This window comes from Gramella sp. MT6 (assembly GCF_019357415.1).
Lineage (GTDB): Bacteria > Bacteroidota > Bacteroidia > Flavobacteriales > Flavobacteriaceae > Christiangramia.
This window is the reverse complement of the sequence record NZ_CP048410.1, coordinates 346,028-403,698: the sequence shown is the minus strand read 5'-3', so window position 1 is coordinate 403,698 and position 57,671 is coordinate 346,028. Positions and strand designations below refer to the sequence as shown.

General features: G+C 38.4%; 45 protein-coding genes and 2 tRNA genes. 33 read left to right on the top strand and 14 right to left on the bottom strand.

Annotated elements, in window-relative coordinates; genetic code table 11:
- Positions 1–21 precede the first annotated feature (21 nt).
- The 16 genes from G3I01_RS01800 to G3I01_RS01725 all read left to right on the top strand — a co-directional run bounded on the left by G3I01_RS01800 (position 22) and on the right by G3I01_RS01725 (position 24,395).
- Positions 22–582, top strand: coding sequence for a Pycsar system effector family protein (locus tag G3I01_RS01800; RefSeq protein WP_219550562.1), 561 nt, complete (start codon positions 22–24; stop codon positions 580–582).
- Between the two features lie 85 nt (positions 583–667).
- Entirely contained in the window at positions 668–1,852 is a 1,185-nt protein-coding gene (locus G3I01_RS01795) for a heparan-alpha-glucosaminide N-acetyltransferase domain-containing protein (RefSeq protein ID WP_219550561.1), read from the top strand.
- 229 nt (positions 1,853–2,081) lie between these two features.
- On the top strand, positions 2,082–3,419 hold the full coding sequence (locus G3I01_RS01790) for a DUF418 domain-containing protein (RefSeq protein WP_219550560.1): 1,338 nt from the start codon (positions 2,082–2,084) through the stop codon (positions 3,417–3,419).
- A 182-nt stretch (positions 3,420–3,601) separates the two neighbouring features.
- Positions 3,602–4,324 carry a hypothetical protein gene (locus G3I01_RS01785; RefSeq protein WP_219550559.1) on the top strand — a complete coding sequence of 241 codons (723 nt, stop codon included), beginning with the start codon at positions 3,602–3,604 and terminating at the stop codon, positions 4,322–4,324.
- A 370-nt stretch (positions 4,325–4,694) separates the two neighbouring features.
- On the top strand, positions 4,695–9,425 hold the full coding sequence (locus tag G3I01_RS01780) for an ATP-binding protein (protein WP_219550558.1): 4,731 nt from the start codon (positions 4,695–4,697) through the stop codon (positions 9,423–9,425).
- The gene (locus G3I01_RS17075; protein ID WP_257710678.1) at positions 9,422–11,911 is read left to right on the top strand and encodes an ATP-binding protein; all 2,490 of its coding nucleotides are present in this window, start codon (positions 9,422–9,424) and stop codon (positions 11,909–11,911) included. Before G3I01_RS01780 ends, G3I01_RS17075 begins: the two co-directional genes overlap by 4 nt.
- Positions 11,912–11,923: 12 nt before the next feature.
- A complete protein-coding gene (locus G3I01_RS01770) occupies positions 11,924–13,246 on the top strand; it encodes an ATP-binding protein (protein ID WP_219550556.1) in 1,323 nt (440 codons plus the stop codon).
- A gap of 5 nt (positions 13,247–13,251) precedes the next feature.
- Positions 13,252–13,629 carry a response regulator gene (locus G3I01_RS01765; protein ID WP_219550555.1) on the top strand — a complete coding sequence of 126 codons (378 nt, stop codon included), beginning with the start codon at positions 13,252–13,254 and terminating at the stop codon, positions 13,627–13,629.
- A gap of 5 nt (positions 13,630–13,634) precedes the next feature.
- Positions 13,635–17,372: a two-component regulator propeller domain-containing protein gene (locus G3I01_RS17070; RefSeq protein ID WP_257710677.1), complete on the top strand. Its 3,738-nt coding sequence runs from the start codon at positions 13,635–13,637 to the stop codon at positions 17,370–17,372.
- 21 nt (positions 17,373–17,393) lie between these two features.
- Positions 17,394–17,774: a response regulator gene (locus tag G3I01_RS01755; protein ID WP_219550554.1), complete on the top strand. Its 381-nt coding sequence runs from the start codon at positions 17,394–17,396 to the stop codon at positions 17,772–17,774.
- Positions 17,775–17,796: 22 nt separating this feature from the next.
- Positions 17,797–18,837 carry an adenylate/guanylate cyclase domain-containing protein gene (locus G3I01_RS01750; RefSeq protein WP_219550553.1) on the top strand — a complete coding sequence of 347 codons (1,041 nt, stop codon included), beginning with the start codon at positions 17,797–17,799 and terminating at the stop codon, positions 18,835–18,837.
- 96 nt (positions 18,838–18,933) lie between these two features.
- On the top strand, positions 18,934–20,766 hold the full coding sequence (locus G3I01_RS01745) for an ABC transporter ATP-binding protein (protein ID WP_219550551.1): 1,833 nt from the start codon (positions 18,934–18,936) through the stop codon (positions 20,764–20,766).
- A gap of 33 nt (positions 20,767–20,799) precedes the next feature.
- Complete coding sequence (locus G3I01_RS01740; RefSeq protein ID WP_219550550.1) at positions 20,800–21,225, top strand: hypothetical protein; 426 nt, start codon at positions 20,800–20,802, stop codon at positions 21,223–21,225.
- Between the two features lie 46 nt (positions 21,226–21,271).
- On the top strand, positions 21,272–23,887 hold the full coding sequence (gene mutS / locus G3I01_RS01735; RefSeq protein ID WP_219550549.1) for a DNA mismatch repair protein MutS: 2,616 nt from the start codon (positions 21,272–21,274) through the stop codon (positions 23,885–23,887).
- A 269-nt stretch (positions 23,888–24,156) separates the two neighbouring features.
- Positions 24,157–24,229, top strand: a tRNA-Gly gene (locus G3I01_RS01730).
- Between the two features lie 81 nt (positions 24,230–24,310).
- Positions 24,311–24,395, top strand: a tRNA-Leu gene (locus G3I01_RS01725).
- 315 nt (positions 24,396–24,710) lie between these two features.
- On the opposite strand, the gene G3I01_RS01720 is transcribed toward G3I01_RS01725, so the two are convergent.
- Together G3I01_RS01720 and G3I01_RS01715 are read right to left on the bottom strand one after the other, a co-directional pair.
- Positions 24,711–25,460, bottom strand: a complete 750-nt coding sequence (locus G3I01_RS01720) for a hypothetical protein (protein ID WP_219550548.1) — start codon at positions 25,458–25,460, stop codon at positions 24,711–24,713.
- On the bottom strand, positions 25,457–27,319 hold the full coding sequence (locus tag G3I01_RS01715; RefSeq protein WP_219550546.1) for a DUF262 domain-containing protein: 1,863 nt from the start codon (positions 27,317–27,319) through the stop codon (positions 25,457–25,459). Before G3I01_RS01715 ends, G3I01_RS01720 begins: the two co-directional genes overlap by 4 nt.
- 264 nt (positions 27,320–27,583) lie before the next feature.
- Between G3I01_RS01715 and G3I01_RS01710 the strand changes: the two genes are divergently transcribed.
- The 3 genes from G3I01_RS01710 to G3I01_RS01700 are packed head-to-tail and all read left to right on the top strand — an operon-like array spanning position 27,584 to position 30,783.
- Positions 27,584–28,066: a very short patch repair endonuclease gene (locus G3I01_RS01710; RefSeq protein WP_257710676.1), complete on the top strand. Its 483-nt coding sequence runs from the start codon at positions 27,584–27,586 to the stop codon at positions 28,064–28,066.
- The gene (gene dcm, locus G3I01_RS01705) at positions 28,047–29,351 is read left to right on the top strand and encodes a DNA (cytosine-5-)-methyltransferase (RefSeq protein WP_219550545.1); all 1,305 of its coding nucleotides are present in this window, start codon (positions 28,047–28,049) and stop codon (positions 29,349–29,351) included. Before G3I01_RS01710 ends, dcm begins: the two co-directional genes overlap by 20 nt.
- A complete protein-coding gene (locus tag G3I01_RS01700) occupies positions 29,329–30,783 on the top strand; it encodes a MutH/Sau3AI family endonuclease (protein ID WP_219550544.1) in 1,455 nt (484 codons plus the stop codon). Before dcm ends, G3I01_RS01700 begins: the two co-directional genes overlap by 23 nt.
- Before the next feature lie 287 nt (positions 30,784–31,070).
- On the opposite strand, the gene G3I01_RS01695 is transcribed toward G3I01_RS01700, so the two are convergent.
- Positions 31,071–32,186: a DUF2914 domain-containing protein gene (locus tag G3I01_RS01695; RefSeq protein WP_219550543.1), complete on the bottom strand. Its 1,116-nt coding sequence runs from the start codon at positions 32,184–32,186 to the stop codon at positions 31,071–31,073.
- 176 nt (positions 32,187–32,362) lie between these two features.
- Positions 32,363–32,848, bottom strand: a complete 486-nt coding sequence (locus G3I01_RS01690; protein ID WP_219550542.1) for a YqiA/YcfP family alpha/beta fold hydrolase — start codon at positions 32,846–32,848, stop codon at positions 32,363–32,365.
- Between the two features lie 116 nt (positions 32,849–32,964).
- On the opposite strand from G3I01_RS01690, the gene G3I01_RS01685 reads away from it, so the two are divergent.
- The 3 genes from G3I01_RS01685 (at position 32,965) to G3I01_RS01675 (ending at position 35,895) form a co-directional block, all read left to right on the top strand.
- Positions 32,965–34,119: a saccharopine dehydrogenase NADP-binding domain-containing protein gene (locus G3I01_RS01685; protein WP_219550540.1), complete on the top strand. Its 1,155-nt coding sequence runs from the start codon at positions 32,965–32,967 to the stop codon at positions 34,117–34,119.
- Between the two features lie 266 nt (positions 34,120–34,385).
- Complete coding sequence (locus tag G3I01_RS01680; RefSeq protein WP_219550539.1) at positions 34,386–35,555, top strand: alpha/beta hydrolase-fold protein; 1,170 nt, start codon at positions 34,386–34,388, stop codon at positions 35,553–35,555.
- A gap of 55 nt (positions 35,556–35,610) precedes the next feature.
- Positions 35,611–35,895, top strand: a complete 285-nt coding sequence (locus G3I01_RS01675) for a hypothetical protein (RefSeq protein WP_219550538.1) — start codon at positions 35,611–35,613, stop codon at positions 35,893–35,895.
- Positions 35,896–36,040: 145 nt separating this feature from the next.
- Here the strand turns inward: G3I01_RS01675 and G3I01_RS01670 are convergent, their stop codons facing one another.
- A complete protein-coding gene (locus G3I01_RS01670) occupies positions 36,041–36,889 on the bottom strand; it encodes a universal stress protein (protein ID WP_219550537.1) in 849 nt (282 codons plus the stop codon).
- Between the two features lie 210 nt (positions 36,890–37,099).
- Between G3I01_RS01670 and G3I01_RS01665 the strand changes: the two genes are divergently transcribed.
- The 7 genes from G3I01_RS01665 (at position 37,100) to G3I01_RS01635 (ending at position 44,628) form a co-directional block, all read left to right on the top strand.
- The gene (locus tag G3I01_RS01665; RefSeq protein ID WP_219550536.1) at positions 37,100–39,538 is read left to right on the top strand and encodes a zinc-dependent metalloprotease; all 2,439 of its coding nucleotides are present in this window, start codon (positions 37,100–37,102) and stop codon (positions 39,536–39,538) included.
- Positions 39,539–39,742: 204 nt separating this feature from the next.
- Positions 39,743–40,198 (top strand): hypothetical protein, encoded by a 456-nt coding sequence (locus tag G3I01_RS01660; protein ID WP_219550534.1) that lies wholly within the window; start codon positions 39,743–39,745, stop codon positions 40,196–40,198.
- A 138-nt stretch (positions 40,199–40,336) separates the two neighbouring features.
- The gene (locus tag G3I01_RS01655; RefSeq protein WP_219550533.1) at positions 40,337–40,678 is read left to right on the top strand and encodes a hypothetical protein; all 342 of its coding nucleotides are present in this window, start codon (positions 40,337–40,339) and stop codon (positions 40,676–40,678) included.
- 287 nt (positions 40,679–40,965) lie between these two features.
- Positions 40,966–41,163 (top strand): hypothetical protein, encoded by a 198-nt coding sequence (locus G3I01_RS01650; RefSeq protein ID WP_219550532.1) that lies wholly within the window; start codon positions 40,966–40,968, stop codon positions 41,161–41,163.
- Positions 41,164–41,271: 108 nt separating this feature from the next.
- Positions 41,272–41,688 carry a transcriptional repressor gene (locus G3I01_RS01645; protein ID WP_219550531.1) on the top strand — a complete coding sequence of 139 codons (417 nt, stop codon included), beginning with the start codon at positions 41,272–41,274 and terminating at the stop codon, positions 41,686–41,688.
- 101 nt (positions 41,689–41,789) lie between these two features.
- Positions 41,790–43,778, top strand: a complete 1,989-nt coding sequence (locus G3I01_RS01640) for a heavy metal translocating P-type ATPase (RefSeq protein WP_219550529.1) — start codon at positions 41,790–41,792, stop codon at positions 43,776–43,778.
- Positions 43,779–43,860: 82 nt separating this feature from the next.
- The gene (locus G3I01_RS01635) at positions 43,861–44,628 is read left to right on the top strand and encodes a LexA family transcriptional regulator (RefSeq protein ID WP_108170311.1); all 768 of its coding nucleotides are present in this window, start codon (positions 43,861–43,863) and stop codon (positions 44,626–44,628) included.
- Positions 44,629–44,744: 116 nt separating this feature from the next.
- On the opposite strand, the gene G3I01_RS01630 is transcribed toward G3I01_RS01635, so the two are convergent.
- From G3I01_RS01630 to G3I01_RS01620, 3 genes are all read right to left on the bottom strand, one after another.
- Complete coding sequence (locus G3I01_RS01630; RefSeq protein ID WP_219550528.1) at positions 44,745–45,044, bottom strand: hypothetical protein; 300 nt, start codon at positions 45,042–45,044, stop codon at positions 44,745–44,747.
- Between the two features lie 59 nt (positions 45,045–45,103).
- Positions 45,104–45,340: a hypothetical protein gene (locus tag G3I01_RS01625; RefSeq protein WP_219550527.1), complete on the bottom strand. Its 237-nt coding sequence runs from the start codon at positions 45,338–45,340 to the stop codon at positions 45,104–45,106.
- Positions 45,341–45,449: 109 nt separating this feature from the next.
- Positions 45,450–46,673 carry a glycosyltransferase N-terminal domain-containing protein gene (locus G3I01_RS01620; protein ID WP_219550525.1) on the bottom strand — a complete coding sequence of 408 codons (1,224 nt, stop codon included), beginning with the start codon at positions 46,671–46,673 and terminating at the stop codon, positions 45,450–45,452.
- 98 nt (positions 46,674–46,771) lie between these two features.
- Between G3I01_RS01620 and G3I01_RS01615 the strand changes: the two genes are divergently transcribed.
- From G3I01_RS01615 to G3I01_RS01605, 3 genes are all read left to right on the top strand, one after another.
- Complete coding sequence (locus G3I01_RS01615; RefSeq protein WP_219550524.1) at positions 46,772–47,902, top strand: DegT/DnrJ/EryC1/StrS family aminotransferase; 1,131 nt, start codon at positions 46,772–46,774, stop codon at positions 47,900–47,902.
- A 31-nt stretch (positions 47,903–47,933) separates the two neighbouring features.
- On the top strand, positions 47,934–49,217 hold the full coding sequence (locus G3I01_RS01610; protein ID WP_219550523.1) for an amidohydrolase family protein: 1,284 nt from the start codon (positions 47,934–47,936) through the stop codon (positions 49,215–49,217).
- A 114-nt stretch (positions 49,218–49,331) separates the two neighbouring features.
- The gene (locus G3I01_RS01605) at positions 49,332–50,528 is read left to right on the top strand and encodes a hypothetical protein (RefSeq protein ID WP_219550522.1); all 1,197 of its coding nucleotides are present in this window, start codon (positions 49,332–49,334) and stop codon (positions 50,526–50,528) included.
- Positions 50,529–50,583: 55 nt separating this feature from the next.
- On the opposite strand, the gene G3I01_RS01600 is transcribed toward G3I01_RS01605, so the two are convergent.
- The 6 genes from G3I01_RS01600 to G3I01_RS01575 all read right to left on the bottom strand — a co-directional run bounded on the left by G3I01_RS01600 (position 50,584) and on the right by G3I01_RS01575 (position 56,520).
- A complete protein-coding gene (locus G3I01_RS01600; RefSeq protein WP_219550520.1) occupies positions 50,584–52,935 on the bottom strand; it encodes a hypothetical protein in 2,352 nt (783 codons plus the stop codon).
- Between the two features lie 212 nt (positions 52,936–53,147).
- Entirely contained in the window at positions 53,148–54,032 is an 885-nt protein-coding gene (fabD, locus tag G3I01_RS01595) for an ACP S-malonyltransferase (protein WP_219550519.1), read from the bottom strand.
- A gap of 95 nt (positions 54,033–54,127) precedes the next feature.
- The gene (locus tag G3I01_RS01590) at positions 54,128–54,628 is read right to left on the bottom strand and encodes a pyridoxamine 5'-phosphate oxidase family protein (protein ID WP_219550518.1); all 501 of its coding nucleotides are present in this window, start codon (positions 54,626–54,628) and stop codon (positions 54,128–54,130) included.
- Positions 54,629–54,725: 97 nt separating this feature from the next.
- Entirely contained in the window at positions 54,726–55,586 is an 861-nt protein-coding gene (locus tag G3I01_RS01585) for a fructosamine kinase family protein (protein WP_219550517.1), read from the bottom strand.
- Entirely contained in the window at positions 55,573–56,055 is a 483-nt protein-coding gene (locus G3I01_RS01580) for a dihydrofolate reductase (RefSeq protein WP_219550515.1), read from the bottom strand. The genes G3I01_RS01585 and G3I01_RS01580 overlap by 14 nt, the downstream gene beginning before the upstream one ends.
- Before the next feature lie 6 nt (positions 56,056–56,061).
- The gene (locus G3I01_RS01575) at positions 56,062–56,520 is read right to left on the bottom strand and encodes a 2TM domain-containing protein (protein WP_219550514.1); all 459 of its coding nucleotides are present in this window, start codon (positions 56,518–56,520) and stop codon (positions 56,062–56,064) included.
- Positions 56,521–56,583: 63 nt separating this feature from the next.
- Between G3I01_RS01575 and G3I01_RS01570 the strand changes: the two genes are divergently transcribed.
- Positions 56,584–57,660 carry an aminotransferase class V-fold PLP-dependent enzyme gene (locus G3I01_RS01570; protein WP_219550513.1) on the top strand — a complete coding sequence of 359 codons (1,077 nt, stop codon included), beginning with the start codon at positions 56,584–56,586 and terminating at the stop codon, positions 57,658–57,660.
- Positions 57,661–57,671: the final 11 nt, after the last annotated feature.

Genomic DNA, 57,671 nt, shown 5'->3' with positions numbered 1-57,671 from the left:
GCTCAAATTCCGGAAGTATTTATGGAAGAATCTGAAAACAAAACCTTTCCGCACTTAAAGAATAAACATACAGATGATCTTATTGACCATTATTGGGGTAGTATAAGTTATGTTTCCAGTTTAATTAAGGCTTCAGAGATAAAGGCTGGTTTGATTCTTTCTTTCTACGGTATCCTGCTGAATTTTGTTTATCAGAATATTAGTATTGTTCTCGACCATTTTGAAGATGATACTATCATTTTTATACTACTGGCAGTTTGGTTCTCCTGTGCCGTAGTTTCTATTTATTACAGCATTAGGTGTTTCATGCCGCGTATCGAATCAAAATATGACAAGAATATATTTTTCTTCGGGGATGTGATCTCCAAGTTTGGGGATATCAAGCAATTCTCCCGTACCTTTTTTAGTATCAGCCTGGATGAGGAAAAGTTATTCGATCAGTTAGGGCAACAAATATTCATTAATGCCAAGATCGCCAACCTCAAATTCAGGAACGTGCAGCGCGCCCTGAAGTTTCTGGCGATCCAATTCGTTTTACTGTTGATGATCGTGATCTATTATATCATAGCCACGTTTTTATGATGATCAGGGTTTAACATCAAATGTGAAGTTTCCAGCCCCGTTTTCAACCGTTTAGTCTTAATAATTCAAATTTTAATCGAGGTTTATGGAACAGAAGACTTTTAAGCGCGTAGAATCTATAGATCTCCTCAGAGGTTTGGTTATGGTGATCATGGCATTAGACCATGTAAGAGATTATTTTCATATTAATGCTATAACAACTAACGATCCTACCAATCTCGATACCACTACTCCAGAATTGTTCTTTACCCGCTTCATCACTCATTTTTGCGCACCTACTTTTGTGTTTTTGGCAGGTACTTCCGCGTTTTTATATGGTCAGAAAAAGTCCAGGAAACAGCTTTTCAATTTTCTTTTCAGCCGTGGACTGTGGCTTATTTTTGTTGAAATTGTTATTATGAACCTTGTATGGTGGTTCGATCCTACCTATGGTTTCATCAATTTACAGGTGATCTGGGCCATAGGTATAAGCATGGTAATACTATCTCTGCTTATCTACCTTCCCTGGAAATTAATACTGAGCATCGCTCTACTAATGATTTTCGGGCATAATATGCTGGACGGGTTTACCCTGCAGGGACAGGATCCTGCAGCTGTGATCTGGTATATTCTGCATCAGGGAGGTGCGATAAGAACCTCAGATCATCTTATTCTTTTTATGTACCCTATCATTCCGTGGGTTGGGGTTATGGCTTTGGGTTATATCTTCGGAAGTCTATATGCCTGGGATTATGACAGCGTAAAAAGAAAAAAATGGTTGTTGCTCCTGGGCCTTGTAAGTATAGCATTGTTCCTGCTACTCCGAATGCCAAATTTATATGGAGATCCTTCACCCTGGCAGGAACAGAATTCATCCATATTTACGATTCTATCTGTTTTGAATGTGACTAAATATCCGCCCTCGCTGTCCTATTTGTTGATCACCCTGGGCCCGGCCATGTTATTCCTTTTCTTAACCGAAAATATAAGGAACAACATCACCTCTTTTTTCCTGGTTTTTGGCAGGGTGCCCTTCTTTTATTATGTACTCCACGTTTTCGTGATCCATTTAGCCGCGCTTCTTGTGCTGCTGGTTTCTGGAGACGACTGGACCAAAATGATCTTCACTGAAAATATTTTCACCAACACAGAACTTCAGGGTTACGGCTATCCTTTGATCGTCGTGTACCTTATCTGGGTGATTATTGTTTTCCTTCTTTATTTCCCTAGTAAAAAGTACATGGAATTTAAACTTCGAAATAAGGATAAATGGTGGTTAAGTTATTTATAGGATAAACTGAAATTCATTTATTGTCAGAATAATAGATTTTAAGTTATTAATAATGAGTAAATTAGGCTTTTTATTTTTCGTCCCTATTTACAATGATCTTCGATTTTAATTATCTGTGGTCTTATGGCCTTAATGGCTAATAATATTATATAACAGGTAATATTCTATTGTGGTCTGGCATAGCTGACTCTTTATAATATTCTTTTTTTTAACTAAAAAGCTATTAAATATGGAAGCTAAGCCAACTTCACTCACTCCCATCAATGCCAGTCAACGAATAAGTTCTCTCGATATCATGCGGGGAATTGTTTTATTCGGAATTTTACTGATGAATATTAATGGTTTTGGCCTGGCCGGAGCCTATGCTAATCCCACAGTTACCGGCGGGGCTACCGGATGGAACCTCTATACCTGGATTGGTACTACCATGTTTTTTGAGGGGACCATGCGAGCCTTGTTTTCGCTCCTTTTCGGAGTGGGCATGTTCATTTTGTTAAGCCGTTTAGAGCAAAAGGGTGCCGGGATTAAAGCCGCTGATATTTATTTCAGAAGACTTTTATGGTTACTGGTTTTTGGTCTTATACACGGTTACTTACTTTTATGGACCGGGGAGATCCTTTATGATTACGCGTTAATGGGATTCCTGGTATATTCTTTCCGCAATTTAAAAGCTAAAACACTATTTATAAGCGCACTCCTCCTTTTTTCGGTAGGTACGGTCTGGAATTATTTTGAATACCGGCAGGATATTAAAATGCTTGATCAGGTAGAATTGGCTAAGGAATACAAAGCCTCAGGGATGGCACTTACTTCTGATATGGAAGAAGCGACCGCCAGTTGGGCCGAAATTGAAAAAAGTCGTTCCCCGGAAAAAGTTGCTGAAACCACCCAGAATATGCGGAAGGATTATTTTTCTGTGGTAGCATTCCTGGCGCCAAAGAATATGAAAACAGATACCAGCTGGTTCTATAGATATGACGTGTGGGATATACTTTCAATGATGCTCCTGGGCATCGCCCTTTTTAAATGGAACATTTTAAACGCTAAAAAAAGTTACAAGTTTTACGGGCTTGTGGTACTGGTGTGTTATGCAATAGGATTAAGCGTGAATTATTACGAGGTAAAAATGATCATGGCGGGGAATTTTTCTTTTCTGTCTATGGCGAAAGCAGGTATTACCTATGATTTGGGGAGACTTTTCATGGCTATGGGTCATGTAGGTTTAATTATGATCTTTTGTAAACTGCCCGTATTAAAGTGGCTGCAGGATTCATTATCGGCGGTGGGAAAAATGGCACTTACCAATTACGTGATGCACTCGGTGATCTGTATGTTCATTTTTACTGGGGTAGGTTTCGGACTTTTTGGTTCATTTCAGAGATACGAACTACTGTTTATCGTATTTGGCATCTGGGTATTTCAGCTTATAGTTAGCCCAATATGGCTGAGGTATTTCTATTTTGGTCCGCTGGAATGGGTATGGAGAAATCTTAGCTATAAAAAGAATCATTTATTAAGAAGACAGCGGGCAGAACCTTCGGTAATTCCTGAAAGTCCTGTTGGATGATCACAATAGTTCTCGGTAAAGGTTCATGAAGCCTTAAAAGTAGTTCAGCTTATTAATTTTAATGTTCTGATATGTAGATGTTTAAATATTGAGGTATTTCGTTACTTTTTTACTATAAAATGGATTTAATTTATTGTAATTCAGTAAATTACATAACTATTAACTACTAAATTCAACCAATTATGAAAAAAGTGATTTTATTCCTCTTGCTATTTCCCCTTTTAGGGATCGCTCAGGAGGAAAGCAGGATTCTACACATGTTCGAATTGAAGCTTAAAATGAATGAAAGGCAAAAATTCGAAGAGGGCATGAAAAAATGGAAAGATTGTTATCTTGAAAATGGCGGTACAGATACGTGGAATGTCTGGAATCGAGTACAGGGAGAAAGCGGTGTTGTTGCCGTGACCTATTTTATGGATAAATGGGCTGAAATGGACGAAGGTCCTGAAGAAGCCGATAACGCCTGCCAGGAAATTTTCCGTTCCAGTGTATTTCCTTACGTAGAAAGCATGACTCATAATATGGCTTCTACCATGCCCGATTACAGTAAATCTCCAACTTCTGGGAATAAAGTGGTTTGGGTAACCTTTTTCAGAACCAATAATTCAACAGTTTTCAATGAGGTGATCAAAGATGTTTCTTCCACTTACAAAGAAGCTAAAGGAGAACCATTGGGTTACTGGTATGACTTTGCCGGTGGAGGCCAGGATGATCCAGATTATATGGTAAGCCTGCCTTATAAGAATTTTGCCGGCCTTGATGCCGAGTGGGATGGACCATGGGATGTTTATGAGCAAAAACATGGAAAAGAGAAAATGACCGAAATGAGAGACAAATTCAGAGAGGCTTTAGACGCTTCCTGGGCGTATATGTACAAGTTGAATGAAGACCTTAGTAATCAATAGCAATAGTTTAGTTTAATTATTTGAAAAGAAGATGGCACCTTTCAGGTGTCATTTTTTTTGCCTGAAATCTACCGAAGAAGATTGCCATTTCCTGGGGTGGATCAATAATTTTTAGTTAAGGCTTGCATTCCTGAACTCCCTGCTTTCTTTTATTGAATCGAAAACATTTAAGATTTGTTGCAACTGATGTAGTTTTTCAGGCTTTTCATCCTATTTTTCGATTTAATTTACTGAAATAGAGTATATTAACTAAGTGATTTCCGCTGAATATCAGGTGGTTTTAATTATAATTCTATTTCCTATTTATCGCGGTAAAGATTTATTATCTGAAACTAATGTTCATCCCTTCAATTCCAGAAACTTATTTAATATGAGAATAACTCAAAAACATAAAAATGAGATTCTGAATATTTATCAAAAGTGGCTTGATAGTTATTTGAATGGTGATATAGATACCTACGATTCCTATTTTGATGATGATTACCATTTCATTGGTTCTACAAACAATGAAGAGTTTCTAAACCGAAAAGACACCACCGAATTCTTTAGAAAAACCAGCGATCAATTTTCGGGCAAAACCGATCTGCGAAATAATATCAAAACCGTAGAGTTGTTCGGGAATATCGCATTTATTACCCACCTGTTCGACGCATGGTTCTTGAATAAAGAAGATTGGAATTTTTACGGAAGGTTTAGGTTTTCTAATGCTCTGCACGAAACAAAAGAAGGTTGGCGATTCATTTATCAGCATTTTTCAATTCCAGACGCCAAGGCAAATGTAGGCGAGACTATAGGTTTCGACCAGATCACTGCTGAAAATTTACAATTGCGGGAAGCTATTAATAGAAGGACTAAAGAGTTGGAAGAAAAGTCCCGGGAACTTCAGGTAGAAATGGCATTGGAAAAAGTCAGGGCGAAGTCTCTGGAAATGCAGCACACCTCAGAGCTTCAGGATGTAATTAAAAGGGTTCGCCGGGAACTGCTTAAACTGGAGCTTCCAATTACGGGAGGAGCCTTTATTATTATCAATTCAGATATACAGGATGAACTTTGGTGCTGGGGGGCAGGAGGTACGGCAGATTATGTAGAAAAAGTTCATGTTCCTTTTATAGATAAACCTATTTATAAAGGCTTGATCAAAGGCATAAAAAAAGGCCCGGGTTTTTTTACCGAAGCATTTAGCAATAAAGAGAAAGTTGAGTTTTTTGAACACCTTTTCAAACATCCTCCATATTTAAATGCAGATGATTCGCATAAAAATGAAGTTTTCTCACGTGAAGGAGGTTATACCCGGTCATGTGCCATATTCCGGAACACCTCGATATTTATAATCAATCACCATGGCCGGGTGTTTACAGAATTTGAGAACAGTGTTTTAAGGAGATTCGGAAGCGTATTTGAACAGGCATATACCCGTTTTCTGGATCTTAAAAAAGCAGAGGCCCAGGCCCGGGAGGCACAGTTCGAAGCAGCTCTGGAGCGGGTTAGAAGCCGTACTATGGCCATGCAGCATTCTAATGAATTACCAGAAGCAGCGAATGTTCTTTTTAATGAAGTTCGAAAATTAGGAATTCCCGCATGGAGTGCAGGATATAATATTCTGTCGGAAGATAAGAGATCCAGTACCTGTATCATGAGTAGCGAAGGGGAATTGCAAGAGCCATTCGTATTGCCTTTAACAGAACATGAAAGTTTGATTCCCTGGCATGAAGCGATAGTTAAAAATCTTGATTTTTTTGTTTACGGGCAGGACGGTAAGGACCTGGTAGCCCATTATGATTATATGACATCTCTGCCGGAACTTAAAAGCACCTTTGAGCAATTCCAGGAGGCAGGATTAGATCTGCCTACCAAACAGTTCAATCATCTGGTGAGGTTCAATAAGGGATTTTTACTATTTATTACCTATGAGGAAGTTCCCGAAGCTCATGATATTTTTAAACGTTTCGGAAAAGTATTTGAGCAAACCTATACCCGATTTCTGGACCTCCAAAAAGCCGAAGCGCAGGCCAGGGAAGCTCAGATCGAGGCGGCTCTGGAAAGAGTGAGGTCCAGGAGTCTGGCCATGCACCATTCCTCAGAGTTGTCATCTGTGGTAGATAAACTTCTCCAGGAGTTTACAGATCTGGAATTCACACTTACCTTCTGTATTATCAATCTTATCGATGAACAGGATAAGAGCAATACCGTTTGGGCTGCAAATCCCGAAACAGGACGGGATGCCGAATCTTACTATATGAAATTTGAAGATTATCCATTTCATCACGCTATGTGGGATGCCTGGAAGGCTCAGAAAAAGCGATTTATATATACCCTTGAAGGTGAAGAGAAAAAAATATATGATGAATATCTCTATTCAGAAACTGAATTCAGGCGATTCCCTGTGCATGTTCAGGAAGCTAATAAGGCTCTTGAAAGATATGTAGCTGGCTTTACCTTTTTTGAATATAGCGGACTCCAGACAGTAAGTGAAGAACCTATTTCTGAAAATGACCTGGAAATACTGGAGCGTTTTGGTAGGGTTTTCGAGCAGGCTTACACCCGGTTTCTGGACCTTCAGAAAGCTGAAGTCCAGGCCAGAGAAGCTCAGATCGAAGCTGCTCTGGAAAGAGTGCGTAGCAGAACGATGGGAATGCAAAAAAGTTCAGAACTGGAGGAGGTTATTAAGGTCGTATTTGATCAGCTGGTCCATCTGAATTTTAATATAGAACACGCCGGGTTTATTATAGACTACAAGGAGAACGATGACATGCATATCTGGCTTACCGATAAAAATAGTATTCCTGCTGAAGTAACTGTTCCCTATATAGATACTCCTCACTGGCATAGTTTTTTAAAGGCTAAAAAGAAAGGGGATAATTTTTTTAGCAACCTGTACACATTTGAAGAGAAAAATAAGTTTTATCAGGAGTTGTTTGAAATTATTCCTGGTGTAACGGAAGAAGTAATAAGCTATTATCAAAACTGTAAAGGGCTGGCCATATCCACAGTTTTAATGGACGATGTGGGGCTTTATATAGAGAACTTTGAAGGTGAGGCCTTTTCTGAAGAAGAAAATAAAACCCTTTTAAGGTTCGGTAAGGTATTTCAGCAAACTTATACCCGTTTTCGTGACCTGGAAAAGGCCGAAGTCCAGGCCAGAGAAGCGCAGGTCGAAGCTGCCTTAGAGAGGATTCGTAGCAGATCTATAGGTATGCAGAAGAGTGAAGATCTGGCAGATCTATCATTGGAACTTGTAAAACAAGTTCAGGAACTTGGTGTGTCCACCTGGTTTTGCGCCTTCAATATTTATGATGAGGATGAGAGAGGGTCTGTAGAATGGGGTAGCAATGGCCAGGGTGTATTCCCTAAATACAGAACACCAAGAGAAGGAATTTTTCTTAAATATTATAATGCTGGCCAGCAAGGGCAATCCTTGCTGATCAACGAAATAGATGAAGACGAGTGTCCTGCACATTACGAATATTTATGCTCCCTGCCGGGAGTCGGTGATCAATTACTGCAAATGAAAGCACAGGGAATTTCTTTCCCAACCTCCCAGATAGATCATGTTGCTTTTTTTAAATATGGATATCTCATTTTTATCACCTACGAACCTGTTCCGGAATCTTACGAGATCTTTAAAAGGTTTGCCAGGGTCTTTGAACAGTCCTATACCAGGTTCCTCGATTTGCAAAAGGCTGAAGAGCGGGCAAGGGAAGCGAGGGTGGAAACAGCCCTGGAAAAAGTGAGAAGCCGTACGCTGGCTATGGAATATAGCAAAGAATTTACCGAAACCTCTATGGTCGTTTTTGAGCAGCTACTGGAACTGGGGATTTCTCCAAATAGATTATTTATAGGCCTTATCGATAGTGACCTGGACACAATAGATGCCTGGGCAACCAATGAAGACGGTACCAGGCTAGCAAATCACTTTAAGTTAGAAGCTTCAAAAAACAGTTCGATTGCCCGGATGTTAGAAGGCTGGAAGCAGGGAAAGACTTCCCAGATAATAAATATGCAAGGCAGGGAATTGCAGAATTATTTCAAGTATCTAAATGAGGAATTGAAGATCCCATTTCAGAGTGGTGTGGAACAAAAAAGGAGGATCCAGTACATGGCCTATTTTTCTGGTGGACTTATTGGTTTGGCTTCCGGAGAGGAACAGGACGAAGATGCCCTTGAATTGCTGGAACGTTTTGCGGCAGTATTTAACCTTACCTACATCCGTTTTAAAGATCTGAAAGTTGCTGAAGCGAATGCCATAAAAGCTAAGCAGGATCTTAAAGAAATAAAGGCGGCCAGGGAAAATGCCGAAAAAGCACTCACAGAACTTCAGCAAACTCAGAAACAACTTATTCAATCTGAGAAGATGGCCAGCCTGGGAGAACTAACTGCAGGAATAGCCCACGAGATCCAGAATCCGCTGAATTTCGTGAATAATTTTTCTGAAGTAAGTAATGAACTTCTAGATGAAATAGCCGAAGAAATAGAAAAGGGCGATCTGGAGGAGGTAAAAGAAATTCTAAAGGATATCAGGAATAACCTTAATAAAATTAACCATCATGGCAAGCGTGCAGATGCTATTGTAAAAGGGATGCTGCAGCATAGCAGGAAAGGTAATTCAGAAATAGAACCAACAGATCTTAATGTTTTATGTGAAGAATATCTGCGTTTGGCCTATCATGGTTTGAGAGCCAAGGATAAATCTTTTAACGCTGATCTGGAAACAGATTTTGATCCAGATCTTGGGAATGTCGCTGTGATGGCGCAGGAGATTGGAAGGGTGATCCTCAACTTGCTTACCAATGCTTTTTATGCCGTATTGCAGAAAAGAAACAGCTCCAATGATCTTTTATATGAACCAAAAGTTAGTATTTCAACTCATAAAGAAGAGAGCCAGGTGTTTATTCGTGTTAAAGATAACGGCTGTGGGATTCCTAAAAAGAACCTGGATAAGATCTTTCAGCCATTTTTCACCACGAAGCCAACCGGGCAGGGAACTGGTTTGGGGCTTAGTCTAAGCTACGATATTGTAAAGGCCCATGGTGGTGTCCTAGAAGTAGAAACTCAAAAAGGCACGGGAACAACCTTCACAATCACAATAAAAACAAACCGATGAAAATCAATCACATATTATGTATCCTTTTCTTAGCGGTATGTCTAAATAGTTTAGGCCAGACCAGCCGCGATATAGAGGATTATAAATTTAAAAAGGATAGCATAAAACAACTTATAGATAAATCTTCAGGAGACGGAACAAGAACTATAAAATTAAAGAATGAATTCGCGCGTTTGTGTTTTTTAATTCCTGAATTTGAAGATGGTTTCCTGGCTCTACAGGAAGCAAAAACACTTTCTGATAAATTGGATTATGCTGAAGGGAAAGCCATGTACTATTTAACCTTATCCTCTTTCTATTATGATCGAGACAATCCCATAAGTATTTATTATAGAAAAAAGGCTCAGCAGATCTCAAATTACTTAGAGGAAGAGCGTGATGAAAATAGCAATTTTACAGATATACTGAGGTCTGATTCAAATTTAGATGTAGAACTGTTTCAGGATCAATTTAATAAGACACTCGCAAGGGATGAATTATCAGATAACAAAGAGATACAGGCGAATCTTTTATATGCTATCGCCGGAACCTATTATCGCCTCGAGAGCCCGGAAACAGCATTAACGAAGCTAACAGAAGCTATAAACTTATTCTCAGAAATAGGTGAGATCTATCCTGCATTTCATTTATCGACCATTAAAATGGGAACCCTGGTCTATTTAGAAAAGGAAGAAGAGGCCAAAAAAATAGAGCTGGAATTGATCAAATTAATGTCTGCAGAACAGGATAAAAATAATCTGGCACTTATCCATAGTGCTATGGCAAATGGTTACAGAATGCAGGGCAGGTGGTCACTGGCTATTGAATATTACCTGAAAACCCTGGAGCTATTAGATCCCGTTGAAGATCGGGAATTGCGGATAATAGATCAGTATAACCTGGCCATAGCTTATGAGAATTATGGTATGGACAGCAGGGCGGCAGATAACTATCGCATAGCAATTGAAGAATTAGAAAAGGAAAAGGATTCCTTACGATTACGTATAGCCTATGGAACCATTGTATTTCCGCTCATTGCGATAGAAAAATATGAGGAGGCTAAAAAATATATGCAGCTTTCTCTCAAGGATACCGTAAGAAGTAAAGACTGGGCCATTGCAAGATATAACGACGCTCAGGGCCAGATATTAAAAAGCCAGGGAAAATACCAGGAAGCTATACCCTATTTTCAGAAAGCTGAACAGGGTTTCAGTAAAATAGAGGGAGTTGAATGGGCTATCGCATTTATGAATTTATACCTGGCGGAATGCCATTTTCAAATCGAAAATTATGACCAGGCTTTACAATATGCCACCGAATCCTTAAATCTGGATAGTAACGCCCAGGCTACTGAAAAGGCTACTCTTCTTTTATCCCAGATTTACGAGGAGCTTGATAATCCCGCAATGGCCTATCAGTATTTAAAAGACTATCAATTGTTAAGGTCAGAGAAAGAAAAATCTGAAGAAATAAACAGGATAGCCGATGCCGAGATACGCTCTATTTTAGATGAAAGCGAAAAGACCATAAATCTGTTAGAAAGAGAAAAATTAAAAAAAGAAAAGGAAAGTATTTTTCAGCGCTGGCTTATTATAAGTGTTTTAATTGTCTTGATTTCAGTGGTTGTCCTGGCCATAATTTTATACCGCAACAATAAGAACAAGCAAAAAGCCAATGCTCAATTAAAAAGACAAAAGAAGAAAATAGAGCAGACTTTAGATCAGCTCAAGGCTACCCAATCCCAACTAATCCAATCTGAAAAGATGGCAAGTCTGGGAGAGCTTACCGCCGGAATTGCCCATGAGATCCAGAATCCATTAAATTTTGTAAATAATTTTTCAGAAGTAAATAATGAGTTGCTCGATGAATTAGCTGAAGAAATTGAAAAAGGAAACTATGATGAGGTGAGAGTCATTTTAAATGATATCAGGAATAACCTTTATAAAATAAATCATCATGGTAAGCGCGCAGATGCGATTGTAAAAGGGATGCTGCAGCATAGCAGAAAAGAAAATTCTGAAAAAGAACCTACAGATCTAAATGTTCTATGTGATGAATATCTGCGCTTAGCTTATCATGGATTGCGCGCAAAGGATAAATCATTCAATGCTGATCTGGAAAAGGATTTTGATCCGGGGTTGGGGAAGATCAATGTCATGGCGCAGGAGATAGGGAGGGTGATCCTCAACTTACTCACAAATGCCTTTTATGCTGTACAGCAGAAAAAATGCCATACCAAGGATCCTGGGTATATGCCAAAAGTCGAAATTCTAACCAGGAAAAAACTTGATCAGGTTTGTATACAGGTAAAGGATAATGGCATTGGAATTTCCCAGAATATCCTGGATAAGGTATTTCAGCCATTTTTTACAACTAAGCCAAGTGGGCAGGGCACCGGACTTGGACTTTATCTTAGTTATGAGATCATTCAGGTACACGGTGGGGAATTAAAAATAGATACCAAAGAGGGAGAAGGAACAATATTTACTATCTTATTACCTGTTTAACACTCTGATTTTATGATGGATACAAAAGAAAATATACTTCATCAAACTCATAAACGAATTTTCGAGATAATCTTTACCGGTAAATTATCTGAGAAGGAAGCCGTAAAATTTATCGATGACAAAATAAGTGGTTTTGGAACAACCTGGGATGAAAAGATCCTTTCGAAGGAAGATTACCTCTGGATCCTTGGAAATACTCTAAGTCAACTTGAAAATTACCGTTTGGAATGGAATTCAGAGCCCTTTTCATACAGGATGCTGGCTAACGATACTGTGGCGGTTCTTTGCGATGATGTAAAATTTTTCTCTCCCACGGCCAATGGGGAGAAGATCGAAATGTATATGAGGTATACGGGTGTCTACGAGTACTCGGGAGGGAAATGGTTGCTTGTTCATTTTCATGGATCTAAACCTGAATTTGTGGATAGTGAAATAGATACTTTTGGAATTGAGCATCTTAAAAAGAAGAATGAAGAATTAAAGGAAGAAGTAAAGAAAAGAACTTCCCAGCTCGAAGAATCTTTAAACCGTTTAAGGGCTACCCAGGAACAGCTTATCCATTCAGAAAAAATGGCCAGCCTCGGGGAATTAACTGCCGGCATCGCTCATGAGATCAAAAATCCGCTCAATTTCGTTAATAATTTTTCAGACCTGAATGTGGAACTGATCGATGAGACCTTTGAAGAACTAAATAAAATAGAAAGCTCAGCTGCCCTGAGCGAGGCCAGGGAAATCCTTGAAGATGTAAAGTCAAATCTGGAGAAGATAAAACAGCATGGAACCAGGGCAGATAGTATTGTGAAGTCTATGCTGCAACATAGTCGTGGGGGCAATGGCAAGGCTGAAAAAGTAGATTTTAATGGACTCATAAAGGAGTATGTTAATCTGGCCTTTCATGGAATGAGAGCCGGTAAAAAGCCAATGAATGTGAGTATAGATTATGAATTGGATGAAGAGATAGGCAAGGTTTCTATTATTCATGAAGACTTTAGCCGGGTTATTTTAAATCTATGCAATAATTCCTTTGATGCTATGCATGACAAGCTCAAGATGTCTAAGCCTGAATTTGAATACGCACCAAAACTTAGCATTCGTACTTATCGTGAGGACGACAATATTATTCTTGAAATCGAAGATAATGGCCCGGGTATATCTGATGAATATAAATCTAAGATCCTTCAACCTTTTTTTACAACTAAAAAGGGAACGGAGGGAACAGGGCTAGGACTTTCTATTACTAATGATATCATCAAAGCACATGGTGGAGAATTACAAATGGAGTCTAATACAGATAAGAATACATATACCAGGTTTATTGTAAAATTAAAGAAATAAGGAATATGAAAATATTGATCGTAGATGATGAAAAAGATGTGGAGGCTCTTTTTCGTCAAAAGTTCAGAAAAGAAATAAGGAATAATGATTTAGAGATCGAATTTGCATTTTCAGGTAAGGAAGCATTGAAGATCCTTGAAAGAAAAGATCCTCCCGAAGTGGTATATGTTTTTTCTGATATAAATATGCCTGGAATGACTGGCCTGGAGCTTCTTGAAAAAATAAAAAAGCAATTCCCTAAGATCCCGGTAAGCATGATCTCTGCTTATGGCGATTCAGAGAATTATAACAAGGCTATAAATTCTGGAGCCAAGGAATTTTTTACCAAACCAATCGATTTTGAATCTCTTAGAAAAGAAATATATGATCTCATCAAAAAGTAAAACAGATGAAAGAAGCTATTTTCAAATATTTTTTCCTGATAGGTGCATGTGCATTCCTTTCCTGTCAGGATGCTCCCGAAACCCCCGAATTTCCTAAAAAGGATCTGGGATATGAGCAACCGGTGGCTAAACCTTTCCGAATGCCAGCACCCGATACCATTACCCGGGAGGAAGTACAATTAAAAGCACTTCCACAATTAAAGTTCGACTGGGATAAATTGCCCTCGAAATCTTTTGAAATAGGAGAGTTAGAACCAGTTGAAAAGGAGATCGTTTCTGAAGCATTTTACCTGGACAGTCTGCCTTCCAGTCCTTTTGATCTTGAAAAATTACCTGAAAATAAAATAAAAGTTAAGGTTGTGGAGCTTGGTGATCCCGAAATACGAAAAGCCGGTTCATTGGTGAAGCAGCCAGGCACTAGTAGGGGAGTTTTGAGTTCTAACTTCAATTTTGGGCTTTCCGGAAATCCTTTCAATATAGTAAAGGATAATGAAGGGATGCTTTGGATTGCCACTAACTATGGTATAGCTCGTTACGACTCAGAAAATATTGAAATGTACGGTGCTAATCAGGGTATCAATGTTCCTGTAACAACTGCCCTTCTGGTAGATTCGAAAGGAAGGATATGGTTGGCCAGCAATGAGAGGTTAATGATATTGGATTTAGACCGTAAACTAATACTGGAATTGGAGAACCTACCTGGCAAAACTCCTGTTTTTGGCCTCGAGGAAGATAATGAAGGAAGAATATGGGCTTCAGACGCGGCTACAGGATATAGTATTATCGATTTTGACGGAAGATCTGCCAGATATTTTAATGATAGTGAGCAAGGCCTGGATCCATTTGTGACACCTATGCAAGATGAAGATGGGTTAATGTGGTTGACTTCTCGAAAAAGACTAAGGGTGATCGATCTTGAAAAAAAGAGAACCTATTTAATTCAGGGAGAATTCCTGAAAGAACCAATCTACCATGTAAGCCAGGGCCCCTCAAACAGGATTTGGATTACTAATGGAACCCAGGTGACCGGAATCGATAAAAAGGATCATCAAATGGTTCACCTAACTATTTCAAAAGATACACTAAACATTGCAGATTTTGTTCTAGAAGATACGCAGGGTAACATCTGGACGGTTTTAGAAAAAGGAATCGTAAAAAGATTCTTGCCAGATCTTAGCAGTTCTGAAGAATTTATTTTAAATGATTCCGAGGCAAAGGAAGTTTATTTTCCAATGCTTGAAGATGAAGAAGGCCAGATCTGGTTGACCAAGGCGATGAACGGAGGTCTTTTCAAGATAAATAATAAGAACGGGCGTCCAGGAAATTTTAGCGTTGAAGATGGCCTGGGGGCAAATCAGGTTTGGGCTACCCTACAGGCAAAAGATGGGAAGACCTGGATTGGTACTTACAATGGGATTGATGTTTATGATCCAGTAAAAAAGCAGATAACACATTTTGGTAGGGAAGCTGGTTTAAGAGCTGCGAGGCATACCGGTTTAACTGAGGATGCACAGGGCAGGATCTGGACCTGTGGAAATGTTGCAGGAGCCACTATTATAGATCCCGAGCAAGAAACTATACAATTTTTAACCAGAACTGAAGGTATTAAAACCGATAGTATCAGGCGTATTACCCAGGGTGAAAATGGCAAAATGTGGTTGGCAGGAACCGGGGGAGAATTGATGGCTGTAGATCTTGATAATTCAAGATCTGAGTTTTTCGATTTCAGGAATGATTCGATCTCTTTCAATGATTTTTTGGAAATAGATTTGGAAGGGGATATTTGGGTAGGCTGGAGGGATTTGGGAGTACAGAAGGTAGATCTGGAAAAAAATCTAAGTTACCTGCTTACTGCAGAAAATGGAATTCTAGCAGGCAACATATTTGCCATGGAATTTGACGAAAATAACTCAGCCTGGTTGGCTGGCGAAAAAGGCCTGCAGTTTTTAAAGGCAGACAGGGATAGCATATATAACTTCTCAACAGACCAGGGTTTGGCAGCTAATGATGTTTATGATGTTGCTCTCCACAAGGGCAAGGTTTATACGGGTTCTTCCAAAGGATTTAATGTTATAGATGAAAGAAAATCGCAGGCAACAGATGAGCTTCTATGGGACGTTAAGACCATAGATGTTAACCAGGGGCTAAATTATCTTGATGTGTCCCAGGGTAGTATTTCTTTTGATAATAATGACAGGTTGTGGGCAGGGGTGGAAAACCAGATCCTTACCGTCATAGACGAAATTGAACAGGACACCACAGCTTCCCACACCTATATTACGGGTTTAAATCTTACCGATGAAAATAAGGAGTTTCATGCCGGTAGTTACTTAAAAGATAAGCGGCAGGGGTTTGATACGATATGGAATTCTAACCGGGATAATTTTATCATTATTGGGAATCAGGATAACCCTGAGGAGCAAAGCGATATTGAATGGAAAGATCTTGCAGGCCCTTATTATCTTCCTGAAGAACTGAACTTACCGCATGATGAGAACTATCTTAGTTTTAGCTATACAAGTTTGAATTATGATAATCCTGGCAGTGTTGTTTACAGGTATTTCCTTGAAGGCATCGATAAAACCTGGAGCCCGATATCAAAGGAAACAACTAGTGAAAACTACCGGGATTTGCCCCCGGGATACTATACTTTCATGGTTCGTTCTAAAGGCTATAATAATATCTGGAGCGAACCTGCTCAATTCAGTTTCAGTATAGTTCCTCCATGGTGGAAAACCTGGTGGGCTTACCTTTTGTATGGATTACTAGCAATTTTGATCTTATACAGCATTATACAATATCGCTCGCAATGGCTTAAAAAGGAAAATCGCATCCTGGAAGAACGGGTTTCTGAAAGGACCGCACAATTACAAAAGAGTATTCATGATCTGGAAAATACCCAGGCTCAGTTAATTCAGTCTGAAAAAATGGCCAGTCTGGGTGAACTAACTGCAGGAATTGCGCATGAGATCCAGAATCCGCTGAATTTCGTGAATAATTTTTCCGAAGTAAATTCTGAATTGATTGATGAGTTGCGCCAGGAAAGACTTAAGGATAAACAGGAGCGTGACCTGGAACTTGAAGATGAATTGTTGTTTGATATTGCTGAAAATGAAAAAAAGATAAGGCATCACGGGCAAAGGGCAGATGCAATTGTGAAGGGTATGCTCCAGCACAGCCGTAACAGCAGTACAGAAAAAGAACTTACCGACATTAATAAACTGGCCGATGAATATTTAAGGTTATCCTATCATGGTTTGAGGGCCAAGGATAAAACTTTTAACGCCGGGATGAAGACAGACTTCGATGAGTCGCTTCCGAAGATCTATGTCGCTCCGCAGGATATTGGCCGTGTATTTTTAAACCTGATCAATAATGCGTTCTATGCGGTTTCAGAAAGGAAGAGAACAACCAGTGATGAAAATTATCAGCCCATGGTAATTGTAAGTACAGAGAAAGCCGGGAAGTTCATTAATATCAATATTATTGATAATGGAAGAGGGATTCCTTCAGAAGTTCAGGAAAAGATCTTTCAACCTTTTTTCACCACGAAACCTAGCGGACAGGGGACTGGTTTGGGGCTTTCCCTTTCATATGATATCATAAAAACTCATGGCGGTATTTTAAAACTAAAAACACAGAGTGGCGTTCCTGTTACCTCTAACGGGTATGGTGAGGAAATCATCGAGGAGGGCACCACCTTTACCATACAGTTGCCAGCAAATCTTAAAAAGAAGCATTGATCAAAATAAATCTGAAGGAATATGAAAATAATGGTAGTAGATGATGAAAAAGATATAGAAGACCTTTTCCGGCAGAAGTTCAGAAAAGAAATAAGGAATAATGACCTCGAAATAGATTTTGCATTTTCAGGTAAAGAGGCCTTGAAGATCCTTGAAAGGAAGGATCCGCCCGATGTGGTTTATGTTTTTTCTGATATTAATATGCCGGGAATGACAGGCCTGGAGCTGCTTGAAAAAATAAAAAAACGATTTCCTAAAATCCCGGTAAGCATGATCTCTGCTTATGGTGATTCTGAGAATTACAATAAGGCTATAAATTCTGGAGCCAAGGAATTTTTTACCAAACCAATCAATTTTGAATCTCTGAGGAATGAGTTAAGAATACCTGGTGGTTTAAACTAAATAAATAATTAAATCTCTAAACATGGTCAAAATACTGGTAGTCGATGACGAAGCAGATCTTGAGATTTTAATCAAGCAGAAGTTCAGGAAGAAGATCCGGGATAACGAATATGATTTCCGGTTTGCCCTGAACGGCCGTGATGCCCTCGAGAAAATTTCGGAAGAACCCGATACAGATATTGTTTTGAGCGATATCAATATGCCAGAAATGGACGGCCTCACTTTACTGACTAAGTTGAATGAGAAGAATCCCCTCATCAAGGCGGTGATCGTTTCAGCCTATGGAGACATGGAAAATATTCGTACGGCCATGAATCGCGGTGCATTCGACTTTATAACCAAACCAATAAACTTTGAAGACCTTTCTATCACCGTTGAAAAAACGATCCAGCATGCGAGGCAATTAAAAGATACTCTGATCGCCATAAAGGAGAATGATATTCTCAAAATGTACGTGGATGAAAATGTTCTTAAATTCATGAACAGTAGGGAATATGAGTCTTCCTTAATGGAAAATGAAACCATAGAAGGCAGCGTGGTTTTTATCGACATGGTTGGTTTTACCAGGATAAGCGAAACTGCGCCTCCCAATACCGTGGTGAAAATGATAAATACCTATTTTGATGTTATGGCGAAGGAGATCATAGCCCAAAAGGGGTTCATAGATAAATTCATAGGCGATGCTATAATGGCTGTTTTTCGTGGAGATTATCATTTAGATCGGGCTGTAGATGCGGCACTGGCCGTAAGAAATAAGATAAGTGAACTGGATCCTCCAGATGAGAATTCAGATTTTAAACCCAAGGTTTCCATAGGGATCAAAAGCGGGGAGATGACTTCCGGAAATATAGGTTCTGAAAGTTTAAAGCGACTGGATTACACGGTGATCGGTGATACGGTGAATACAGCTGCCCGGTTTCAGGATATCGCAAAAGAGAACCAGATCATTATTGGGGAGTCCTGCTATGAGAAAATAAAGGAATATTTCAAGTGCCGGGAATTAGGGAAATTTAATTTGAAGAATAAGGTCGAACCGGTAACTATTTTTGAAGTTTTGGAATAACCGTAAGTTTTGAAATTTAATGGCTTAATTCCCGACTCAGGCGAAGGAGAATTTTAGGTTTAGCCTTAAATTGCACTAATATTTAAATGGAAAAATTTGCCCAGGCCTAAAAAATCATTCGAAACCAATAATATCAATTTCCGGGAAAGCTTTGCTTCCCTAAAATTTGTACCCCGCTTTTTTAAGGAGATCAAACGGGTGAATCCGCTTCTTTTTTACACTAATATCAGTGGAAGAATATTGAATGCGATCCTTCCCGTGGTCATGCTGTGGGTAGGAAAACTGATCATCGATGAGGTGGTGGTGCAGATCGCCGCTGAAACTAAAGATCTCGACAGGCTCTGGATCCTGGTTGCGGCAGAATTTGGGCTTGCCATCATTTCAGATCTGCTTAGCCGGGGAATAAGCCTTAGCGATGCTCTTTTAGGCGATCAATATTCCATAGACACTTCCGTGAAGATCATTAAAAAGACTTCAGAATTGAACCTGGACCAGTTGGAAGATTCAGAATTCTATGATAAACTGGAAAGGGCACGCCAGCAAACTACAGGCCGAGTAGGTTTAATGTCTAATATTTTAACCCAGGGAGAAGATGTGATCGTTATCATATCCCTGCTTGCCGGGGTGGTGGCTTTTGAACCCTGGCTTATCATTCTTCTGGTGGTTTCTATTATCCCGACTATCATCAATGAGATCAAATTCAGCGGAACCAGCTATTCACTGGCTCGTAGCTGGACCCAAGAACGGCGTGAACTGGATTATCTAAGATATGCCGGGGCCAGTGATGTTACCGCAAAAGAGGTGAAATTATTCGGACTATCGAATTACCTGGCAGATCGTTTCAAGGGACTTTCAGATAAATATTATTTACAAAGTAAGAGACTGGCAAAACAGCGTGCGGGCTGGGGTTCTGTTTTTAATGTGATTGGAACTGCCGCTTATTACGGCGCTTATATTTTTATAATCTTCAGGACCGTTGCCGGAATTTTCAGCCTGGGTGACCTTACTTTTCTTTCTGGATCCTTCAACAGGTTAAGGTCTAAACTGCAGGGGTTTTTTACCAGGTTTACGGCAATTACCGAAAGCGCGTTATATCTGCAGGATTACTTCGAATTTCTGGATCTTACCTATGCCGAAAGCTCTACCGATGGGAAACTCGACCTGCCCGAAAAGATCGAGAAAGGATTTGAATTTATCAATGTTGGCTTTAAATATCCCAAATCTGAAAAATGGGTGGTTCGAAATATTAATTTTGAACTGAAGGCTGGAGAAAAACTTGCCTTTGTTGGCGAAAATGGAGCCGGGAAAACCACGTTGATTAAACTTTTGCTTCAGTTCTATGAACCAACCGAAGGCCAGATTCTTCTGGATGGTATTCCTATTAAAAAATATGATCAGGCGGCCTACCAGCAGTATTTTGGAGTGATCTTCCAGGATTTTGTGAAATTTGAATTAACCCTGAGGGAAAATATCGCTATGGGAGAGATCGGTGAAATTTCTAATCAGTCGCGTATAGATGGCGCAGCTGAAAAAAGTCTCGCCCGGGAAGTGGTGAAAGATCTTCCTTTAGGTTATGATCAACCTCTTGGTAAAAGGTTTAAGCATGGTAAAGACCTTTCCGGAGGGCAGTGGCAAAAGATCGCCATCGCCAGAGCTTATATGAAAGATTCTGAAGTATTGATCCTGGATGAACCAACTTCTGCTTTGGACGCCCGTGCTGAAACGGAAGCCTTTCAGAGGTTTATAAAGCTAACCGAAGGAAAGACCGCGGTGATCATCTCGCACAGGTTCAGCACGGTGAGAATTGCAGATAGGATCATGGTTCTAAAGGATGGAGCTGTGCTGGAAATAGGAACCCATCTGGAGTTAATGGCAAACGATAAGCTCTACGCCGAACTTTTTAACCTGCAGGCAGCTGGTTATCAATAAATGGATCTTTATTTTTACACCAAATTTTAAAGTGTGGATCTTCAATTAATAAGGCTTTTGGTTGATTTTGGATTGATGGTTTTGATCTGGATCGTTCAACTAGTCATCTATCCCGGGCTATGCTATTATAAGATTGAAGACCTGGGGAAATGGCATAAGATCTATACCCAGCGTATTGGCGTGATCGTCGGCCCGTTGATGATCGCGCAGCTTGTAGTGACGATAATGCAATTAATGCAGGTACAGAATTTATACACCTGGGGGAGCATTATCATTGTTCTTATAACCTGGATACTTACTTTTTTGATCTTCGTTCCCTTGCACAATTCCATCAAGCCTGACGAATCCTGCGAGGAGATCACCACCAGCCTGGTTAAAAAGAACTGGTGGCGCACCTTCTTCTGGTCGATTTTATTTTTAGGGAGTCTTATCCTTAAAATTTCGGATTATAATTTTTAAGCAAACCGCCTAATCTTTACTTTAGCAATCCTAAAATCCCGGAAAATTGGCAGCAAAGAAATCTCAGAAGGTAACCCCGTTAATGCAGCAGTATAATAGCATCAAGCTAAAGTATCCTGATGCCATGTTACTGTTTAGAGTCGGGGATTTTTATGAAACCTTTGGAGAAGACGCCGTAAAGGCTGCCCGTATCCTGAATATCGTTCTTACAAACCGAAATAATGGAGGAGAGCGAACCGAGCTTGCCGGCTTTCCGCATCATTCATTGAACACCTATCTACCTAAACTTGTTAAAGCAGGGCAGAGGGTTGCTATTTGTGACCAGCTGGAAGATCCTAAAATGACCAAGACCATCGTAAAACGTGGGGTGACTGAATTGGTGACGCCCGGTGTAGCGATGAATGATGATATTCTTAGCAGTAAATCCAATAACTTTCTTTGTGCCGTTCACTTCGGAAAAAAGAACCTGGGAGTTTCATTTTTAGATGTTTCTACCGGGGAATTTTTATGCGCCCAGGGAAACAGGGAGTATATAGATAAATTACTTCAGAACTTCGGGCCTAGTGAGGTCCTGGTTCAGAAGAAATTCAAAAAAGAATTCAACGAGAGTTTCGGGAAAGACATGCATTGTTTTTACCTGGACGACTGGATCTTTAAAACTGATTATGCTGAAGAAACCCTGAATGGACATTTTCAGACCAAGTCCTTAAAAGGATTTGGGATAGATCATCTGGAGGAAGGCATCATAGCTTCCGGAGCCGTGTTGTATTACCTGGCAGAAACCAGGCATCACCGGCTTCAGCATATAAGTTCTATAAACCGCATCGCCGAAGAGCAGTATGTCTGGATGGACAGGTTCACTATCCGTAACCTGGAATTATATCATTCTACCGCGGCTAATGCGGTTACCCTTTTGGATGTTATAGATAAGACGATCTCGCCTATGGGTGGCCGACTATTAAAGCGCTGGTTGGCCCTGCCTCTTAAGGATGCTGAAATGATCGAAAAGAGGCTGCAGGTGGTTGATTTTCTTATCAAAAATCCGGAAACCCTGGGAGATGTCCAGGATCAAATCCGAGAGATAAGCGACCTGGAACGTTTGATCTCCAAAGTGGCAACGCAAAGAATTAGTCCGCGGGAAGTGAATCAGCTTAAGAATTCCCTTAATGCGATCATTCCGGTAAAGGAACTGGCCTTGAAATGCAATAACGAAGCCCTGAAGATCATTGGGGATAATTTACATTCCTGCGACCTGCTTCGGGAAAAGATCACGGAAAGCATAAGCGAGGAGGCACCGGTAAATGTTCAGAAAGGAAATGTGATCGCCAGAGGTTTTACCAAAGAGCTGGATGAGCTTAGAGATATTGCATTTTCCGGAAAGGATTATCTGGATAATATGATCCAGAGGGAAACCGAAGCCACGGGTATTTCTTCTCTAAAGATCGGGAGCAATAATGTTTACGGATATTATATAGAAGTTAGAAATACTCATAAAGATAAGGTTCCCGAAACCTGGATACGCAAGCAAACTTTGGTGAATGCTGAAAGGTATATTACCGAGGAGCTCAAGGAATACGAATCGAAAATTTTAGGTGCCGAAGAAAAGATCCTGCAGTTAGAGCAGCAATTATTCGGGAAGCTGGTTTCCTGGATGGCTGAATATATAGATCCAGTGCAGCAGAATGCGAGATTGATCGCCAGGCTGGACTGTTTATGTTCATTTGCCCAACAGGCGCAGGCAGAGAATTATTCCAAGCCGGAGATCAGAGATTCTTACGGATTGGATATTGAAGAAGGCCGTCACCCGGTAATCGAGAAGCAATTGCCCCCGGGAGAAGTTTATGTGACCAATAACCTGCACGTGGACAGGGAAGAGCAGCAGATCATTATGATCACGGGGCCTAATATGAGTGGTAAGTCGGCTATTTTAAGACAGACTGCGCTCATCGTGCTTATGGCGCAAATGGGAAGTTTTGTACCGGCGAGATCTGCCGAGATCGGCCTGGTAGATAAGATCTTTACCAGGGTAGGGGCCAGCGATAATATTTCTATGGGCGAATCTACTTTTATGGTAGAGATGAATGAAACCGCCAGCATCCTGAATAATATTTCAGACCGTAGCCTGGTTCTGCTGGATGAAATTGGTCGAGGAACCAGTACCTATGATGGGATCTCCATCGCCTGGGCAATTAGTGAATATTTGCACGAACATCCTTCAAAACCTAAGACCCTGTTCGCCACGCATTACCACGAACTAAATGAGATGTGCGAAACCTTTGACCGGATCAAGAATTTCAATGTTTCGGTAAAGGAATTGAAGGATAATGTCTTGTTCCTGCGTAAGCTTGTACCTGGCGGGAGTGAGCATAGTTTTGGTATCCACGTAGCCAAGATGGCCGGAATGCCTCAAATGGTGCTGCATAGGGCCAACAAGATACTAGCCAAACTGGAGGCGTCGCACTCTATGGAAGATTCCGGGGCGGTATTAAAACGATCTGCTGAAGACGAGATGCAGCTTAGTTTCTTTAATTTGGATGATCCATTGCTGGAAGATCTGAAACAGGAATTACTGGGCATAGATATAGACACACTGACTCCGGTAGAAGCTTTGATGAAGCTAAACGAGATCAAACGCATGTTGGCAATTAACAATAAACAATGATTATTGTTTATTGTTAATTGTGGTTTGTTTTCATTCTGAACGTAGTGAAGAATCTCTCGTTAATTCCAACTTTCTCCTTCATATTTCTTTAAGCCTGAACCCATAACAAGATATTACCACTCGAAAGGTATAATACTAAAACCTTAAGGCTGAGAGTATATAGTTTTAGCCGTGTTTTTTTCTTAAAAAATTCTTTGCCATTATAAGATTTGTCTTAAATTTGCCTCCGCAATAAAGGCATCGCCGGTATTGCAATGTTCTTAAAAATCGCGAAAATAGCTCAGTTGGTAGAGCGCCACCTTGCCAAGGTGGAGGTCGCGGGTTCGAATCCCGTTTTTCGCTCAGAATACCAAAAGGAAAAACAATGAAGTCGCGGGTTCTCCCGATGCTTCGGGACCGTTTTTCGCTCATATAAAATACCACGCTCGGGTGGTGGAATTGGTAGACACGTTGGACTTAAAATCCAATGACCATTATGGTCGTACGGGTTCAAGTCCCGTCCCGAGTACTGAAAGCCTCTGCAATCGCAGGGGCTTTTTTGTTTTGAATACTTTTGTGTCCCAACTACTTTTCGGCATTTAGAATTTTACTTTTTTACGCATATAATAGCGACAAATACTATCGCTGAAATCTCGTAATCTTGTATTGAAACTAAATCAAAATGAGAAAAATTGAGATAAGGCTTATTGAGGTTCATTTATAGGAGATCAGATTGAATCATTATTTCTAGCGCAACTACCTTCCTATATCTATTATTTCAAAGCCGGGTCCAAAATCAATTGTTTCATATTGTTGTTTGTCCGGCATTTTTTAAAAAGGACAATTAATTAGGAGTAAAATTTCTAGCAACATTTTTCATTTCTACACCCCAATTGAAAGAGCGAGCTGCAAAATATACTATAGGCATAGCACCTCCAAGTTGCGTTGTTTTAGATTCATCTTTCCTAATTGTCCTACAATGCCACCGATCACCACGATTAGCTTCTTCACATACAATTAGGCTCATCAGAACGTGAGCTAACACAATGACTGGAATATCACCTTTTTTAGTAGAAAGAGGCTGAAAAGAAGAATTATTACTTTCGGGAAAAAATTGCTCAACAACTTTTTTAGAGCTCTCAAAAATTTCATTAAGCTCTTTTACTTTATATTTTTCATAGGTTACTTCTCCACTTAGGCTACTGATATCAGGGACGTTTCCTAGGATAGCAAATGACAATTTTTCAAAAAAAGGAGATAGAGGGAAATTTCTAGTTGAAGACCAATCCATTAAACAATTAATCATATCATGATGGGCAGGAATTGAATGATTTACCCCACTTGGATCTAATAAGGAGAGAAGTAAATCAAATTGATGGTATTCATGGTCTTTACAAAGTCCTGACATTTTTGTTTTATAAACTTTATTGGAACATCCATTAATGAAGCACCTTCTCGAATTTTGATTCCAATCAAGTTTATTAGGATTTTTATGTGGTTTTTCTCCTTTATTTGAAATGGTTAATTCCCAATTAGCAACTACATAAGAAACTTTATTAATCATGCTTTTAATAGTAATAATATAAATTTTCAATATTTCATTTCCTCGATGTACATTTTTTTAATGTAACTACCAATTCTTTCTGTTCGCTTATCAATCTCGGATGGATTTTCTATTGGGTGAGAAGATTTTAAATTATCCTCTGTGATTTTACCGAAGTTATAGGGTCCGGTTTCCGATTCATTATATTCAATAAATTCATTAACAAAATTACTATTAGATGGATGGCCGCTTAATATTTCCATTTTATCCTTATGTGATTTGTTTTGAAGTTTTCCATTGAGATCAGCATTTATAATAAGTATATTGCCCAACCGATTTTCGTGATGTTTACTTAAACTTTTTGGAATTCCCCATGACTCCATGGATTCTTGTGGCATATAATGTTCTATTGAGTGTGAGGAAATATTGTGAAAAGATCCGCCAAAAATAGCTTCTTCTATTTCCCCGTAAAGCGTATGAATAAGAAATTTATTATCATCCTTATGTTTTAATTTGTGAATTCCTTCTATAAATTCATCTTCCATTAATTCAAACTGTTTTACAGCTTTATTAACATATCCATCCTTCCCACAAAAGTGAAGCTGCAAATATTTATTAACTTCTTTATTTGATTTTATTACATCTTGTGGGTGATCGAAATAGGCTTTATTAATATTTTTAGCTAGTTTATACATAGCTGGTGTAAAATCTCTAGTTGGCAGAGAAAATATATTAAAATGTAAAAACGAAAAGACAAAATGTTTTTTAATTATCTCATGAAACTTATTTTTTCCAATAAAAGTTTCATTTTTTTGGTTCAGTTTAGCCTCATAATCTAAAATTGTGAAGATTGGAATTATCCAAGATTTATTTTTTATAAATCGTAAGCATTGAAGATATCTTAAATATTTTGAAGAATATTTTGGATTTGAATTAGCTTTAGGATAATGTAATTTAAAATTCTCGAAAGAATATAAAGAGAAAATATTTTCTACTGTGATAGAAGAGGATTTTAGAGAAGAGAAGAAAGTAAGCCACTTATCAGAATCGCCTTGAAATTTATCTTTCATTGATCTAAATAGCTGATTTTTTCCTACGTATGGGTATTTAGATATCCAGAAATAATGCATAAAATCAACAAAGGAAAAACCTGCAACTTTTAACCTATCTTTTATTTCCGTCCATTCTAGATCAAATTTTTCGACGTCATAATCCATTAAATTAGCATGTTTTATAAGGATATTTTTAGCTAATTCATCGGCTTCAAGTTTTTTCCCAGTTGCATTAACGGATTCGAATATTTCAATCCCGAGTATTATATCAGAAATGGTGAGCTTTACTACTTCTAGAGAAGATAATCTCTTCTTAAAAAGCTCGTATATGTCAATACCTTGTTTGCTATTTATATTTAACAGTTCTTCTACCTGTTCGTAAAAATATTGGTATGCCTTAAAAATTTTTTTTTCTGTATCGGTGGATCCTTGCTGAGGTTTGATATGGATTTCAGTTTGAATATTTTCACAAAAATATTTACTTAAAGTTTTGCTGACCATTAACCTGGGATTAGACCTATGGTCAGTTAATAGGTATGCTTTGATATCTTGGGCATTTGCAATACTACCATTTTCATGAAGTACATCAATAAATGCTTTGCATAATATAGTTAAGGTAGTTATTCTTTGTTGGCCATCAAATATTTGAACATCTTTTGTGGGGTCATCATCTTCTAAGAGAATAAAAGAGCCTAAAAAGGTACTCTTGTCATTTTCGGAAAAAAAAGAATTCCAAAGTGTTTCCCAATTTTTTTGATCCCATATATATGGTCTTTGGTTATAGGGTATTGAATAAGGTCTGGGAGCGCCTAAAATTTCCCAAAGAGATACAGTTTCACTATTTACTTTTTTTGCCATTAATTTATGGATTTTTAAATTTTCGAAAATTAATTAGTAAAATTTTTTAATCTCTAGGTACTTAGTTAACCTAGATACATAAACTATTACTTTTTTAAGAAAGTGAAGGTAATAATATTCTTCAAAACTTAAGATTAGAAGGCGAGGATTCAATATTTGTATATTCCTAACCTATTAATTTCATTGAAAAAACAAACATAACTGTTTGACCTAAAGAAGATATTGTTTAATTGTTTTAATCTCTGAATTTTATTATTGTAAGTAATGCCTGAAAATTCAAAAAAAATGCAAAATAAAAGATATTTAAGAGACGGTAGATCGCCAATCCCTAGTAAGGAATCAACATCGAGGGTTATGAGTGCCAATAAGGGTAAGAACACGAAGCCTGAACTTCTATTACGAAAGGCAATGTGGTCAGAAGGTTTAAGAGGATATCGTCTGCATTGGAAAAAAGCACCTGGTCGTCCAGACATATCATTCCCAAAAAGAAAGTTAGCAATATTCGTAAATGGTTGTTATTGGCATCGTTGTCCATATTGTGACCTTAAATTGCCAAAAAGCAATACGGAATTTTGGAAAATGAAATTTGAAAGGAATGTGCAACGTGACAAGGAAAAGGTAGAATTGTTGAAAAAAAATGGATGGAATGTTATCGTGATTTGGGAATGCAAGATAAAAAAGGATATTTTAGACGTCGTATATATCGTTAAAAAGGAATGGGAGAAATATGGCAATAAAAGTAATTGAATTATTTGCTGGTGTTGGGGGATTTAGAGTTGGTCTAGAAGGATATCCAAAAAGGGATTCTTCTGATTTTGAGGTTGTATGGAGTAATCAATGGGAACCAAGTACAAAAGCTCAACATGCAAATTTGGTGTATCAAAATAGGTGGCCAGAAGCAGATCATTGTGGTGAGAATATTGAAGAAGTTGTTGAGAATAAATTTGATATCATCCCAGATCACGATATGCTGGTTGGGGGATTTCCTTGCCAAGATTATTCTGTGGCGACGACCCTAAAAAATTCTAAAGGATTACGAGGAAGAAAAGGAGTTCTATGGTGGAGTATCGAAGCGATATTAAGGAAGAAAAAAAATAAGCCTAAATATCTAATGTTAGAGAATGTAGATAGATTGCTAAAATCTCCTTCAACACAAAGAGGGCGTGATTTTGCAATTATGCTTTCATCTTTAGATAAACTAGGTTATGCTGTGGAATGGAGGGTAATAAATGCGGCTGAATATGGAATGCCACAAAGAAGGAGACGTGTGTTCTTCTTAGCTTATCATAAGGACTCTGACATTTACCAAAAGTTAGACAGGTTAGAAAATAAAGAAACCTGGATAGATGAAGAAGGGGTTATCGCAAAAGCATTTCCTGTCAAGGAAATCTCTGAACCAATTATTACAGAGAAACTAGGTTCTGACCTAGTAAAGTTATCTGATAATTTTAATAAGGGAAAGAAGGTGAGTCCATTCCAGAATTCAGGTGTAATGATAAATGGTAAGTTTGTTACCTCAAAAACATTTCCAAATTATAGTGGCGAATATCAAACTTTAGGAGAACAACTCGTGAATATTTCAGAAGTTCCAAATGAATTTCTAATTGAAGAGGAAGATATTAATAAAGCGAAAGGTTGGAAATATTTGAAAGGGTCGAAGAATGAGGATAGATATAATAAAGCCAAAGATTTTCATTACAAATATACTGAAGGGAGTATGGTTTTTCCTGATGCTCTAGATAGACCATCTCGAACGATTATTACTGGCGAGGGAGGCAAATCTCCTTCAAGATTCAAACACGTAATAGATCAAAATGGACAATTACGAAGGTTAACTCCAATAGAGTTAGAAAGACTGAATATGTTCCCTGATAATCATACAAAATTAGATGGAATCAGTGATACTAAAAGAGCTTTCTTTATGGGAAATGCTCTAGTTGTAGGCATTGTAGAAAAACTAGGAAAAGAACTGATCAATAATATTAATGAATTAAAAGACCAAAAAGCTCTTGAGAAGGAATCGCCTTTATGATATCACCGATCCCTTTTCAATTGAGAAGTTTGCTAGAAGAATAGAGGGAAAAAGCTTAAAAGAATTATTAGGAGACGAACTTGCTAATTCGTATTCCGGCAAAGGAAAGCTTGGTCAATTAGTTGAGGACTCCTTGTTTGGTTATAAACCTAATAGTAAAGCAGAACCTGATTTTAAAGAGGCCGGAGTTGAATTGAAAACTGCTCCAATTAAAAAGAATTCTAAAGGTCTAGTTTCAAAGGAGAGACTGGTCTTTAATATTATAGATTATAACCAAGAATATAAATTCACTTTTAGAGAGAGTAGTTTCTGGAAGAAAAATCAATTGCTTCTTCTCATGTTCTATCTCCATGATAATGATAAGATTTCTATAGATTATTTATTTAAAATTGTCCGATTATGGCGGTTCCCGTTAACAGATCTGAAAATAATTAAGGATGATTGGAATAAGATAGTTAGGAAGATAAAAGAAGGTAAAGCTCACGAGATATCTGAAGGAGATACCTTATATTTAGGTGCATGTACAAAAGGGTCCACTGCAAAAACTTCTAAAAGAGACCAACCATTCTCAGAAAAACGAGCACCACAAAGAGCATTTTCTTTAAAATCGAAGTACCTTAACTTTATAATCCAACGAAGTTTGAAGGGGGATAGGGAACTACCAAAAATCACAGATGATTATTTAAGCTTCTTAGAGGAAGATTTTAGAAATGAAGCTGCAGAACCAACTCTTAAGTATGGAGGACTTTTTGAAGATCAGGAATCGGCAGTAAAAGATCTTAGCCAATATAAGGAAGGACAAACCTTTGAGGAATTTATTGTAGAAAAATTTTCAAAGTTTTATGGCTTCTCCGAAACGGAGATAATCAATTATTTCAAATTGAATATTAATATAAAAGCTAAAAATAAGAGCTACGTTTTTGCCAGGTCGATATTGGGCGTTAAAAAAGATAAGATTGAAGAATTTGAGAAATCAGATATTCAAATTAAAACCGTAAAATTTGAAAATAATTTTGTGCTAAAGGAGAGTATGTCATTTGCGCAAATAAAATATAATGAAATCATAGAAGAGGAATGGGAGAACTCTTATTTGCAAGAGACTTTATCAAAAAAATTCTTTTTTGTGATTTTTAAGAAGGATGAGAATGGTAAGTCACGTTTATATAAAACTCAATTTTGGAATATGCCTTATGGTGATATCCAAATAGGAAAAAGATTTTGGAAGGATATTAAACATAAGGTTAAAATCGGTAATTATAATGATTTTTGGAAGATCTCCGATAATCAAATATTCCATGTGCGACCAAAAGCAGCAAATTCTTCAGATTTAATGCCTACACCTCAAGGTACTTACGAAAAGAAAAAAGCTTATTGGATAAATTCTAGTTACATTAAAGAACAAATCCTTTCCGAGGAAAATCAGAAATATTAAAGATTTTCAGTATTTGATTCGCTCTTGATTTTGTTTAAATCAACTTTTAGCTTCAAAAAAAATAAAATCCGCAATTTTAATATAAGAATGAAAAGCTACTTCATTCCTATTGTCCCGGTCTGCCTACAGATACACTTGTGCTAAGGAATCTGCATTTCACTCCGCTATAGGCTCCTCTGTGACACGGGATGCGGGGACATTAATATTGGCAAAGAACTGGTGAAATACAGCGGGAAGTATACCGCTGCAGTTGGGAATAAAAATAGTATTGAGAAAACAGTTTAGTTTTAAAACGATTTCTTTACCATTCCTCCTCTATGAGCTTCAGCAGTGTTTTTGATCTCAAAATCCACAATACCAAGTATTAGTTCCTCTTCTGTAACTACTTCAACTTTCCATTGGCCTTCCTTAAGGTTATTTTTATAGGTATATCCACGGAAACCACGATCACGCCCACCGGCAACTTCAAAATCAATGTCATCAGTAACTTCCCATTTCCTGGTTTCAGGATTATACCATTTCCACCTATGAAAAATGGACTTTTTTAGATCTGTAGGTGCAAAAACAGAAGTGAACACATAAACTCTTTCACCTGCCTGATGATGAAAATTGGTGTCATGTTTACGCCAGAATATATACCATGGATTATTCTCGTAAGTAACGATGTATTCGTTATTTATTTTTCGCACATCATGAGCCACCAAGCCGGTATCCATAGCAAGTGGCACTGGTGGAATAAGATTGAAATAGTAAAAAACATTGATCGTTATGTAGATAGAAAGGATAAGACTGATCAGTTTTTTCAGACTTATCTCAGCTCTTGTGCCTGGGCTTGAAATGTAAATAAACGTGATGAGCGCCATTGTGCACCCCAAACTTATAAGCCCCGAAATGATAAAAATAAAGGTATTCATTTCCTTGATCAGCGTGGGAATAATAAAGGCGAAAAAGGTAAAACTTATAAAAAAATAAACACTGAACTGAAGGTATTTGTTGGAGATCTTCTTTTTAAGAAACTCGTTTGCAAATAAGAGCAGAACCAGCAGTATGAAAAAAAACATGGTTTTTGACATGGACACACTTCTGAAAAAATAGATGACAAAAGCACTTGAAAGTGCGCCAAAGAAGAACTGTATGGCTAGCGGTAGATATTCGGAATAACGTTCGATAAAAGTGCCTTCCCACTTGTCATCATCCACCGTATTAAATAAATAAAGCGTTATGGATAATAAGGTCATATGCGAGCAAAGTACCACTGTGTCATAAACACGATCTATCCGCCCTAAGGTCAGGGTATCAAAAATAAAACCACCCATAAAAAAAAGAATGGGAGCGTACTTTTGATGGCGAAAAACAAACCTTCCAAAAGCAGTATTTCTATATCTTACTAAAGTTCTTTTCATATGGTATTTAGTAGCGCCAAATTTAGGATAAAAACTTCATCGGGATATTTGCTTAAACTTTAATGCCAGAGAGCTTGTGAAAAAAAGCGGGATCAGGATCTTATCAAATATTTCAGCGGAAGGGAATTAATTTTTATAGTTCGTTTTAAACTTTGGCGTACAGATATCATTTAGTTTTAATTACAAATACTGGAAAAGAAACTGGCAACCTGTTCCTCGAAAATATGGATAGGAATTCGATGTCCATTTTTCTGGTCTAACTTTATGCTAAGATCTGCAGCTTTATAGTTTCCCAGGAATTTTAAAGTATCGGCAGGATCTACAATGTCATCACTTCCTCCCAGGAAAATATGCTTTGGGTGTAAGCCTTTAGTATGATAAGATTCAAATTTTATCGGGCGATATTTTTTCAAGGGTGGATTAAATAGCAGGGCAGGCCTGCCTATATTTTCAGAAATAATAAAAGCGTTCAATGCTCCCATACTGCTGCCAATTACAACATTGAAGTGAGTGTCCGGATATTGCTTTAGAATTTCAACAGGTTGAATATGTTGATTTTCATAATTGATCCCGGGAGCGAAGACCTCACCGTATTGTTCTAAAATTTTTCTTTTTTCAGGACTAAGTTTGCTTTTGAGTCCGTGTAGATATAATATGTTCATCCTGTGAATTTAGAAGTTCATAACAAATAAACAAAGAGGGGGAACCAAATAATGTCGCCTTTATTAATTTGTTTTTTCCTCAGTCAATCCAGCCCGAAAAATACTTAACTTTAAGTATGGACAGGCAGTATAATATTTTCATTTCCGGCGCCGGGGGTATTGCCCGGGCCGCTGGTCTCATGCTGGCAGAGTTCAGCGAGGTTATTCCCAGGATCTTTATTCTAAACCGAAACCTGGAAAATGCCCGGGAGATGACAGAATGGATCAAAAAAGGATCTTCCCGAAGTATTCACATCGAGTGTTTTGAGTTACCGGAAAACAAAATCGAAACCGACTTAAAGAAAGCCCTGAAAAAGGGAGATATTTTGTTGGACTGCCTTCCAGGAAGCCTGGCGCCGGAAATGGCTCAATTGGCCAGGGACTTTCAAATGCATTATGCTAATCTCACCGAATATGTTTCAGAAACCGAAACCATAAAGAAACTTGCGGCCGATGCCGAAACAGGATTTTTATTACAAACAGGTTTGGCTCCCGGCTATATCAATGTTCTTGGAAATCATCTGTTTCAGAAATTCTGTCAAAAATTCAATGTTGATAAGGTAGATGCTATTGCGCTTAAAGTAGGCGCACTTACCAAACACGCCGTGGCTCCGCATTATTACGGGTTTACCTGGAGTCCGGTTGGAGTAGCGACAGAATATCTGAAAGATGCCGTGGCGATCCGTGATTTTAAAGAGACTTCCTTGGCCTCCCTTTCAGAAAGAGCCAGCATTATCATTAACGGAAAGACCTACGAAGAGGATCTTACTTCTGGTGGGGCCGCAGACCTGCCTCAAAGTTTAAAGGGGAAAGTAAGGTCGCTGGATTATAAAACGCTGAGGTTTCCGGGGCACTATGCCTGGGTGGATAGCCAGTTAAAAGTGATTGGTGATGTTCCCGATAATATTGATGCTTTGCAGGAAAGAATGGAAGCGATGATTCCGCATATTGAGGAGGACCAGATCATCTTGTATGCTTCTGCCGAGGGTATGGATGATAAAGGGATCAGGCGTAAATTGGAAGTTTCTAAGCGGATCCTGCCACTTAAGATAGGTAAACACAGGCTTCGTGCGATTCAAACCACAACTGCAGCTCCCTTGCTGCAATCTGCTCTTATCTTACTTGAAGGCTCAGCCAAAGGTGTGATCCTGCAATCTGAGATAGAAACCGGAAAATTCTTAAAAGGTCATTTTATAAAGCCTATTTATGGGGATGTGGATTCAGAATTATAGTGAAGGTCAGGGTCTTCAAATACCTGCTGCTTTTAAGAAAATAAAGTTCGGAGAGAGTTGTAAAGGTTATTTTTCTCTGGAGAAGTTCTAACCTGACTTTGGTATTTTCATTCTTACACTGTTCTTTACTCTTAGGGTATGATTTATATCATTGAGAATAATGCATATGCGTATTATTTTTAAAGGTTGCTAAATCATTATTACCAAGGACTTAATCCAGTGCTACGGAATTTTTTAACTGAAATTATAAATTAAAATTTTAGGTAATGAAAATTTCAAGATTAGTATTGGTAAGCTTCTGGTTTCTATTGATTTTCACAGCATGTGAAGAGGATCCCATAGAAGAAGAATGGATTAACCAGGAAGCTGTAGAACTCAACTATAATAGAGTTGGGGATAGTGAAGGATACGTGAAGAGTAAACTACAAAACAGGGTTTTGAACTGTGAAGCTCTTCAGGGGAATTTTATCGGAAACCGCTTTACCAGGAAACTACAAATTTATACTCCGCCGGGATATAAAATGAATGGGGAGCATCCTTATCCCGTAGTATACCTGTTACATGGGGAGCCTTTTTCAGAAAAAGCATTTATAGATAAACAGCTGTTCATTGATTATATAGCGCCATACCCCATCTGGACCCAAATACCTGATTTTCCCGAAGAAGGATTCAGGCTTTGGATGGATGGTCTCATAAACGATGGCCTTATTGAACCCATGATCATCGTGATGCCTAATGCGGGCACAGGGCCTTATGGTTTTAGTATGTATTCAAATTCTGCTCTTAACGGAAATTTTGAAGACTACATTGTTAATGACCTGGTAGAGTATATGGATTCACATTACAATACAATCGCAGACCCATCAGGTCGTGCCGTAATAGGTCATTCTCAGGGAGGGTATGCTGCCTTTAAATTTGGTATGTTACATCCAGATGTCTTTGGTACCGTAGCCAGCCATAGCGGACTATTATTTGTAGATGCATTATTTTCTTTAGCTGATGTTATTAAGCAGGAAAACCCAGACGGTTTTACCGGACCCGATCCTACTAAATTTTTCACCAGTGCTATGTATGCTTTTAGCGCAGCCTGGTCACCAAATCTTAACAAACCTCCTTTTTATGTAGATCTGCCTTTAGAGTTTGGTGAAGATGGAAATTTATATCCGGTTCCTGAAGTTATCGCTCTATGGTACCAGAATGATATTTTTAATCTATTAGACTATTATAATGCTGATTTTAAATCGCTAGACGGGATTTACCTGGATGTGGGAATATATGATGAACTGGGTACTCATCTCGCTCATCAACCGGTATTGGCTAAAATGAATTATTATAATGTTGATTATACTTTTGAAACTTACGAAGGTGGTCATCATACGCATATGTTTGAACGATTAGCGCGAGCTCTGGAGTTCTTTTCAAATAATATGGAATAAGCTATTCGGATAAGAATTGAAATTTGAGTATTGAAAAAGATTGGGTTAATGTTTTTTGCTAAGCATTAACCCAATTTATTTTTTCCTGCATATTGCAGAAGACCAGATCATCATTTCTGCTTCTGCCGAGGATATGGATGATAAAGGGATCAGGGTTAAAGTTGAAGAATCTAAGCTGATCCTGCTACAAAAGATAGATAAGTACAGGCTTCGTTCTATTCAAACGATTACGGCGGCTCCCTTGCTGCAATCTGCAATTATTTTACTTGAAGGTTCAGCTAAGTGTGTGATCCTGCAAAGCGACATCGATACCGGAAAAACTTTAAAGGTACTTATATAAGACCTGTCTTTTGAGAGATCTGAAATATTCAGAAGAAGGACTAATTAGAATAAATTGGTCGAGACAAGTAAATTTAATTTCTATCAAAAAAAATCTTCCCGAATTAGTATCAGGAAGATTTGAATATTTCCGGCTTTTTGGCCTATCAGGATTTTGCCGGAAGTATAAGGAAGGGGAATGATAAATGCCGGTCTATTTTTTCAACCACCGGTTCCCTGAAAAGTTTTCCTGGTCCCGAATGTTTATAGTATTCCATACATAACATATCCACTTTATTATTCTTAATGAATTCAGCAATAGATCTAGAAATCTCAATATGAGTAGAGGAGAATTCAATGGTAACGGGTATTCCTTTAAAGTAGGACTTCAGTGAATTATAATGTTCCCACTGTCTTCTGGAAACCTCAATTTCTTCTCCATCGTGGATCACCGTGATCTCAGCCTTGAACTTTTTAGCGATCTCCCTGACAATACCCAAAGCCTCAAAATTGAAATCAAATATAAGTTCGCTGGCAAAGGCGATATGCATTGGAGGGTTGAACTCAAGTTCCCGGGGAACTATAAGCACAGGTACATTAAAAGCCTTTTCTATAACTCTGGTCGTATTAGTGCCGGCGATACTATTTAAAGTTCCCTTATGGCTTTTGGTACCCATTACCACCAGGTCGATATTATGGCTTTGAATAAGGTCTTCGATACCTTTTACTAATTTCTTTTCTGAACTTATAAGCTGAAATCTTTCACCACTCAGGCCCGTATCTCTCACAATGTGATGGAAAATCTCCTTGCTGGCTATTTCTGAATCCTGTTTAAGTTTGGGGATCTTGCCAAATTCTTCTTCATTAATAATGCTGTACACAGAAGCATGTATCTTATCTCCAAAGAAATTCGCGATATAAAAAGTGGTATTTTCCTCCTGAAACAGGCGGGTCGCATAATATAGAGCGCAATAGGCTTCTTTGGAAAAATCGGTTGCGATTAGGATATTTTTCATGATTAAAAAGCTTAAAAAGAATTAAAACCCCTTCAATGATCTAATAATTCAAGTACAAAATTAGAGGGAACATATTTTCAAAAAAATGATGTTTATCATGTTAGTCAGCATATTAGGATCTGAGCTTTTTTGATGCCCAGGGAATTAGCCCGGGGCAGGTTTTTAGCTTTTGCTTTGCTTTCATTATCTTCGGAAGCAAAATTATTTTCCATGATAAAAAAAGTACTATTATTTGGGACCCTCGCGGTTCTAAGTGTAGGTTGTAAAACTTCCCAGCCGGTTGCAGAAACTGCTCCAAAGACCAAAAAGAAAGATTCAGATCTCAAGGAGTATTCAGAGGTTATAACATCAGAAGCCAAAAGTGATGAAGGTCTTTTTACCACTCATTTTGTTGACGATAAACTCTATTTTGAGATCCCCCTGTCTCTTTTTGAAAAAGATATGCTGTTAGTTAGCCGTATCGCCGGTGTGCCTTCAGGATTTGGAGGTGGCTATGTGAATGCCGGGTCAAAGGTGAACGAGCAGGTGGTTAGATGGGTAAACCGAAACGGGAATGTAGATATGAAGGTGATCAGTTTCGAGAACCAGAGTGAAGAGGGATCACCTATATACAAGTCTGTACAGGCGAATAACTTTTTTCCGATCCTTTTTAGCGCAAAGATCGAAGCGATGAATGCAGATTCCACTAGTGTGGTCATAGAAGCAAGTAAGCTTTTCGAAGACGAAGTTGATGCTATTAACGGTATTTCTTCCAGGCTAAGGAAAAGGTATAAGGTTAAGAAGCTTGATAAAAGCAGGTCTTATATAGAATCTGCCCATTCCTATCCTAAAAATATCGAGGTAAAACATGTAATGACCTATGAGGCTGAAGAACCACCTGAAAGAGATCAGGCAGGGACGATCTCCATGCTTTTAAATCAATCCATGATCCTTTTACCGGAAAATAAAATGCAGGCCCGCCTTGCCGATTATCGTGTGGGCTGGTTTACCATAGATAAATACGATTATAATTCCGAAGAATTAAAAGCCGATGATTATGAGATCATTCGTCGCTGGAACCTGGTTCCAAAGGATATAGAAGCCTATAAAAAAGGAGAACTGGTTGAGCCGGTAGAGCCTATCGTTTACTACCTGGATCCTGCAACGCCTGAAAAATGGAGGCCTTATTTCAAGCAGGGAATTGAAGACTGGAATGTGGCTTTTGAAAAAGCAGGCTTCAAGAACGCGATCATCGCCAAAGATCCACCTACAAAAGAAGAAGACCCTGAATTTAGTCCGGAAGATGTTCGCTATTCAGTTGTTCGTTATGTTGCCAGCACTACCCGAAATGCGGTAGGTCCTTCTGTGACCGATCCTCGAACCGGGGAGATCATAGAAAGCGATATTATCTGGTACCATAACCATTTAAGATCTTATCGAAATAGATTTATGATCGAAGCTGGAGCGCAAAATGCGAATGCCAGAACTTTAAATACGCCTGAAGAGGAAATTGGTGAAATGATGCGCATGGTGATCGCTCATGAAGTTGGACATGCTTTAGGGCTTCCCCATAATATGAAAGCCAGCTCGGCCTATCCAACAGATTCTTTAAGATCTGCTGAATTCACTCAGAAATACGGGCTTACGCCATCTATTATGGATTATGCCAGGGTGAATTACGTGGCCCAACCAGGGGATGAGGATGTAAGGTATATCCGCATGATGGGTCCTTATGATCTTTATGCTATCAACTGGGGTTATAGATATCTTCCTGAGGCGCAATCTGCACAGGATGAAAAAGAGACTTTGGATGAGTGGATCCTGGCGAAGGCTGGTGACCCGGTCTATGAATTTGGTAATGGCTATGGCGGAGCAGATCCTCAGTCTCAGAGGGAAAGCCTTGGGGATGATCAGGTGAAGGCCAGTGAATATGGAGTTGCCAATCTCAAAAAGGTCGTTCCTAATTTAGTGGCTTGGACGTCTAAAAATGGTGAGGGCTATGAAGACCTGGAAGAGGTCTATCGAGAACTTAGTTATATGTGGAGAGGTTATATTTCGCATGTTATCACTAATGTTGGGGGAGTCTATGAAACTCGTAAGACATCAGATCAATCTGGAGCTATTTATGAGCCAGTGCCAGCGAAGATTCAGGAAGGTGCTGTTGATTTTCTGAACAAGGAAGCTTTTACTACTCCAAACTGGATGCTGGACCAGGATCTTTTAAGCAGAATTGAATCTACAGAAGCTGTAGATAGAATTCAATCCTTACAAACCCGGGCCCTGGAAAATCTATTGGAGAAAGACCGGTTGGCAAGAATGATCGCTGCTGAAGAGAATGGTGAAAATAAAGTCTACTCGGTAATTGAGTTGATGAACGATCTTAGAAAGGGGATATTTAGCGAATTATATAATTCTTCTAAAACAGATAGTTATAAAAGAAACCTGCAAAGGTCTTATGTAGATATCGCTGCTTCCTACGTAGATGAACTTGATGAAAGAGAAGACGATGAGATCCTTAAATCTGATATTATGGCATTGATGAGAGGTGAACTACAGAAACTGAAATCGGACATTAATGCACGCAAAAACAGGTCTGGTCACGATCTTACAAAATATCATTGGAATGATCTAATTGCCAGAATTGATGCGGCAATTTTGAACCAGGCATAATTCAAAACTGAGAATAATACAAAAAAGAGCTTCCGAAAGAAGCTCTTTTTTTGTTTTAAAATTTCCCTCTATAGCCCACTCTAAATGGATTATTTAGGTGGCTTTACTACATACAGGATCTACATTGTTAATTTTTTCTTAAGATAAATATTAGAAATCTGATTTTAAGCTTATTTAGACGCGCTTTTCTAATAAAAACTAATTATGAAAAAGATCACGTTTACAGCGCTGTTCCTAATGATCTGCGGAAGTGCTGTGTTTGCGCAAACCTGGGAGTACAAAACAGTAACGGTCATTGAATCTATTATCCCCAGTGGAATTGGCCGGTCAAGAATGATAAGTACTGAAGAGAACCGGGATTTTAAGGAATTCACTTCTACCCGTACTGAAGAGGATAATGATAGAAATAAATCTGACAGGGGAGAGATCAGGGTCAAGAATTTCGATGAGACCAAACTATTGAACTTTTTTAACGTTGGAGGTATTCGTTTCCAGAACATTGCTGCCAATGACGCAGTGGTAACTTCAAAGATCAATTCGCTTGCCGCTGAAGGTTGGGAGCTTGCTTTTGTGAATAGCGGTGTAGAAAGTTACAGTGGACCTGAAGACGATAACGGTATTTTTATAACCCGCTACATTTTTAAAAGAATGGTTGAATAGAGGCGATATATTTCTGATTTTTCTTACACTTTATTAACAACGGTTGATAAGCTGTTGATATTACATTTAAAATTTAACGTTGGATAATTCAAAATTTTTTGTTAATTAGAGTTAGTTCAACGTTAATTAAATGTTAATATGGAAACACTAGCAAGAGCGACTGCTCAATTTTCAGAAGGTATGATGGTTTCAGACTTAAGAGAAATGACTTCCATAGGATTTATTAATACCCTACGAGAGAACGAATTAATCAGGATTACGAAAGCAGGCCAGATACGTCTCACCGAAAAAGGTAAAATAGCTTCTAAGCTTGGAGTTAAGAATTATTTAAGGCTGGAGAAAGCTGAGAAACAATATCTTGAGGAAGAATTACAAAGTGTAAGAGTAGAAAACCGCGGGTTGTTTATGATCTTCGGGGGAATGTTCCTTTCACTACTTTTTATTATTGGTTTCTGGATGTTACAATTGAAAGGATTTTAAAAATTTTCTATTTCCAATTTCAATTTTAGGATCATTAACCCTATCAAATTTACCATCAGAACGGTAGGTATAGGGCTGTCTCATTAAATTTTCATTTAGAACAGGATCTATGATCGTGCTATATTTAGCAGGTTGATTTAGAGTACTGCCTATCCGGATATTTTGATATATCCAATTTTATTTCCTGGGGTAAAGGGTATGGAATGCATTAACATTTCTTTATTAAAAACATTAAAAATATACCGTTTTAGAATATTGCTATTTTATCTATCGAGATAAATTGCCGCATGCAATATTATTATACCCGTAAGAACCCTGATGCACGAGGTGTAATTCAGGTTCATGCTGATAGATGTAAAGATCTGCCAGAAATTCTCGAGAGGGTTTATCTGGGAATCTTTCCTAATTCAAGTCTCGCCATGAACTCTGCAAAAGAGAAACTGCAGTTAACCAAGGTGAGGATTTGTACATGCTGCATGGAATGATTTCTAAGTTTATTATTGTTAGAACTTGTCTTGAGACCGTTACTTTAATTGTGACGGTTTTCTTTTTTGTCAGCATTTCATACTAACTTTGCTTAACTTCTTTGATGTATGGGAGAGATAGAGTTAGTTCTTAAAGAACATCATATTAGGCCAACTGCAATAAGACTTTTAATGTATAAGTTCTTAAGTGAACGGGATATTGCTGTTACCTTAAATGACATTGAGTTAGGTTTTGATAAATCTGAACGTACCACCCTTTATCGCACCATCAAAACATTCGAGAAAAAAGGCCTCGTACATCAAATAGACGATGGGACAGGGATCGCTAAATATGCATTAGATGAAAAAGGTCTGGGTGGAAGTCATTCCCAGGATCTGCATTTACACTTTCATTGCGAGAACTGTAACGAAACGGTTTGTTTAACAGATCATAAGATTCCGCATATCAGTTTGCCGAAAGGCTATGTAAGTAAGGATATGAATCTTGTGATAAAGGGTATTTGTGATAAATGTAGTGTAAAGTAATAATGCACTTAAGTTGCATGTTTTTCAGCTTATCTTAGTTTCAAATAAATAAGTTGATGTTGACTTTATAATGCCTTCATCATAAATATAAAAAGAAACTCATGTCTAAGCATAATCACGGGTGCTGCAAACCTCATAATTCTGGAATTTTTGGCGAAAGAACAGAACTGATTTTCGCTGTTTTGAGCGGTATTTTTCTTTTAGCCGGATTCATATTGGACACCTTTAGCGAGCTCCCTTTTATCTATATAATCATACCTTATCTTATATCCTATGGTTTTGGCGGATACTATACCTTAAAGGAAGCTATAGAAGAGATCTCTCATGGCCGTTTTCAAATAGATTTTCTCATGCTTGTGGCTGCAATTGGAGCAGCCTTGCTAGATAAATGGGCTGAAGGCGCCTTATTATTATTCCTATTTAGCCTTGGCCACGCTTTGGAACACCTGGCGATGGATAAGGCTACAAAATCCATAGAGTCCTTAACCAAGTTATCCCCTAAAATCGCACTTCGAAAGGTGAATGGTGATTATGTTGAGGTAAAAATAGAAGATCTTAAGATTGGTGATGTTATAAGGATCAAGCCGAATTCGGCGGTGAGTGCAGATGGAATACTAATTAGCGGGAAAACAAGTGTAAACCAGGCACCCATAACGGGTGAGAGTATTCCGGTAGATAAAATTCCGGTAGAGGATTCTGATAAAAAATATAATTCGGTAGCCGATATCCCTGCTAAGAACAGGGTTTATGCCGGAACGATCAATGGCGATAGCAGCATTGAAGTTAAGGTGATTAAAGAATCGCAGGATTCTACTCTTAACCGTTTGATCACAATGGTTCAGGAAGCTCAGGAAAAGAAATCTCCAACCCAGTTACTGGCAGATAAATTTGAAAAATATTATGTCCCGGCGGTACTCATACTTATCATTATCTTGAATTTTGCTTTCCTGGTGATCGATGAAAGCTGGCAGGATAGTTTTTACCGTTCCATGGCGGCGCTGGTGGCTGCAAGCCCATGTGCTCTGGCAATTTCAACGCCCTCTGCTGTTTTAAGCGGAATTGCCCGGGCGGCGAAAGGAGGAGTTCTCATTAAAGGAGGAAAACCTCTGGAAGACCTCGGTACTCTACGTGCCCTGGCCTTTGATAAGACCGGGACCCTTACCGAAGGAAAGCCTGAACTAACCGATATCGTATTGCTTAATGGACTTTCGAATGATGATTTTTTAAGAAAGGTCATCGCTCTGGAAAGTTCCAGTAACCATCCTTTAGCTAAAGCCGTTGTGCGTGATGGAAAGAAGCGAATGAAAGAATTGAATGGAATTCCTGAAGCCATGAATTCTGAAGCCATCCAGGGAAAAGGGATAAAAGGTAAGGTTGATGGTGACCTGGTAAGAATAGGGAATCTTGAACTTTATGAAGAATCTGGAGGAGTTCCTGTAGAGGTTCAGGAAAAAGTAAAAAAACTGGAGAGGGAAGGTAAGACCGTTATGCTTGTTCGAAACAATGAGGAATTCAGCGGAATTCTCGGACTTATGGACACCCCCCGGAAAGCGGCTAAATCTACCCTCGCTAAATTGAAAAAGATCGGTATCAGAAAAATGATCATGTTAACCGGCGATAACCAGGAGGTTGCAGATGCAGTTGCTTCAGAGATAGGACTCACCGATGCCTACGGAAGCCTATTGCCAGAGGAGAAGGTAGAACGTATTAAGCAGCTGGAAAAAGAAGAGCACAAGATCGCAATGGTGGGTGATGGGGTTAATGACGCACCGGCTATGGCCAATAGTACGGTGGGAATTGCAATGGGCGCAGCCGGAAGCGACGTGGCATTGGAAACAGCAGATATTGCCCTTATGGCAGATAAGTTGGAAATACTACCTTTCGCTATTGCCTTGAGCCGAAAAGCACAGCAGATCGTGAAACAAAATCTTTGGATAAGTCTAGGCGTAGTGGCCTTATTGCTGCCGGCGACCATTTTCGGATGGGCCAATATCGGCATCGCGGTGGTTTTCCATGAAGGCTCTACCATTGTGGTAGTATTAAATGCTTTAAGATTATTGGGATTCAAGGATAAATATAGTTCTGTATAAATTTTCTCAGCTTTTTTAGTTAAATAGGATTAAATCCAATATTTTTGAGTAAATTTTGGAAATATTCCTAATCTATTATATTATGGGTACACCTGGATCTATTGAAATCAAGCACTTTAAGGAAGTGCGTGAAGAAAATAATTACACTCAAACTGAATTTGCAGCACTTCTCGGTATCAAGAATTCTACCGCCGATATAGAAAGGGGCCGTACTAAACTTTCTGGAAAGATCGTAGCTGAATTGCTAAGGCAATTTGCTATTAACCCTTTATGGTTGTTTGGTGCCAGCGGGCAGAAATATCTGAAGATATCCAAAGGTGATGTAAGCCCTAAAGTAGTTACAGTTGATAATGCCGATAATGAGAATATTGTCTTGGTAAATCAAAAAGCTGCTGCGGGATATCCTCATAACGTTCAGGATGTGGAATGGTATAGTCAGTTACCGGCCTTTGACATTCCGTTACCTGAATTCAGGAATGCTACCTATCGTGGTTTCCAGATAGAAGGGGACAGTATGTTGCCAGATTATCGCCCAGGGGAGTGGGTCATGGGTAAGGCCGTCTCAAGTATAGAGGAAGCAAGCAATAACAGGGTCTATGTAATTGTAATGTATGATTCGGTTTTGGTGAAGAAACTTCAGAAGATGCCAGATCCTTCCAAGGTTTTACTTATTTCTCTTAACGAGGAGTATTTGCCTTTAGAAATTAACGTGCATGATATCCAAGAAATATGGCAGGTGAATTCCAAACTTACCTTTAACCTGGACAATCCTTCAAATAGCGGGCTTTTTCAGGAACTTCAACAATCTATGGAAGAATTAAAACGGGAGTTGAAATCTTTTAAAAGTTAATTGAATTTTTTTTTAATTTCTCTTTTGAATTCTAGTCTAACGCTTTTCATTATGAAAAAAATAAAAAAGCCCTTCTCTATATGAAAAGGGCTTTAATAAGATTTTATTTCTAAAGATTAATAGTCGTCATTATTTTCGACTTCATCTTCAACTTCATTAGCGGCATTTTCTACTGCGTCGCCGGTTTCATTAGCGGCGTTCTCTACAGCATCACCAACATCGTTGGCTGCTTCTTCGATATCATTTCCAACACCGTTGTTGTCGTCGTTCATATCGTCCATGTCATCAGACATTTCCATATCATCAGACATTTCCATGTCTTCTGTTTCATTTTCCTTTGCTGTATCTCTACATGAGGTAAAAAAAACACCCATGGAGAGCATAAGAGCCAGCATTACTATTGGTTTTTTCATCATTTACAGTTTTTGGAGTTAGTAATTAAATTCTTGTTGAAATTTATTGATTAGGCAACGGTTTAATTATCGTCACCAATTTTTTCGATCTCTTCGTCGATCTCTTTATTTACTTCTTTATCTACTTCTTTTGCGGTTCTTTCAAGGATACCTTCTTTTTCCTCTTCTACGGGAGCTTCCGCTTTTTTCTCCACTTCAACCTCTCTTACAATAACCTCCTTTTCAGAAGTATCTCTACATGAAGTTAACACGCCAGAGATCATTAAAAGGCCACTTGCCAGAATTGATAAACGTTTCATTTTAAAATAGTTTATTGGTTATATTCATCGAAATTACAACTAAAACCTGTTCATCGCTTCAATTTTAATTTTTTTTAGCAAAGAATGTTAACATCGTGAAAAACCAATTTTATAGATATTCTTCCAGGATTCGAGTGGCTCCGGTATTACTGTTAATAAAGTGACCGGCGATCATTCCGGTTTTTTCTCTGAATTCGGAATTTGTATAAAATTTGGTCATTATTCCCGAAAATTCATCTGAATTTTTAACAGAATAGAGCCCGGCGAGCTGCCTTAATTTTTCGGCTTCCGGGAACTTGCTGAAGTTTTCTCCAATAACGATTGGTATACCGAAAGTTGCTGGTTCCAGGATGTTATGTAATCCGGTGGTGCCGGCCGCACCTCCCACATAGGCGATATTGGCATAACTATAGGCACGCCCAAGTAAGCCAATGGTGTCCAGAATAAGCACCGAAAAATTCTCAAGTTGTTTTCCCTCTTTTTCAGTGTATTTTACGGTGGGGACTTTCAGTCGGTTTAATAGTTTTTCAATCTTTTCAGCCTTGATCTCATGGGGAGCAATGATGAATTTAATATTTACCGAGCTATTGATGAATTTAACCATGAGTTCTTCATCTTCGGGCCAGGTACTGCCGCAAACCACCAATATTTTATCCTGTTTGAACTCTTCTATAAAATCGATTTTGTTATCGGCCTCTAATTGCGCTGCAACCCTGTCGAACCTGGTATCCCCACTTACTGTAACATTATTAAAACCTATTGATTTTAGAAGATCTTCAGACTCTTTATTCTGAACAAAAAAGTGCTCGAAGGCCTGTAGGGATTTCCTCATCCATTTGCCGTAGGTTCTAAAGAAAGCCTGATCCTTTCTAAAAACACCGGAGACCAGGAAGGTTCTTACGTTTTGTGCTTTTAACTCGGTAAGGCAATTAGGCCAGAAATCATATTTTATAAAAAAGGCCATTTTTGGCTGAATGATCTTCAGGAATTTTTGAGCATTTTTCTTTGTATCGAGAGGCAGGTAAGTAAAGTGATCTACCAGCGGGTGTTTCTTTTTATTGTTATATCCTGAAGGGGAGAAGAAGCTAACCACCGTTTTTGTATCCGGATACTTTTCCTTAAGCATCCTTAAAACCGGCACAGCCATTTCAAATTCTCCCAGAGATGCGGCATGTACCCATATATGCTCTGAATTAGGATCTATTTTTTGCTCCAGTTTCGAAAAAAGGTCTTTTCTACCTTCGGTAAAATCTTTGAGTTTGGGACTAAAATTTCCGGCCGATTTAAGAACGACTCCGCTCAGTTTTACCAATACGTTGTAAATTCTCTGCACACTAAAAACTTAAGGTTGCTAAAATAGGCCTTTCCCGATAAATGGATTGCCAGAAGGGCCTATATTTCGTATTTTCGTATCGCTGAAAAATATTGCAAATGAAAAAGATTCAAATGGTTGACCTGAAGGGTCAATATGAAGGAATAAAAAATGAAGTAAATCAGGGAATTCAGGAAGTTTTAGAGGAAACGTCCTTTATTAACGGGCCTCATGTTCATGGATTTCAAAAAGAACTTGAAGAATACCTAGGGGTAAAACATGTGATTCCCTGTGCCAATGGTACAGATGCATTGCAGATAGCGATGATGGGTCTGGGCCTTAAACCCGGAGATGAAGTGATAACGGCCGATTTTACTTTTGCCGCCACGGTAGAAGTGATCGCCTTACTCCAGCTAACCCCGGTGCTGGTAGATGTAGACCCGGAAACCTTCAATATAGATCCCGAAGAGATCAAAAAAGCAATTACACCAAAAACAAAGGCAATAGTTCCGGTACATTTATTTGGACAAACGGCAGATATGGATGCGATCATGGAGATCGCCAGAGAACATGATCTTTATGTGATCGAGGATAACGCCCAGGCTATAGGTTCTAATTATCACTCAAAGAATGGAACCAGTAAGGCCGGAACCATCGGCGATATTGCTGCAACTTCTTTCTTTCCGTCAAAAAATCTAGGATGTTACGGTGACGGTGGAGCTATTTTCACCAATAACGATGAGCTGGCACATACTATTCGCGGAATTGTAAATCATGGAATGTATGAACGTTACCATCACGATGTGGTTGGTGTGAACTCCAGGCTTGATAGTTTTCAGGCTGCTGTTCTTAGAGCTAAACTAAAAAATCTTGACCTCTATAATGAAGCCAGGAAAGAGGCTGCTATAAAATATACAAAAGCCTTGCAGGATCACGAGGATATTATTACTCCAGTGAGATCTGGCGATTGTGATACCCATGTTTATCATCAGTATACGCTGAAGATAAAAAATGGCAAAAGAGATGCTTTAGCGAAACATCTACAGGAAAAGGGAATTCCCTTTGGTGTTTACTACCCAATTCCGCTTCATCGCCAGAAAGCTTATGTTGATGATAGATATAATGAAAAAGACTTTACCGTGACAAATAAACTGGTAGAAGAGGTTATTTCCCTGCCAATGCATACCGAATTAGATGATGAGCAGATAGATTATATCACTGCAAGCATTCTGGACTTTCTGAATAAGTAAACAGTAACCAATAGAACTAAACCAATATTTTATGAAAAAACTGATCGCAATTTTAGCCGCCATTTTTATTACTACAAATTTAATGGCGCAGGAAATTTATATTCATGCGGGAAAATTAGTAGATACCAAAAATGGAAAAGTCCTTAAAGACCAGACTATTATTGTATCAGGGAATAAAATAAAAAGTATTGAAAAAGGTTTTATTGACCCCGATTCTTCAGAGGATCAGCTCATAGATCTCAAGGATAAAACAGTTTTACCTGGTCTAACTGATATGCATGTTCATATAGAAAGCGAGACCAACCCGAGTAAATACCTTCAAAGATTTACTAATGATCCTGCAGATGATGCTTTTAATTCTGTAGGTTTTGCAGAAAAAACGCTTATGGCTGGTTTTACCACCGTTAGAGATCTTGGAGGTGCTGGTGTGAATATTGCCTTGAGAGATGCCATTAATAAGGGAAGTATCGTGGGGCCTAGAATTTTTACCGCTGGGAAATCCCTTGCAACTACAGGAGGACATGCCGATCCTACCAATGGTCTGAATAGAGAAATGGTAGGCGACCCAGGTCCAAAAGATGGAGTGGTAAACAGTGTAGAAGATGCCAGGAAAGCCGTTAGACAACGCTATAAGAATGGAGCAGATCTTATTAAGATAACTGCTACCGGCGGTGTTCTGAGCGTGGCAAAAAGTAGTTCGAATCCGCAGTTCTTTGAAGAAGAGATCGAAGAGATAGTTCGTACGGCGAACGATTATGGTTTTCATGTTGCTGCCCATGCTCATGGTGATGAAGGGATGCAAAGAGCGGTGAAAGCTGGAGTGAAGACCATTGAACATGGAACACTTATGAGCGAGGAAACCATGGACCTTATGAAAGATTATGATGCCTATCTTGTGCCTACCATCACTGCAGGAAAAGAAGTAACTGAAAAAGCGGAAGTAGAAAATTACTATCCTGAGCTGGTTGTTCCTAAAGCCCGAGAAATTGGTCCGCAGATACAGAATACTTTTTCAAAAGCCTATAAGCGAGGTGTTCCAATAGTATTTGGAACCGATGCCGGAGTTTTTAAACATGGCGAAAATGCCAGGGAATTTGGTTATATGGTAGAAGCAGGAATGCCAGCGATGGAAGCCATCCAGGTTGCTACCATAGTACCTGCTAAAATTCTGAAGATGGAAAGCGAAAGTGGCCAGCTGTCTGAAGGATTCTATGCAGATATTATCGCGGTAGATGAAGATCCAACCGAAAATATCAAGACTTTGGAGGACGTTAAGTTTGTGATGAAAGAGGGAGTAATTTTTAAAAATGAATAATTAGCTGTTCCTTAGTGTTTTAGATTTTTATCTTAAAAATTTCTTAATTAAAACTTATTTTATGCTTTAGTGTTAGGTTATCTTGGGCCCCTTAAAACAAATAATCAAACACGAATGAAAAAATTACTTACGCTGGGCTTGTTCCTGTTTAGCGGAATTATGGCTATTGGCCAGATCAATTACGAAAAGGGATATTTTATAAAAGAATCTGGGGACAAAGTAGAGGCATTTATTCGGAATTCAAATTCGATCCAAAAGGAAGGGAAATTCAATTTTAAGCTTACGGAAAAAGGAATAGTGAATAGTATTTCTGCCTCAGAAGTTCAGGAATTGGGCATTGGGGATGATACTAAATTTTTAAGCCGGATCATTCAAATTGACCAATCCAGCTCTATTCAACGATCTCTAGATGAAAACAAAGATCCTGATTACAAAGAAAGTCGAGAATTCATTCAGGTTTTAATTGAAGGTACTGCCAACCTGTATTTCTACAAATTTAAAAATAATCAATACTATTATAGCACCCAGGAAGACCGGGATATTAAACCTCTGGTTAATAAAAAGTATTTAGTTGATGACTCTAAAATTGAGGAAAACAACCTTTACAGAAGACAGTTATTTGACCATCTTAAATGTAATTTTGAAAAATCACCGGTTTTTCAGGAAATAGATTACAAGCGTGATGATCTTATTGATTTTTTCAGGCGTTATAATGAATGTAAAGATGAAGATTACAAAGATTACTCCAAAAGGGATAATAAGTTTGAAGTAAACCTGAATTTACGTCCTGGAATAAATCAAAGTACCTTCCAGTTAGTTTTCGGGGATCGTAGAGGTTCAAAAAGAGAGTTCAGTAAAGTAAGCGAAATAGGTTTTAGATTAGGTGTTGAAGGAGAATTTGTCTTGCCTTTTAATCGTAATAAATGGGCTTTTACTGTAGAACCTGCTTATCAGTATTTTTCCTATGAAGAGGTAAGATATGACCAGGAAGTAAGGGTCGATTTTTCGTCGGTTGAGGTACCCATTGGACTTCGTCATTATCTATTTCTAAACGAAGACTCCAAGATATTTATAAATGCTGCCTTCGTGCCAATTTTCAATATTAAATCTGATGTCTATCTTCAGCACTATGATGACATTGGTCTAGCGGACAAACCTTATTTTTCCGGTGGAATTGGCTTCAAATACAAAAATAAATATTCGGCAGAGTTCCGGGTTGGATCAAAAAGGGATATAATTGTGAATCGAGAAACCAGATGGCATTCAGATTTTCAGACCATTTCTTTTATCGTAGGATATAGTATTTTCTAAAGATCAAAAAGGATTATATAAAAAGCCCGACCTAAATGATCGGGCTTTTTCAATTCTAATTTATCTCCAGGCTGATGTTTTCGGAAATTAATTTACCGTCGATCGTCATGCCTTCAATGAAAAGATCTATCTTATTCTGAAGCGTGTTCAGGATTTTAAAACTTGCTTTTCCATTGTCATTCAGGCTTATATTCTTTTTCCAGTCGATAACACCGTAATCAGTAAATAGAGCATCGGTATAGGAACGATATTGTGGCGTGTAGAATTCTTTATCCCTGGCAAAACCAGCATTAGACAGAAATTTATAGGTGTTGGGAGAGTAATTTCCATCGGTGTCCGCTCTCTTTTGACCTGATAAAGTATTGATTCTTATAATACCTCCAAAGCTGGTTTTTCCCATCACCGCACCACCATTTCTATTGATATAGATCGATTCTATTTCTGATGTTTGCAGTCCATAGAGGATTGAATTGTCGGTAAGGTTCACCCCGTCAAGCTGAATTACCGGTTCGATTAAACGGCCAAACCGCGTGTTGAAGATATAAATTTGACCATTCATATTATCCCTCCTTACCTTAAAGCCATTCATCGAAATATAACTGGTAACAAACGGATATTGTTTCTTGATTTCATCATCTATCTCTAGTTTTGTCCCGAAATTATTATTCTCAATATCGACTTCTTCTTTTTTGGTAGCGGTAACTGTAATAGTATCCAGAGACTCTCCTGTGCGAATAAAGTTTCTATAATCACCAAGCTGGCTTGTTCCTCCATCTTGCTGAAAGGTTTCTTGATTAGACTCTTTCGAAATATCCAAATTACTCAGGTTGTCATTAGGTGGAAGAACTCTAACGTAGATATTAGGTTTTACGATCTTTTGCTTTTTACCCCTGGTTACACCAATATTAATATTCGTGCTATCAATAATAAATAGTTCTGATAATCTGAAACTTTTATTTTCATCCAGGTTCACAATTTCGAATAAACCCAATTCGTCAGATTTAAGAAAGACTTTATCCCCAGGCTCGGTACTATCGTTATTAACGGTTCCCTGTACCGTAAATCCATTTTTTAAAGATGAACTTGTTTTATCCGCATTAAAAATTTCCGGCCACGTGTATTTGCTCCAGCCTTGATTTAGTAATAAAAGGTCCAGGTCATATAACCTTCGCCTTAAGTTGACATCGCTGGCGAAATAGTATTCGGGATGCTCGATATTACCTTTTATATAAGGTTTTAATTCAAACTGAGAAATGATGTTATGTCTAGGGTGGTAAGATTTATTTCCGGAAGGTAATACAGATATGCTCAAGCTATTTGGGTTGAGGGAATCTACAGTTGTAGTAAGATTTAAAACCAGGCTGTCATTTTCCTTTTTTACGAAATTAGCAGAAACTGAAACTCTACGTTTTGCTATGTCTTTATAGATCATTCTTTCAACTAAAGGATTAAAATCCTCATCAAAAACAGTTACTATATTGATCCCATTAAATAGCATTTGATTCTTTAATGGAATAACTTTTTTAGGCTCATCTTTATCAAATTTGAATTCCAGTGTTTTTATTTCAGATCCATTATGAATGAACATTTTAAAAGTTTGATCATAGATCTTCTCCAGGCTTTGTTTATTGGTATTAATACGAGCCATATAATCATTTCCAAGTCTTTCTATGGAAAGATTGATTCCTGTAGTTTTTGCTTCTGGTAACATGGTTGAAATTTGGATCGTGTCAATCATGGTAATCAACCGGTAGCTTTTTTCTGGCTTTGGAACGATTTGGAATTTTCCCATTCCAAATTGATTGGAATTGATCACTTTTAAGGTGTCTCCCGATTCATCAAGTAAATAACCCTTCATTTCCCTAGCCTCTCCATTTGAATCCAGAATTTTAAATCCAACCGAATTTTCAGTATTTTCAAGCATATGCCCACCTTCCGGTAACACCTGTAGATCAAAATTTCGTGGGGCAGAACTTTTTGAAGTTCCTGAAACTATTTTGATTGGTTGCTGAAAAAAGTTACTTGATTTTCCATCCTGGCTTGCTACCAGGTAATAAGTCCCTGGTCTAAATTTTCTTAGATTAAAGAAACCAGTTCCTTTGCCTCCATTGGTAAGGATTACTTTAGAAATGATCTTTTTATTTTTTTCATCGAACAGGGCTACTTGCAGATTAGTAGTTTCCAGATCGGGAATATTTAAAAAAGGTTGATAAATATAGGCTGAGAACCAAAGTTCTTCTTTTGGCAGAAAAGTGGTTTTATTAAGATGAAGAAAAACCGACTTATCCTGATTCGAAAAGTAATTAGCGTAATCGTCCTGAAGCTTGACTTCCATTCTCTCCTGAGCAGATATTTTTACGGAATAGCTAAATAATATCAGCAAAATTAAAGGGGTAACTTTGAGCATGTAAATAGAGTGGTTAAGATTTTAATGATCTATAGGTAGGGCAGAATGATCACTTTAAATTGAATTGGCAATAAAAAATTGCTTGAAGTAGAAAGATATAAAAAATGATTAATAAAGGAGATATTTTTATGCCTGTGTGGAGGATTTAATCTATGGTATAACAAAAAAAGCCCGATCATATGATCGGGCTTTATAATTATAAGAGATCGAAATTATTCGATACCTGCTGAAGCGGTCTGCGCGCTACGGTCTATTTTCTTAACCAGTCCCTGTAATACTTTTCCAGGACCAACTTCAATAAATTCTGAAGCGCCGTCCTTGATCATATTTTGTACAGACTGCGTCCATTTTACTGGAGCGGTCAATTGGAATACCAGGTTTTTCTTGATCTCTTCCTTATCGGTCACTGCAAATGTGCTAACGTTTTGATATACCGGGCAGGTAGGATCATTAAAATTTGTATTCTCTATGGCTGCCGCAAGGTCTTTTCTTGCCGGCTCCATTAGTGGCGAATGGAAAGCTCCACCTACTGGGAGGATCATCGCCCTTCTCGCTCCTTTTTCTTTAAGGTTTTCACAGGCTCTTTCTACCGCGTCGTAAGCTCCTGAGATAACCAGTTGTCCTGGGCAGTTATAATTTGCTGCAACTACGATACCTTCAGTATCGGCACAAACGGCTTCCACCATTTCATCTTCCAGGCCTAAAACGGCTGCCATAGTAGAAGGTTCTAATTCACAAGCTTTTTGCATTGCCTGTGCTCTTTGTGAAACCAGTTTTAAACCATCTTCAAAACTTAAGGTCTTGTTCGCGACCAGGGCCGAGAATTCTCCTAAAGAATGTCCAGCAACCATATCTGGTTTAAAATCGTCCCCAAGCACTTTGCTCAAAATTACAGAATGAAGAAAAATTGCGGGTTGGGTAACTTTGGTTTGTTTCAGGTCTTCTGCAGAACCTTCGAACATGATATCGGTGATAGAAAATCCAAGAATATCATTTGCCTTTTGAAAAAGTTCTCTGGCCTCAGCCGATTTTTCGTAAAGGTCAAGTCCCATACCTGTGAACTGTGCTCCCTGACCCGGAAATATATATGCTTTCATAAATTCTAATTTTTTGCTCAGCAAAATTAGGCATAAAATAAAAGACCTCATAACAAATGATCTGCTATGAGGTCTCTTCCGACAAATACAAGTCTTTATAACTCTAATTTTCCTTTTTCTCCAATATCCTGGTTATTACCACTTACTGCGGCCATTCCTAATTTAAACAAGGTGACCATTTTATTGTCTTTATTATCCCAGTAATAAGCTTCTTTCGGGTTTATCTTAATGGCAGTGATACTAGGATCATCTTTTCCGTCGAACCAGGCGTTATCAGCCTTAGAATAAAGTTCATGGATCACATCGCGATTGGTTTCGATAAATGCTTCTCCATAGATACTAAGGAATTCCATTTCAGAAGTACCGCTGTATAGCAACTGTACATCGCTGTCTTTTTCAATATTCTTATTGTGTTCGCTGGAATTCTTACTTAGGAACCAAACTGCACCATGATCATCTACCTGTTTAGTAGACATAGGAACTGCGCTTAGAGGTTTCTGATCCATATTAGTTACCAGCATGCAAAAATCAATATCTTCTGCAAGTTCTTTGATCTTTTCTCTAGCCTTATCGTCATATAAATTTTTAGTACTCATAGTTATTTTTTATTTGATATGAATATACTTTAGAAGAAATGGCTATTGCGCTAAGGAACTGCTAAAAAAAGGAAAGCCGATGTTAAGAAGTGTAAAATCAGCCGTACTTGCGAATGATATTTGTTACCTGGGATTTGTAACCGGCACCAAAGATATTCAGATGAACAAGCAGATAATATAGCTGCCATAACTCAATTCTTTCCTGCCAGCCTTCTTGCAGCGGAAATGTTTCATCGTAGACTCTAAAAAGACTTTCATTGAAGCCTCCAAATAATTTCATCATTCCCAGGTCCATTTCCCGGGGAGCATAAGCAACGGCAGGATCTATTAAACAGGGCTCACCTTGTGCGTTCACAATATAATTGCCGTTCCACAGGTCACCATGTATAAGCGAAGGTGGTTCATTAGGGATGAGGTCCCGGCAATTTTCAAAAAATCGATCCGGAATATTTAATTTAAAGCCTTTATCTGCGGCCATTTCAATTTGCGGTTTAAGACGCATTTCAATATAAAAATCTGCGGCTGAATCTCGGTTTTCGTTGTATTGCGGGAGGCTTCCAATATAATTATCTTTTTCCAGGCCGAATGTATCCCGGGTTTCCCGGTGAAGTTTCGCTAACCTCTCCCCGAATAGTTCCCAAAAATCTTGCTTTTTTGAAGCCGACTCTTTGTGCTCCAGAAGTAAATAGGAATATTGATCTTCGGTCCCGGTATGGATAGGTTTTGGAACATCTATCACCCTGGGTTGTATTAAATTTTCAAGCCCAAGTTTTTCAGCGTCGAACATCCCCGGAAATCTACTCGTATTATTTAGCTTTAAAACGAATTTTTCAGTTTCGGTTTTCAGAAGAAAAACCTCATTGATATCTCCGCCACTAAGAGGAGAGGCCTCAGAAAGTTTAATTCCGAAATCTTCAGCGATATTTTCGACGATGTTCTGAAACCTACCTACGCTCATAAGTTAGATAAGTAAAAGAATAGTCATGCTTTTCATCTTTTTCATGGAACTTTTCATCTATGAGTTTCCATTTTTCTTCATCGATCTCGGGAAAGAAGGTGTCGGCATCAAACTCGCCATGTACTCGGGTAAGTTCAATTCTTTCAGCTCTATCCATTCCCATTTTGTAGATCTCACCTCCACCTATAATGAAAGGTTGCTCATCAAGTTTAGAAACACGTATAGCTTCTTCCAGGGAATTTACAACTATAGCACCCTCAGGATCGTAATCATTCTTTCGGGTGATGATAATATGAGTGCGGTCTGGTAATAATTTAGGAAAAGATTCAAACGTCTTCCTGCCCATAATTATGTGATGCCCCGAGGTAAGCCTTTTAAATCTTTTAAAATCATCTGGCAGGTGCCATACGAGATCATTGTCTTTCCCAAGTGCGTTATTTTCTGCCGCGGCAGCAATCATTGTAATCATGAAATATTAACTATTTATTGGTTCATCCGGATTTTCAGGGCTGATTCTTTTTGGCGGATGGTCTTGTTTTATGTAATCGCTGTCTTTTGGAGCCGGGTGATCTTTTTCAACTTTTTCCTGTAGTTGTGTGATCTTTTCTTTTTGTTTCTTAACAAGTCGGTCCACTTGTTTAGCTTCCCAATCCTTGCCCATAAAGCTATCTACTACCATAACATTAAAGAAATGGATGAGAAAGATCAATCCCCATAAAAGCACGGCCCATACGAACCAGTTCTGTCCGAAAGGCTTGAATTCGACTTTATAGCCAATGACCACATTAAGAATAATTAGCAGCACTGCGCCAATCAGGAAAAAAACGAAATGCTGGAATAACCTTTTTTTCTGTCTGGCTCTTTTCCTGGCGTTTTCGTATAACTCCCTTTGTTCGTAATCTATTTTAGAAGTGTTTTTCTTTTTAGAAAACATAATAACAATTACATTAGTGTAGTATCAAATTTACATTTTTATCAAAAGAACTCCCTAACGCTTATGGATAATTTAAGAAAAGGCTTTCCTGTACTTGAACAGTATACATATTTAAATACCGCGGCATCTGGCCTGTTACCAGAAAAAGTCTGGGAATACCGACAGGAACATGATCTTGATTTTTTTCTGAAGGCCAGTCTTTTAAAGGAAAAGATGGGAGATATTTTAACCGGGGTAAGGGAGAGTGTAGGTAGGTTCTTTATGTGCGCTCCAAACCGTGTGGCTTTGGTGCCTAATTTTTCGTATGGTTTTAACAGCATACTGGAGAGCATTGATAAGCCTAGTAAAGTGTTGTTGCTCAAAAACGATTATCCTTCTATCAATTGGGCCGTGGAATCCCGAGATTTTAGAGTGGTATATGCAGATATAAATGAGAAACTGGAAGAAAACATTATAGCTCAGATCGAAAAAGAGCAACCTCATTTTTTTGCTTTCAGCCTAGTACAATGGATCAACGGCGTGAAATTAAATGTCGAATTTTTAAAGAAGCTTAAGGCAAAATTCCCTGATGTTATTCTAATAGCTGATGGCACTCAGTATTTTGGAACTGAAGCTTTCGATTTTGACGCCTCTGGTTTGGATATTGCTGTTAGCAGTTGTTATAAATGGATGAATGCTGGTTATGGTAACGGCTTTATTCTTTTTAATGAAAGTGTACAGGGAAAAATTTCCCCCAAGAATCTAGGTTTTGGATCCTTACAGGGTAAGTATAAGGCTCATGAAGGGAATTTCATTGGAAAATTCGAACCGGGACATTATGACACACTTAACTTCGGAAGCCTGAAAGTTGCCATAGATCTATTGCAACAAACTGGAATGGAGCTTATTTCAGAAAAGATAAATAAGCTTAAAACTATTGCCCGGGAAAGGTTCGCAGAGGCAGGCCTGTTAGAGGAATGGACACTGCAACGAGAGGATTACTCTTCTTTATTCAATATTAAAGGAGATGAACAGCTTTTTAATAGGTTGAAAGGCGAAGGGATCATTACTTCGCTGCGAGGTGAGGGAATTCGGGTTAGTATGCATTATTTTAATTCAGAAAAAGATCTAAACCGACTTTTTAAGGCGTTAAAAATCTAAATTTCAGACTT

Coding starts and splice junctions, on each gene's coding strand:
- G3I01_RS01800 (WP_219550562.1), top strand. CDS start 22: ATGGAAGAATCTGAAAACAAAACCTTTCCGCACTTAAAGAATAAACAT.
- G3I01_RS01795 (WP_219550561.1), top strand. CDS start 668: ATGGAACAGAAGACTTTTAAGCGCGTAGAATCTATAGATCTCCTCAGA.
- G3I01_RS01790 (WP_219550560.1), top strand. CDS start 2,082: ATGGAAGCTAAGCCAACTTCACTCACTCCCATCAATGCCAGTCAACGA.
- G3I01_RS01785 (WP_219550559.1), top strand. CDS start 3,602: ATGAAAAAAGTGATTTTATTCCTCTTGCTATTTCCCCTTTTAGGGATC.
- G3I01_RS01780 (WP_219550558.1), top strand. CDS start 4,695: ATGAGAATAACTCAAAAACATAAAAATGAGATTCTGAATATTTATCAA.
- G3I01_RS17075 (WP_257710678.1), top strand. CDS start 9,422: ATGAAAATCAATCACATATTATGTATCCTTTTCTTAGCGGTATGTCTA.
- G3I01_RS01770 (WP_219550556.1), top strand. CDS start 11,924: ATGATGGATACAAAAGAAAATATACTTCATCAAACTCATAAACGAATT.
- G3I01_RS01765 (WP_219550555.1), top strand. CDS start 13,252: ATGAAAATATTGATCGTAGATGATGAAAAAGATGTGGAGGCTCTTTTT.
- G3I01_RS17070 (WP_257710677.1), top strand. CDS start 13,635: ATGAAAGAAGCTATTTTCAAATATTTTTTCCTGATAGGTGCATGTGCA.
- G3I01_RS01755 (WP_219550554.1), top strand. CDS start 17,394: ATGAAAATAATGGTAGTAGATGATGAAAAAGATATAGAAGACCTTTTC.
- G3I01_RS01750 (WP_219550553.1), top strand. CDS start 17,797: ATGGTCAAAATACTGGTAGTCGATGACGAAGCAGATCTTGAGATTTTA.
- G3I01_RS01715 (WP_219550546.1), bottom strand. CDS start 27,319: ATGGCAAAAAAAGTAAATAGTGAAACTGTATCTCTTTGGGAAATTTTA.
- G3I01_RS01710 (WP_257710676.1), top strand. CDS start 27,584: ATGCCTGAAAATTCAAAAAAAATGCAAAATAAAAGATATTTAAGAGAC.
- dcm (WP_219550545.1), top strand. CDS start 28,047: ATGGCAATAAAAGTAATTGAATTATTTGCTGGTGTTGGGGGATTTAGA.
- G3I01_RS01695 (WP_219550543.1), bottom strand. CDS start 32,186: ATGAAAAGAACTTTAGTAAGATATAGAAATACTGCTTTTGGAAGGTTT.
- G3I01_RS01690 (WP_219550542.1), bottom strand. CDS start 32,848: ATGAACATATTATATCTACACGGACTCAAAAGCAAACTTAGTCCTGAA.
- G3I01_RS01685 (WP_219550540.1), top strand. CDS start 32,965: ATGGACAGGCAGTATAATATTTTCATTTCCGGCGCCGGGGGTATTGCC.
- G3I01_RS01680 (WP_219550539.1), top strand. CDS start 34,386: ATGAAAATTTCAAGATTAGTATTGGTAAGCTTCTGGTTTCTATTGATT.
- G3I01_RS01670 (WP_219550537.1), bottom strand. CDS start 36,889: ATGAAAAATATCCTAATCGCAACCGATTTTTCCAAAGAAGCCTATTGC.
- G3I01_RS01665 (WP_219550536.1), top strand. CDS start 37,100: ATGATAAAAAAAGTACTATTATTTGGGACCCTCGCGGTTCTAAGTGTA.
- G3I01_RS01660 (WP_219550534.1), top strand. CDS start 39,743: ATGAAAAAGATCACGTTTACAGCGCTGTTCCTAATGATCTGCGGAAGT.
- G3I01_RS01655 (WP_219550533.1), top strand. CDS start 40,337: ATGGAAACACTAGCAAGAGCGACTGCTCAATTTTCAGAAGGTATGATG.
- G3I01_RS01650 (WP_219550532.1), top strand. CDS start 40,966: ATGCAATATTATTATACCCGTAAGAACCCTGATGCACGAGGTGTAATT.
- G3I01_RS01645 (WP_219550531.1), top strand. CDS start 41,272: ATGGGAGAGATAGAGTTAGTTCTTAAAGAACATCATATTAGGCCAACT.
- G3I01_RS01640 (WP_219550529.1), top strand. CDS start 41,790: ATGTCTAAGCATAATCACGGGTGCTGCAAACCTCATAATTCTGGAATT.
- G3I01_RS01635 (WP_108170311.1), top strand. CDS start 43,861: ATGGGTACACCTGGATCTATTGAAATCAAGCACTTTAAGGAAGTGCGT.
- G3I01_RS01630 (WP_219550528.1), bottom strand. CDS start 45,044: ATGATGAAAAAACCAATAGTAATGCTGGCTCTTATGCTCTCCATGGGT.
- G3I01_RS01625 (WP_219550527.1), bottom strand. CDS start 45,340: ATGAAACGTTTATCAATTCTGGCAAGTGGCCTTTTAATGATCTCTGGC.
- G3I01_RS01615 (WP_219550524.1), top strand. CDS start 46,772: ATGAAAAAGATTCAAATGGTTGACCTGAAGGGTCAATATGAAGGAATA.
- G3I01_RS01610 (WP_219550523.1), top strand. CDS start 47,934: ATGAAAAAACTGATCGCAATTTTAGCCGCCATTTTTATTACTACAAAT.
- G3I01_RS01605 (WP_219550522.1), top strand. CDS start 49,332: ATGAAAAAATTACTTACGCTGGGCTTGTTCCTGTTTAGCGGAATTATG.
- G3I01_RS01600 (WP_219550520.1), bottom strand. CDS start 52,935: ATGCTCAAAGTTACCCCTTTAATTTTGCTGATATTATTTAGCTATTCC.
- fabD (WP_219550519.1), bottom strand. CDS start 54,032: ATGAAAGCATATATATTTCCGGGTCAGGGAGCACAGTTCACAGGTATG.
- G3I01_RS01590 (WP_219550518.1), bottom strand. CDS start 54,628: ATGAGTACTAAAAATTTATATGACGATAAGGCTAGAGAAAAGATCAAA.
- G3I01_RS01585 (WP_219550517.1), bottom strand. CDS start 55,586: ATGAGCGTAGGTAGGTTTCAGAACATCGTCGAAAATATCGCTGAAGAT.
- G3I01_RS01580 (WP_219550515.1), bottom strand. CDS start 56,055: ATGATTACAATGATTGCTGCCGCGGCAGAAAATAACGCACTTGGGAAA.
- G3I01_RS01575 (WP_219550514.1), bottom strand. CDS start 56,520: ATGTTTTCTAAAAAGAAAAACACTTCTAAAATAGATTACGAACAAAGG.
- G3I01_RS01570 (WP_219550513.1), top strand. CDS start 56,584: ATGGATAATTTAAGAAAAGGCTTTCCTGTACTTGAACAGTATACATAT.